The 57,671-nt window shown below is 63.6% G+C and carries 46 protein-coding genes (1 of these 46 running past the window's edge); 21 read left to right on the plus strand and 25 right to left on the minus strand.

Annotated elements, in window-relative coordinates; genetic code table 11:
* Nucleotides 1-267: 267 nt before the first annotated feature.
* A complete protein-coding gene (locus J7548_RS12555) occupies nt 268-1,515 on the minus strand; it encodes a urate hydroxylase PuuD (protein ID WP_290974946.1) in 1,248 nt (415 codons plus the stop codon).
* Nucleotides 1,516-2,240: 725 nt separating this feature from the next.
* Here J7548_RS12555 and J7548_RS12560 point away from each other — a divergent pair.
* From J7548_RS12560 to J7548_RS12585, 6 genes are all read left to right on the plus strand, one after another.
* Nucleotides 2,241-3,188, plus strand: a complete 948-nt coding sequence (locus J7548_RS12560) for a LysR substrate-binding domain-containing protein (RefSeq protein ID WP_290974947.1) — start codon at nt 2,241-2,243, stop codon at nt 3,186-3,188.
* Between the two features lie 256 nt (nt 3,189-3,444).
* Nucleotides 3,445-4,839: a nucleobase:cation symporter-2 family protein gene (locus J7548_RS12565; protein WP_290974948.1), complete on the plus strand. Its 1,395-nt coding sequence runs from the start codon at nt 3,445-3,447 to the stop codon at nt 4,837-4,839.
* A 277-nt stretch (nt 4,840-5,116) separates the two neighbouring features.
* Nucleotides 5,117-6,880 carry an allantoate amidohydrolase gene (locus J7548_RS12570; RefSeq protein WP_290974949.1) on the plus strand — a complete coding sequence of 588 codons (1,764 nt, stop codon included), beginning with the start codon at nt 5,117-5,119 and terminating at the stop codon, nt 6,878-6,880.
* A 546-nt stretch (nt 6,881-7,426) separates the two neighbouring features.
* A complete protein-coding gene (locus tag J7548_RS12575; RefSeq protein ID WP_290974950.1) occupies nt 7,427-8,800 on the plus strand; it encodes an 8-oxoguanine deaminase in 1,374 nt (457 codons plus the stop codon).
* Between the two features lie 25 nt (nt 8,801-8,825).
* A complete protein-coding gene (locus J7548_RS12580) occupies nt 8,826-10,406 on the plus strand; it encodes a methyl-accepting chemotaxis protein (RefSeq protein WP_290974951.1) in 1,581 nt (526 codons plus the stop codon).
* Between the two features lie 489 nt (nt 10,407-10,895).
* Complete coding sequence (locus J7548_RS12585; protein ID WP_290974952.1) at nt 10,896-11,474, plus strand: hypothetical protein; 579 nt, start codon at nt 10,896-10,898, stop codon at nt 11,472-11,474.
* 229 nt (nt 11,475-11,703) lie between these two features.
* On the opposite strand, the gene pyk is transcribed toward J7548_RS12585, so the two are convergent.
* The 4 genes from pyk to gcl all read right to left on the minus strand — a co-directional run bounded on the left by pyk (nt 11,704) and on the right by gcl (nt 16,927).
* Nucleotides 11,704-13,122, minus strand: coding sequence for a pyruvate kinase (pyk, locus tag J7548_RS12590; RefSeq protein ID WP_290974953.1), 1,419 nt, complete (start codon nt 13,120-13,122; stop codon nt 11,704-11,706).
* Between the two features lie 113 nt (nt 13,123-13,235).
* The gene (glxR, locus tag J7548_RS12595) at nt 13,236-14,126 is read right to left on the minus strand and encodes a 2-hydroxy-3-oxopropionate reductase (RefSeq protein WP_290974954.1); all 891 of its coding nucleotides are present in this window, start codon (nt 14,124-14,126) and stop codon (nt 13,236-13,238) included.
* Nucleotides 14,127-14,164: 38 nt separating this feature from the next.
* A complete protein-coding gene (gene hyi, locus J7548_RS12600; RefSeq protein WP_290974955.1) occupies nt 14,165-14,944 on the minus strand; it encodes a hydroxypyruvate isomerase in 780 nt (259 codons plus the stop codon).
* Between the two features lie 207 nt (nt 14,945-15,151).
* Nucleotides 15,152-16,927: a glyoxylate carboligase gene (gene gcl, locus J7548_RS12605; RefSeq protein WP_290974956.1), complete on the minus strand. Its 1,776-nt coding sequence runs from the start codon at nt 16,925-16,927 to the stop codon at nt 15,152-15,154.
* A gap of 199 nt (nt 16,928-17,126) precedes the next feature.
* Here gcl and J7548_RS12610 point away from each other — a divergent pair, with 199 nt between their 5' ends.
* The 7 genes from J7548_RS12610 (at nt 17,127) to guaD (ending at nt 26,410) form a co-directional block, all read left to right on the plus strand.
* On the plus strand, nt 17,127-18,047 hold the full coding sequence (locus J7548_RS12610; protein ID WP_290974957.1) for a LysR family transcriptional regulator: 921 nt from the start codon (nt 17,127-17,129) through the stop codon (nt 18,045-18,047).
* Between the two features lie 155 nt (nt 18,048-18,202).
* The gene (locus tag J7548_RS12615; RefSeq protein ID WP_290974958.1) at nt 18,203-18,331 is read left to right on the plus strand and encodes a hypothetical protein; all 129 of its coding nucleotides are present in this window, start codon (nt 18,203-18,205) and stop codon (nt 18,329-18,331) included.
* Complete coding sequence (locus tag J7548_RS12620) at nt 18,328-19,626, plus strand: NCS2 family permease (RefSeq protein WP_290974959.1); 1,299 nt, start codon at nt 18,328-18,330, stop codon at nt 19,624-19,626. Before J7548_RS12615 ends, J7548_RS12620 begins: the two co-directional genes overlap by 4 nt.
* Nucleotides 19,627-19,922: 296 nt before the next feature.
* On the plus strand, nt 19,923-21,407 hold the full coding sequence (gene xdhA, locus J7548_RS12625) for a xanthine dehydrogenase small subunit (protein WP_290974960.1): 1,485 nt from the start codon (nt 19,923-19,925) through the stop codon (nt 21,405-21,407).
* A 37-nt stretch (nt 21,408-21,444) separates the two neighbouring features.
* Nucleotides 21,445-23,814 (plus strand): xanthine dehydrogenase molybdopterin binding subunit, encoded by a 2,370-nt coding sequence (gene xdhB, locus J7548_RS12630; protein WP_290974961.1) that lies wholly within the window; start codon nt 21,445-21,447, stop codon nt 23,812-23,814.
* A 10-nt stretch (nt 23,815-23,824) separates the two neighbouring features.
* Nucleotides 23,825-24,904: a xanthine dehydrogenase accessory protein XdhC gene (gene xdhC / locus J7548_RS12635; protein ID WP_290974962.1), complete on the plus strand. Its 1,080-nt coding sequence runs from the start codon at nt 23,825-23,827 to the stop codon at nt 24,902-24,904.
* A 204-nt stretch (nt 24,905-25,108) separates the two neighbouring features.
* Nucleotides 25,109-26,410 (plus strand): guanine deaminase, encoded by a 1,302-nt coding sequence (gene guaD, locus J7548_RS12640; RefSeq protein WP_290974963.1) that lies wholly within the window; start codon nt 25,109-25,111, stop codon nt 26,408-26,410.
* Between the two features lie 25 nt (nt 26,411-26,435).
* On the opposite strand, the gene J7548_RS12645 is transcribed toward guaD, so the two are convergent.
* A complete protein-coding gene (locus J7548_RS12645) occupies nt 26,436-27,635 on the minus strand; it encodes a branched-chain amino acid ABC transporter substrate-binding protein (RefSeq protein WP_290974964.1) in 1,200 nt (399 codons plus the stop codon).
* A gap of 189 nt (nt 27,636-27,824) precedes the next feature.
* The gene (locus tag J7548_RS12650) at nt 27,825-28,427 is read right to left on the minus strand and encodes a TetR/AcrR family transcriptional regulator (RefSeq protein ID WP_290974965.1); all 603 of its coding nucleotides are present in this window, start codon (nt 28,425-28,427) and stop codon (nt 27,825-27,827) included.
* 244 nt (nt 28,428-28,671) lie between these two features.
* Between J7548_RS12650 and J7548_RS12655 the strand changes: the two genes are divergently transcribed.
* The 5 genes from J7548_RS12655 to J7548_RS12675 all read left to right on the plus strand — a co-directional run bounded on the left by J7548_RS12655 (nt 28,672) and on the right by J7548_RS12675 (nt 37,008).
* Nucleotides 28,672-30,168: an efflux transporter outer membrane subunit gene (locus J7548_RS12655; RefSeq protein ID WP_290974966.1), complete on the plus strand. Its 1,497-nt coding sequence runs from the start codon at nt 28,672-28,674 to the stop codon at nt 30,166-30,168.
* A 5-nt stretch (nt 30,169-30,173) separates the two neighbouring features.
* Entirely contained in the window at nt 30,174-31,412 is a 1,239-nt protein-coding gene (locus J7548_RS12660) for an HlyD family secretion protein (protein ID WP_290974967.1), read from the plus strand.
* 32 nt (nt 31,413-31,444) lie between these two features.
* The gene (locus J7548_RS12665; protein WP_290974968.1) at nt 31,445-33,022 is read left to right on the plus strand and encodes a DHA2 family efflux MFS transporter permease subunit; all 1,578 of its coding nucleotides are present in this window, start codon (nt 31,445-31,447) and stop codon (nt 33,020-33,022) included.
* Between the two features lie 376 nt (nt 33,023-33,398).
* Nucleotides 33,399-36,065 (plus strand): DNA mismatch repair protein MutS, encoded by a 2,667-nt coding sequence (gene mutS / locus J7548_RS12670; protein WP_290974969.1) that lies wholly within the window; start codon nt 33,399-33,401, stop codon nt 36,063-36,065.
* Nucleotides 36,066-36,087: 22 nt separating this feature from the next.
* On the plus strand, nt 36,088-37,008 hold the full coding sequence (locus J7548_RS12675; protein WP_290974970.1) for a hypothetical protein: 921 nt from the start codon (nt 36,088-36,090) through the stop codon (nt 37,006-37,008).
* 88 nt (nt 37,009-37,096) lie between these two features.
* Here J7548_RS12675 and J7548_RS12680 read toward each other — a convergent pair whose 3' ends face one another.
* Nucleotides 37,097-37,639 carry a peptidylprolyl isomerase gene (locus tag J7548_RS12680; protein ID WP_290974971.1) on the minus strand — a complete coding sequence of 181 codons (543 nt, stop codon included), beginning with the start codon at nt 37,637-37,639 and terminating at the stop codon, nt 37,097-37,099.
* A gap of 199 nt (nt 37,640-37,838) precedes the next feature.
* Between J7548_RS12680 and J7548_RS12685 the strand changes: the two genes are divergently transcribed.
* Both J7548_RS12685 and J7548_RS12690 read left to right on the plus strand, forming a co-directional pair.
* On the plus strand, nt 37,839-38,960 hold the full coding sequence (locus tag J7548_RS12685; RefSeq protein ID WP_290974972.1) for a cupin domain-containing protein: 1,122 nt from the start codon (nt 37,839-37,841) through the stop codon (nt 38,958-38,960).
* Between the two features lie 326 nt (nt 38,961-39,286).
* The gene (locus J7548_RS12690) at nt 39,287-39,535 is read left to right on the plus strand and encodes a hypothetical protein (RefSeq protein ID WP_290974973.1); all 249 of its coding nucleotides are present in this window, start codon (nt 39,287-39,289) and stop codon (nt 39,533-39,535) included.
* Nucleotides 39,536-39,877: 342 nt separating this feature from the next.
* On the opposite strand, the gene J7548_RS12695 is transcribed toward J7548_RS12690, so the two are convergent.
* The 10 genes from J7548_RS12695 to J7548_RS12740 form a co-directional block, all read right to left on the minus strand.
* Nucleotides 39,878-40,663 carry an MBL fold metallo-hydrolase gene (locus tag J7548_RS12695; protein WP_290974974.1) on the minus strand — a complete coding sequence of 262 codons (786 nt, stop codon included), beginning with the start codon at nt 40,661-40,663 and terminating at the stop codon, nt 39,878-39,880.
* Nucleotides 40,664-40,698: 35 nt separating this feature from the next.
* Complete coding sequence (gene bamC / locus J7548_RS12700) at nt 40,699-41,883, minus strand: outer membrane protein assembly factor BamC (protein ID WP_290974975.1); 1,185 nt, start codon at nt 41,881-41,883, stop codon at nt 40,699-40,701.
* 67 nt (nt 41,884-41,950) lie between these two features.
* Nucleotides 41,951-42,829, minus strand: coding sequence for a 4-hydroxy-tetrahydrodipicolinate synthase (dapA, locus tag J7548_RS12705; RefSeq protein ID WP_290974976.1), 879 nt, complete (start codon nt 42,827-42,829; stop codon nt 41,951-41,953).
* 127 nt (nt 42,830-42,956) lie between these two features.
* Entirely contained in the window at nt 42,957-44,156 is a 1,200-nt protein-coding gene (locus J7548_RS12710; protein ID WP_290974977.1) for a tryptophan--tRNA ligase, read from the minus strand.
* A gap of 30 nt (nt 44,157-44,186) precedes the next feature.
* The gene (locus J7548_RS12715) at nt 44,187-44,849 is read right to left on the minus strand and encodes a site-2 protease family protein (protein WP_290974978.1); all 663 of its coding nucleotides are present in this window, start codon (nt 44,847-44,849) and stop codon (nt 44,187-44,189) included.
* A gap of 59 nt (nt 44,850-44,908) precedes the next feature.
* Nucleotides 44,909-45,544 carry an L-threonylcarbamoyladenylate synthase gene (locus J7548_RS12720; RefSeq protein ID WP_290974979.1) on the minus strand — a complete coding sequence of 212 codons (636 nt, stop codon included), beginning with the start codon at nt 45,542-45,544 and terminating at the stop codon, nt 44,909-44,911.
* A 92-nt stretch (nt 45,545-45,636) separates the two neighbouring features.
* Nucleotides 45,637-46,512: a protease HtpX gene (htpX, locus tag J7548_RS12725; protein WP_290974980.1), complete on the minus strand. Its 876-nt coding sequence runs from the start codon at nt 46,510-46,512 to the stop codon at nt 45,637-45,639.
* Between the two features lie 62 nt (nt 46,513-46,574).
* On the minus strand, nt 46,575-47,417 hold the full coding sequence (locus J7548_RS12730; RefSeq protein WP_290974981.1) for a 3',5'-nucleoside bisphosphate phosphatase: 843 nt from the start codon (nt 47,415-47,417) through the stop codon (nt 46,575-46,577).
* Nucleotides 47,418-47,536: 119 nt separating this feature from the next.
* Nucleotides 47,537-48,442 carry an alpha/beta hydrolase gene (locus J7548_RS12735; protein WP_290974982.1) on the minus strand — a complete coding sequence of 302 codons (906 nt, stop codon included), beginning with the start codon at nt 48,440-48,442 and terminating at the stop codon, nt 47,537-47,539.
* 89 nt (nt 48,443-48,531) lie between these two features.
* Nucleotides 48,532-49,548 (minus strand): patatin-like phospholipase family protein, encoded by a 1,017-nt coding sequence (locus J7548_RS12740; RefSeq protein WP_290974983.1) that lies wholly within the window; start codon nt 49,546-49,548, stop codon nt 48,532-48,534.
* Between the two features lie 186 nt (nt 49,549-49,734).
* Between J7548_RS12740 and J7548_RS12745 the strand changes: the two genes are divergently transcribed.
* Nucleotides 49,735-50,334 (plus strand): TIGR00730 family Rossman fold protein, encoded by a 600-nt coding sequence (locus J7548_RS12745; RefSeq protein ID WP_290974984.1) that lies wholly within the window; start codon nt 49,735-49,737, stop codon nt 50,332-50,334.
* A gap of 86 nt (nt 50,335-50,420) precedes the next feature.
* On the opposite strand, the gene J7548_RS12750 is transcribed toward J7548_RS12745, so the two are convergent.
* The 7 genes from J7548_RS12750 to trpA form a co-directional block, all read right to left on the minus strand.
* Complete coding sequence (locus J7548_RS12750; RefSeq protein WP_290974985.1) at nt 50,421-51,662, minus strand: cystathionine gamma-synthase family protein; 1,242 nt, start codon at nt 51,660-51,662, stop codon at nt 50,421-50,423.
* A gap of 160 nt (nt 51,663-51,822) precedes the next feature.
* Entirely contained in the window at nt 51,823-53,343 is a 1,521-nt protein-coding gene (gene purF, locus J7548_RS12755; protein WP_290974986.1) for an amidophosphoribosyltransferase, read from the minus strand.
* Between the two features lie 84 nt (nt 53,344-53,427).
* The gene (locus tag J7548_RS12760; protein WP_290974987.1) at nt 53,428-53,928 is read right to left on the minus strand and encodes a CvpA family protein; all 501 of its coding nucleotides are present in this window, start codon (nt 53,926-53,928) and stop codon (nt 53,428-53,430) included.
* A gap of 31 nt (nt 53,929-53,959) precedes the next feature.
* Nucleotides 53,960-54,913, minus strand: coding sequence for an SPOR domain-containing protein (locus tag J7548_RS12765; protein ID WP_290974988.1), 954 nt, complete (start codon nt 54,911-54,913; stop codon nt 53,960-53,962).
* Between the two features lie 67 nt (nt 54,914-54,980).
* The gene (folC, locus tag J7548_RS12770) at nt 54,981-56,294 is read right to left on the minus strand and encodes a bifunctional tetrahydrofolate synthase/dihydrofolate synthase (protein ID WP_290974989.1); all 1,314 of its coding nucleotides are present in this window, start codon (nt 56,292-56,294) and stop codon (nt 54,981-54,983) included.
* Between the two features lie 95 nt (nt 56,295-56,389).
* Nucleotides 56,390-57,262: an acetyl-CoA carboxylase, carboxyltransferase subunit beta gene (gene accD, locus J7548_RS12775; protein WP_290974990.1), complete on the minus strand. Its 873-nt coding sequence runs from the start codon at nt 57,260-57,262 to the stop codon at nt 56,390-56,392.
* A 171-nt stretch (nt 57,263-57,433) separates the two neighbouring features.
* Nucleotides 57,434-57,671 carry the end of a tryptophan synthase subunit alpha gene (gene trpA / locus J7548_RS12780; RefSeq protein WP_290974991.1) on the minus strand. It continues 560 nt past the right edge of the window, so 238 of the gene's 798 nt are visible here — the last part of the coding sequence; its start codon lies beyond the right edge, outside the window; its stop codon occupies nt 57,434-57,436.

A 57,671-nucleotide genomic window follows, 5' to 3' on the forward strand; every position in this document is an offset into this window, starting at 1 on the left:
ATCCAGGTGCTTTCGATGTAGTCGCGGCTTTCCTTGAGCGCGGCGCGCGAGGAGTCCGCCAGCGCCACTTTGAGGTGCGGTGCGCGCGCCACATTGATGACTTGCTGCGCGGTCAGGTTGAAGCCGTCGATGGTGATGGTTTGCATGTCTTGTCCTTGCGGTCCGGACGCGGGCAAAGCCGCGCCATACCGGTAAAAGCGATAAAAGGTAGGAGAGTTGGAGACGCGCACCGCGGCGGGCGATGCACGTCAGGCGCAGCGGCAGTGTTTATTTCGCGCCGGCCTGGAACCACGCGGCGATTTCGGCGCGTTCCTCGTCGGTCATCTGGGTCATGTTGGCCAGCGGCATGTCCTTGGTCTGCACGGCGCGCTGGAACACCTTGGCGGCGTGCTGGTGGATCAGCTCGGGCGTCTGCAGCAGCATGCCTGCCGGCGCGGTGGCGAAGCCGGCCTGGGTCGGTTTGTCGGAGTGGCAGCTGGCGCAGCGCTGAGTGATGATCGCCTGGATCTTGGCGAAATCAGGCGCCGCCGGCGCCGCAGCAGCCGTACCCTCGGCGTTTTGTGTGGTCGCCGCTGCAGCCACCGGAGCGACCGGACGCGGTGCGATCGCCACGGCTACCGCCAGCAGCAGGAACACGCCGGCGATCGGGTAACCTACCGAGACCTTGCCCTTGTGGCGCAGGTTGAAGAAGTGGCGGATCAGCACGCCGGCCGCCATGATGGCCGCCAGCACCAGCCAGCTATACGCATGCGTATAAGTCATGGCGTAGTGGTTGCTGATCATGATGAACAGGATCGGCAGCGTGAAGTAGTTGTTGTGCACGCTGCGCTGCTTGCCTTTGCGACCGTGGATCGGGTCGGGCGACTTGCCTTCCTTCATCGCTTCCACCAGCTTGCGCTGGCCGGGGATGATCACCATCAGCACGTTGCCCACCATGATGGTGCCGATCATGGCGCCGACGTGGATGTAGGCGGCGCGGCCCGACAGCAGGTGCGTGAGCATGTAGGCCACGGCCACGATGAAGACGAACATCACCAGGCCCAGCAGACCCTCCTTCTTGCCCAGCGGCGACTTGCACAGCAGGTCGTAGACGATCCAGCCGGCCACCAGGGTGCCGATGCCCACGCCCACCGCTTCCAGGCCGCTCAGGTTGGCGACCGACTTGTCGACCATCATGGCCGAGGCGTTGAAGTAATAGACGATGAACAGCATGGCGATGCCGGTGATCCAGGTGGCGTACGCCTCCCACTTGAACCAGTGCAGTTCTTCCGGCAATTCGGCCGGCGCCACCAGGTATTTCTGCGGGTTGTAGAAACCGCCGCCGTGCACGGCCCACAATTCGCCCGACACGCCCTTCTTGGCCAGGTCGCTGCCCGGCTTGGGCGGACGGATCGAGTTATCCAGCCAGACGAAATAGAACGAGGCGCCGATCCAGGCGATGCCTGTGATCAGGTGCAGCCAGCGCACCAGCAGGTTGGCCCATTCGATGCCGTACGATACCAATAATGCTTCCATGTCTTCCCCAGCTTAGGATTCCCGTCCGCCACCGCAGGCAACTCCGGACAGGCGAGGCATCGCCTCAGGTAAGGGCCGTCATGAAAGCTCGTCCGCCGGCTGCAGGATGGTTGACGCGGCGGCAAGATGCCGCACGGCAATGCAATTCTGAGTGGATGAGAGCTTCCTGCGGGGCTGGAGCTGACTGGCGCGGCGGCTTGCCGCCCCGTGCCTGTTTGACGTCTCCTGCCGCCGCTGCCGCTACGACCCGATGGCTTTCATGCCATCTGTATCTGTTCTTGGTACTTCCGCCCTATGCTTCGTACAATCGCACCTGGAATCGGGCAATTTCCGTGGCATAGACCGGTTGCACAGAAGATAAACGGCGCCGGACGGTCTAAACATGGCCGTCAACGTATATTTGACATACGCATGTCCATATACAAAAATGAGTCGTAATTGTGGGACGCTTGCGGTCGCGCGCAATTCACGACCAAATTCAAAAGGCCGCAGAGACCGGCCGGCGCGCGAAGGCGGAACAGATAAGAAGCGTGGCATGGTGTTTGCGTCCCGGCCGGCGTCCGATATCGCGCCGCCGGGAGGCCACGACAACATGTGACGAAATAAACCAGGCGCTCGCGATTGCAGTCGCGGGCGCCGACAGAGTGAACGAAAAACCGTCACCTGCCCCTGTCCGTATTGGGCAATAACCATGCCCCTTGAACGAAGAACCCGGAGACATCCACATGTCCAGGCTGCCAGACCATCTCGATATCCACCTCATCCGCATTCTGTACCTGCTGTTGTGCGAGAAAAACGTTTCACGCGTGGCGCTGAAACTGAACCAGCCGCAACCGTCGATCTCGGCCTCGCTGCGCAAGCTGCGCGAGCTGACTGGCGATCCGCTGCTGGTGCGCGGCGCGCGCGGCATGGTGCCGACCCAGCACGGCGAAAGCCTGTTGAAGCCGGCCAAGCGCATCCTGGACGAGACCGAGCGCCTGTTCGTGCCCAAGACCGCCTTCGTGCCGCAGGATGAGGAACGCACCTTCCACATCGCTGCGCCGGACTATATGAACACGCCCTTCTTCACCGAAGTGATCGCCCGGCTGCGGCGCGAGTCGCCCAGGAGCCGCATCGTGATCCACGCGCTCGGCCCCGAGACCGACTACGTGCGCCTGCTGTCGGACGGCGAGCTGGACCTGGTGATCGCCAACTGGGACGAGCCGCCGCCGCACCTGCACCTGTCCAAGCTGTTCGACGATCCTATCGTCTGCCTGATGCGCGCCGACTGCGCCTACGCCAAGCGCACCGCGCGCGACGCGATGAGCATCGAGGATTACCTCTCGCTGCCGCATGCCGCCCCCTCGCAGATCCTGCCCGGCTACCACGGCACCATCGACACTTTCCTGGAAAAGCAGAACCTGCGCCGCAACGTGGTGGTGGAATCGGCGCATTTCCGCATGCTGCCCCACATGGTGGCGCATACCGACCTGGTGCTGACCGCCGGCCAGCAGTTCGCCAGCTACTACGAGAAGCTGCTGTCCCTGAAAAGCTATACGGTGCCGGTCAAGTTCCCGCCGCTGCGCTTCTACCAGTTGTGGCACGAGCGCGTGCACCAGGCCACCGAACACAAATGGCTGCGCGCCCAGATCAGCGCCGCGGCCAAGATGGTGACGGGCTCGGGGCATAGCTGACATCCGCCCTGAATCCTGGCGATAACGCCCGGCCGCATATATCCAAGGTCTGCAAAGCGGTATCTCCTACCTTATATATCCGGCCCATGGGATTGCATTAGTATCCCAGTCACCAGGCCTGTATCCGCACAACAGAAACGGAACAAGGAACTGACCACGGAACCACATTTCAAGCGGCAAGGCACGCCTAACATGCTCTAGACAGGCGCGGTCACATGTCAGGTTCCGATACAAAAAACAAACCAGGAGACAGCCAATGCAAGCCCCCAGCCATCCGGTGGATGAACGCCTACCCGTATTCAAACTGTTCGCACTTGGCATGCAGCACGTGCTGGTGATGTACGCCGGCGCCATCGCCGTGCCGCTGATCATCGGCGGCGCACTGAATTTGCCCAAGTCCGAAATCGCCTACCTGATCAGCGCCGACCTGTTCTGCTGCGGCCTGGTCACCATCATCCAGAGCGCCGGCATCTGGAAATTCGGCATCAGGATGCCGGTCATGATGGGCGTCACCTTCGCCGCCGTCGGACCGATGGTGGCGATGGCCAACAACCCCTCGCTGACCATCCTGCACATCTACGGCGCGGTGATCGCTTCCGGCGTCTTCTGTATCCTGGCTTCGCCCTACATGAGCAAGCTGATGCGCTACTTCCCGCCGGTGGTGACCGGCACCGTCATCACAGTGATCGGCGTCTCGCTCATGGGCGTGGGCATCAACTGGGCGGCCGGCGGCCAGCCGGTCATCGGCAAGCTGGTGGACGGCGTGTTCGTCAAGATCCCCAACCCCGACTACGGCTCGCCGCTGTCGCTGTCGATCGCGGCCGTCGTGCTGGTCTCGATCCTGCTGATCACCAAATACACCAAGGGCTTCATCTCCAACATCTCGGTGCTGATGGGCATGGTGGTGGGCTTCGTGATCGCCTTCGCGCTGGGCAAGATCAGCTTCACCGGCCTGGACGCGGCCGAATGGTTCGCCATCATCAAGCCCTTCCACTACGGCCTGCCGCAGTTCGACATCGCTTCCATCATCAGCATGTGCCTGGTGATGATCGTGACCATGATCGAATCGACCGGCATGTTCATGGCCCTGGGCGACATCGTCGGCAAGAAGGTCGACGACAAGACGCTGGCGCGCGGCCTGCGCGTGGACGGCCTGGGCACTGTCATCGGCGGCATGTTCAACACCTTCCCCTACACCTCGTTCTCGCAGAACGTCGGCCTGGTGGGCGTGACCGGCATCCGCAGCCGCTTCGTCTGCGTGGCCGCCGGCGTGATCCTGATCGCCTTCGGCCTGTTCCCCAAGATGGCGCACGTGGCCGCCTCGATCCCGCAGTTCGTGCTGGGCGGCGCCGGCATCGTGATGTTCGGCATGGTGGCCGCGACCGGCATCAAGATCCTCTCCAAGGTCGATTTCCAGGCCAACCGCAACAACCTGTTCGTGGTCGCCATCAGCATCGGCGTGGGCATGATCCCCATCGTCGCCCCGACCTTCTTCGACAAGATGCCGCACTTCCTGGGCACCATCTTCCACAGCGGCATCCTGCTGGCCTCGGCGATGGCGGTGCTGCTGAACCTGTTCTTCAACGGCCGCGGCTCGGAAGAAGACGTGGCGCGCTACGCAGTGGCCGCTGCGCAAAGCTCGGACCACTGACGGCAAGCGCGGCGAAGAAGGACTTATATCCGCCGCGTGATAAGCGAAATCGCATAGGGGCCAGATGAAACCGCTGATGCGATCCGGACCAAGATGTTTTACAGTCTAGGCTGCGCCCCAAACCGCTTGCATGGCGGCTTGGGGCGAAATGCCGATGCAACAAACAAGCGCAACAATCGCGGCCGACAATCTTGAACACCAGGTCGCGGCCGACCGCGCAATACCGCAACACCGAACAACCGAAGGGACCCGGAGGCAAATCCTCCGCGGCAAGCACATGACGACGACACTGGAACAACTCAACACCGCCGAGGCTTCCGCCTTCATCGCCGCGCTGCACGGCATCTATGAGCATTCGCCTTGGATCCCCGAGCGCGCGGCCGTACAGCGCCCGTTCCGCAACCTCACCGCCCTGAAGCTGGCGCTGCAGAAGGTGGTCGCCGACGCCAGCCGCGCCGAGCAACTGGGCCTGATCCGCGCCCACCCGGAGTTGGCCGGCAAAGCCGCCATCGCCGGCGAACTGACCGCGGAATCGACCGGCGAACAGGCCAAGGCCGGACTCAACATGTGCTCGCCGGAAGAATTCGCCGCGCTGCAAAAGCTCAACGCCGACTACAACGCCAAGTTCGGCTTCCCCTTCATCCTGGCGGTCAAGGGCCCGACCGGCGCCGGCCTGACGCGCCAGCAGATCATCGCCACCTTCACCCGCCGCCTGCGCAACCAGCCGGAAGACGAACTGCGCGAAGCGCTGCGCCAGATCGGCCGCATCGCCGAAATGCGCCTCAACGACCTGACCGGCCACAAACCGGCGCTGGGCGCCACCGTGATGCAATGGGCCGAAGAAATCGGCGCGATGTCGGAAGACGAAGGCGCGCTGACCTGCACCTACCTCACCGACACCCACCGCCGCACCGCCGACCAGATCGCGCAATGGATGCGCGAAGCCGGCATGCACGTGCACATCGACGCGGTCGGCAACGTGGTCGGCCGCTACCTCTCCACCGATCCGAAGGCCAAGACCCTGCTGACCGGCTCGCACTACGACACCGTGCGCAACGGCGGCAAGTACGACGGCCGCGAAGGCATCCTGCTGGCGATCGCCGCCGTCAAGCACCTGAACGAACGCGGCGAGACCCTGCCCTTCCACTTCGAAGTGATCGGCTTCTCGGAAGAAGAAGGCGTGCGCTTCAAGAGCACCTTCCTCGGCAGCAACGCCGTCATCGGCCAGTTCGACATGAACCTGCTGGAACTGCAAGACCGCGACGGCATCACCATGCGCGACGCCATCACCCAGGCCGGCCACGACGTCGCCGCCATCCCCAAGATCGCGCGCGACCCGTCCGACATCCTGGGCTACGTGGAAGTCCACATCGAACAAGGCCCGGTGCTGCTCAACCGCGACCTGCCGGTCGGCATCGTCACCTCGATCGCCGGCAGCTCGCGCTACCTGGTCGACCTGAAAGGCGTGGCCAGCCACGCCGGCACCACCCCGATGCACATGCGCAAGGACGCCGGCGCCGCCGCCGCCGAAATCATCCTCTACGTGGAACAGCGCTGCTCGCAAGACCAGCACGCCTCGCTGGTCGGCACGGTCGGCCAGCTGCAAGTCCCGCGCGGCTCGACCAACGTCATCCCCGGCGCCTGCCAGCTCTCGCTCGACATCCGCGCCGCCCACGACGACGTACGCCTGGCCGCGGTCGCCGACATCCTGGCCAAGATCAACGAAATCTGCGAACGCCGCAGCGTCGACGCCAAGATCGAAGAAACCGTCTCCGCCCCCGCCGCCCCCTGCGCGCCATGGCTGATGCAACAGCTCGCCGCCGCCACCGAACGCGCCGGCATCACACCGTTCGAACTCGCCTCCGGCGCCGGGCACGACGCCATGGCGATTGCCCGGATGACCGACGTCTGCATGCTGTTTACCCGTTGCGGCAATGGCGGCATCAGCCACAACCCCTTGGAAACGATGACGGCGGACGATGCGGAAGTATCCGGGCAGATCCTGTTGGATTTCTTGCGTAGTTTCAAGGCGAAGGCTTGAGCGGCATTGACGACGCTGGGTCCTGACTTTCGTCAGGACGACGGAGAAAGCAAGATAGCGAGCCACTACACCGATGCCGCAGGCGAGAGAACGCACCGCAAGGCCGAAGGCGAGCCGGACCACGAAGTCCGCTTCTGACCAGCCGCTGGAATGAGGGGAAAAATGGATCAGAAAGGACGCCGGAGCGTAGCGACTTGCGGCCTTTCCCATTTTTCTCCTCATTCCAGCGGGAACCCCGAAGGGGCTGGTTAGTAGCGGTCGCCTTCTTTTGCTTACTTTTCTTGGCGAGACAAGAAAAGTGAGCGGCTGCCGGGCCGCCCCCGGCGCTCCGCTCCGACCGGAGAAAGAAAAGCGTAAAGCCAGTACATCTGCACGCAACAAGACCAGACTACCCAACAGCAACAAGCAGCAAGCAATAAGCAATAAGCAACAAAACAACAACCCACCCGACGCAGCGTTAATAGGGATAAAAAGGGACTCCACTGTCACCTGCGCCGACAAAAAACCACCCTCAACGAATAAGGAACAACAAAAGGAGTCCCTCCCATGCAACAAGCAAAAGACAAAACCCTGCTAATCAAAAACGCATCCGTAGTCGTCACCATGAACGACACCAGGGAAGAAATCAAAGACGGCTCCATCTTCATCCGCAACAACATCATCGAACAAGTCGGCCCCAGTGCCCAACTCCCGCAGCAAGCCGACGAAATCATCGACGCAAGACACCACGTAGCCATCCCCGGCCTGGTCAACACCCACCACCACATGTACCAGAGCCTCACGCGCGTGATCCCCGCCGCGCAAAACGGCGAACTGTTCAACTGGCTGACCAACCTCTACCCCATCTGGGCCGGCCTCACGCCCGAGATGATCAAGGTCTCCACGCTCACCGCGATGGCCGAACTGATCCTCTCCGGCTGCACCACCAGCAGCGACCACCTCTACATCTACCCCAACCAGACCCGCCTGGACGACAGCCTGGAAGCCGCCGCCGAAATCGGCATGCGCTTCCATGGTGCGCGCGGCGCCATGAGCGTAGGCCAATCCAAAGGCGGCCTGCCGCCTGACCGCGTGGTGGAAGACGAAGAAGCCATCCTCAAAGACACCCGCCGCCTGATCGAGACCTACCACGACGCCTCGCGCCACGCCATGCAGCGCATCGTGGTCGCGCCCTGTTCGCCGTTCTCGGTCTCGCGCGACCTGATGCGCGAAGCCGCCAACCTGGCGCGCCACTACAAGGTCTCGCTGCACACCCACCTGGCCGAAAACGTCAACGACATCGCCTACAGCCGCGAAAAATTCAACATGACCCCGGCCGAATACGCTGAAGACTGCGGCTGGGTCGGCCACGACGTCTGGCACGCCCACTGCGTGCAACTGGACGACCACGGCATCGACCTGTTCGCCCGCACCGGCACCGGCGTGGCGCACTGCCCCTGTTCCAACATGCGGCTGGCCTCCGGCATCGCCCCCATCCGCAAGATGGTGGACGCCGGCGTGCCGGTCGGCCTGGGCGTGGACGGCAGCGCCTCCAACGACTGCGCCCATATGATGGGCGAAGTGCGCCAGGCCATGCTGCTGCAGCGCGTCGGCTTCGGCCCGGACGCCATGACCGCGCGCCAGGCACTGGAAATCGCCACGCTGGGCGGCGCCAAGGTCTTGAACCGCGACGACATCGGCGCATTGAAGCCCGGCATGTCGGCCGACGTGGTGCTGTTCGACACCCGCAACATCGGCTTCGCCGGCGGCCTGCACGACCCGGTGGCGGCGCTGGTGTTCTGTACCCCGGCCAATGCCGCCTGGAGCATCATCAACGGCCGCGTGGTGGTGCGCGAGGGACAGCTCGCCACCATCGACCTCGGTGCGGTGATGGAGCGCCACAACGCGCTGTCGCTGGAACTGGCCGAAGCGGCGCGCTGAACCGCGCGAACCGGGGGAAATCATCGTGCTCATTACCAACATGAAAATCGGCGCCCGCCTGGCCATCGGCTTCGGCGTCGTCATCGCGCTCCTGATCGCCATCGCCGTCCTCGGCAACGCCCAGCTCGCCCGCTTGACGGACGGCACCAACCTGATCGTCAAGGACCGCTACCCCAAGACCGTGATGGCCAACACCATCCAGATCCAGGTCAACAAGATCGCGCTCGACATCCGCGACATCATGCTGACCTCGGACGCCGAACGCATCAAGGCGCTGGCGGCCGACGCCGCGGCGGCGGACAAGAAGATGAACGAAGGCCTGGCCAGGATGCGCGAAGTCGCCCGCAGCGACGAGGACAAGCGCTACATCGACGCCGCCATCGCCGCGCGCGACGCCTACCTGCCGGCGCGCGACAAGCTGATGGCGCTGGCCCAGGCCGGCCAGGTCGACGAAGCCAAGGTCTTCCTGCCGCAACAATTCATGCCGGTGCAGATCAAGTACTTCATCGCGCTCGACGCCATGTTCGACTACCAGGGCGGGCTGATGGATGCCGCCGGGGAAGCCGCCGCGCACGATTCCGGCAGCGCCCGCACCATCATCAACAGCCTGGCCGTGGCGGCCCTGCTGCTGGCGGCGGCGGTGGCGCTGCTGGTGACGCGCAGCATCACGCGACCGCTGGTCAACGCGGTGACCGTGGCCCGGCGCGTGGCCGACGGCGACCTCAGCGCGCAGGTGGAAGTAAAGAGCAAGGATGAAACCGGCGAACTGATGGCGGCGCTGCAACTGATGAACGACAACCTGCGCGCCATCGTCGGCCGCGTGCGCAGCGGCACCGACACCATCAACCACGCCTCCGGGGAAATCGCCAGCGGCAACATGGACCTGTCCTCGCGCACCGAACAGCAAGCCGGCTCGCTGGAAGAAACCGCCTCGGCGATGGAGGAACTGACCTCCACCGTCAGGCAGAACGCCGACAACGCGCGCCAGGCCAACCAATTGGCCGCCTCCGCCTCGGGCGTGGCGGTCGAAGGCGGCACGGTGGTCGGCCAGGTGGTCGAGACGATGGCCTCGATCAACGCATCCTCCAAGAAGATCGTCGACATCATCGGCGTGATCGACGGCATCGCCTTCCAGACCAACATCCTGGCGCTCAATGCCGCGGTGGAAGCGGCCCGCGCCGGCGAACAAGGGCGCGGCTTCGCCGTAGTGGCCTCGGAAGTGCGTTCGCTGGCCCAGCGCAGCGCCACCGCAGCCAAGGAAATCAAGGCCCTGATCGATGATTCGGTAGCCAAGGTCGACACCGGCAGCCGGCTGGTGGAACAAGCGGGCTCGACCATGACCGAAGTGGTCGCCAGCGTGAAACGCGTGACCGACATCGTCGGCGAAATCAGTTCGGCCAGCCAGGAGCAAAGCACCGGCCTCGAAGAAATCAACCGCGCCATCACATTGATGGATGAATCGACGCAGCAGAACGCTGCATTGGTGGAAGAAGCTGCTGCGGCTGCACAGACGATGCAGGAACAGGCGGCTCAGCTAATGGAGGTTGTAAACGTGTTCAAGCTAGAGAAAAATGCGACAGACAATGCCCATACAATTTTTCGCTAGCATTGAATTTTCTGGACGTAACTAGAATGCAGTGATTTCTTGCGAAACAAACCTTACAAAAATATAAACACTACAACATTTCCCCCTACCTCATTCGCTTGAGTCGTTTCGGAAATCGGAAGCTACACGTACATCCGCTACTTAAGATTGAAATTCTCCGACCTTTTTCTTTACTTTGCCTTACTATTCTCCGAGAATTAATTAGCTATCAAATTCGTGTTTTGAAAAAACAAAATTCGGTAGTTTGAATACACTGAAAAGAAAACATCAATTATCCGGGGGGATTCTTCATGATGCCAGCGTTGTAGGCAAAAAATTTTCATTGTTCGTCATCAGTAACTCACCTGCCATACGTGCATTGTGTGTATGGATAATCACGCCCATATTTATGTCATTTCACATTAATGGAGAAATGGCCTGCTCGCGCCAAATTGCCCTGTGACGTCATATCCAAGGGACAATCACTGTAATTCCAGAAGGATCAAAAAGATGGCTTCCATTAACAACCATAAGAAAGCGTGTCACATGAAAATGAAGTTTTTTCCTCTTATTGCCGCCACTCTCATCCTCGCCGGCTGCGCAAGTGCACCAATCCCAGTGAATTATGCTCCCAGCTCCGTAAAGAGCGCCTCGGGATCCTTATCCGTGGTGGAGTTTACCTATCCGGCGCAAACTCAGAACAAGAACAAACCCATTACCTCTAACCAAATCCGTAACACTGCAATGGGTGAAATAAAAATTGACCGGGATGTCAACAAATTCGTGCGCGATGCCGTCTTTGCGGAACTCCGCTTTATGGGAATCAAGCCCAACGATCCGTCCAAGATACTCTCGGGTGAGATTCAGGAATTCCTGATTGACGACCTTGGCTACAGCGTCGACTGGACCCTGCGCATCAAGTACACCTTGTCCGATGCTGTTACTAAGACCGTTCTCTTTGATGCTGTGAAAAACACCCAGCGCCGCACGGCAAAATTCGCCAATGCCTTCGGCGCCATGAATGAGACGATCAAAATCAACGTCGAGCAATTGGTTGAAGACGAAAAATTCGCAAAAGCGATCAACTAATAGCTATAGCATTGCACTGCTCACGCCGTGCAATGCATTTTTCTTTAGTACTTCCTCGTCGCTTTTCCTTCGTATCGTAATAAGTAATCAATCAGTTTATTGCTAAGTAAGAATCATTAATTATAAGAATTCTTACGGTACCGATAGACGCAAAATTCGTCGAATACAACAACTTTTGTAAGTTAACTGCTTCGTTCCGACGCGAGGTAGAGTATTTCATCCATCAACCTTAGCCCCACACCTCCGCCAACCGCAACAGATTGGTACTCCCCGGCTGCCCGAACGGCATGCCGGCGGTAATCGCGATCTGGTCGCCCTTCCTGGCGAAGCCTTCCTTCAATGCAGTCTGGCAGGCGGCGCTGACCATGTCGCTCTCGTTGTGGATCTGGTCACTGATGGTGGAGTGCACGCCCCATACCAGCGCCAAGCGGCGCGCCGTCGCCAGTTGCGGGGTGATGCTCAGGATCGGCGCCATCGGCCGTTCGCGGGCCGCGCGCAGGCTGGTATGGCCGGAGCTGGTGTAGGTCACGGTGGTGGTGGCGCCGACGATGCCGGCGACGTCGCGCAGGGCCGAGCAGATGGCGTCGGAGCGGTTGGGCTGCGGCGTCTCGTGCTGGGCGTCGAGCATATTGCGGTACAGCGGGTCGCGCTCCACTTCGGCGATCACGCGATCCATCATCGAGACCGCCTGCAGCGGATAGGCGCCGTTGGCAGATTCGGCCGACAGCATCACGGCGTCGGAGCCGTCGTAGATGGCGCTGGCCACGTCCGAGACTTCGGCGCGGGTCGGCACCGGGGCAGTGATCATCGATTCCAGCATCTGGGTGGCGATCACGATCGGCTTGCCGTGCTGGCGGCAGACGCGCAGGATGCGCTTTTGCGTACCCGGCACGCGCTCGGGCGGCAGTTCCACGCCGAGGTCGCCGCGCGCCACCATGATGGCATCCGAGGCGCGCACGATCTCGTCCAGGCGATCCAGCGCGGCGGGCTTTTCCAGTTTAGACAGTACCGCGGCACGTCCTCCGATCAGGCTGCGCGCTTCTTCCACATCTTCCGGACGCTGCACAAAGGACAGCGCGATCCAGTCAGCGCCCATGTCCAGCGCGAAGGCCAGGTCGCGCCGGTCCTTCTCGGTCAGCGCCGGGATCGGCAGCACGGCGTCGGGGACGTTGACGCCCTTGCGGTCGGACAGCGCGCCGCCGTTGACCACGCGGGTGCGGATGGTCGCACCGTCGCTGTATTCCACCTGCAGGCGCAGCTTGCCGTCGTCCAGCAGCAGCGACTGGCCGGCGGCGATGGCTTCGAACAATTCGGGGTGCGGCAGGCAGACGCGGCTGGCGTCGCCGGGTTTCGCATCGCGGTCAAGCGTGAATTCCTGCCCTTGCTGCAACATCACCTTGCCCTCGGCGAACTGGCCGATGCGCAGCTTGGGGCCTTGCAGGTCGGCCAGCACGGCGATCGGGCGTCCGACCTCGCGCTCTACCGCGCGCACTATCTCGTAGCGCGCCTGGTGGTCGGCGTGGGTGCCGTGGCTGAAGTTGAAACGGAAGACGTCGGCGCCGGCTTCGAACAGCGCCTGGATCATTTCGCGGGAGGCGCTGGCGGGGCCGAGGGTGGCGACGATTTTTGCCTGGCGTTGGCGGCGCATGGTGGATCTCCGGTAATTGTTGTTTGAAGAAATTCCTGGGACAAAAAGCTCTCTTAGAAACGCCTCGTCCCGGCGCAAACCGGGACGACGGCGGTAATACCTCGCTGGCCGGATCAGGAAGCCTTGGCGATCTCGTGGTTGGACATGATCTCCACCGCGCGGCACAGCGCCGAGTGGTCCAGCCCGCTCATGCCGTTGGCGGCACAGGCGTTCATCAGTTCCTGCGCGGCGGCGGTGTTGGGCAGGCTGATGCCCAGCGCCTTGGCGCCTTGCAAGGCCAGGTTCAGGTCCTTCTGGTGCAGCTCGATGCGGAAGCCCGGGTTGAAGGTGCGCTTGACCATGCGTTCGCCGTGCACTTCCAGGATGCGCGAGGAAGCGAAACCGCCCATCAGCGCCTGGCGCACGCGCGCCGGATCGGCGCCGGCCTTGGAGGCGAACAGCAGCGCTTCGGCCACGGCCTGGATGTTCAGCGCCACGATGATCTGGTTGGCGACCTTGGTGGTCTGGCCGTCGCCGTTGCCGCCGACCAGGGTGATGTTCTTGCCCATCAGTTCGAACAGCGGCTTGACGTCGTTGAAAGCGCCTTCCGAACCGCCCACCATGATGGTCAGCGAAGCGGCCTTGGCGCCGACTTCGCCGCCCGAGACCGGCGCGTCCAGGTACTGGCAGCCCAGCGCGTTGATCTTTTGCGCGAAGCCCTTGGTGGCGATCGGCGAGATCGAGCTCATGTCGACTACGATCTTGCCGGCCGACAGGCCTTCGGCCACGCCCTTGTCGCCGAACAGCACAGCTTCCACGTGCGGGGTGTCCGGCACCATGACGATGATGATGTCGGCGCGCTTGGCGACTTCGGCGCCCGAGGTGCAGACAGTGGCGCCGCCTTCCAGCAGCGCTGCCGGCGGGTTTTTCTGGTCGTGCAGGTAGAGCTTGTGGCCGCCCTTTTGCAGGTTTTCCGCCATGGGCGCGCCCATGATGCCCAGACCGATGAATCCGACTTTTGCCATGATGTTTCTCCTTGATGATTGATGTTTGTCGATAGGGCTCAGAGGCCGTGTTCCTTGATCCAGCCCAGTCCTTCCTTGGTGCCTGCCTTGGGCTTGTATTCGCAGCCGATCCAGCCTTGGTAGCCAATCTCGTCGAGGAAGCGGAACAGGTAGCGGTAATTGATCTCGCCGGTGCCGGGTTCGAAGCGGCCCGGGTTGTCGGCCAGCTGCACGTGGGCGATCAGCGAGAGGTTGGCCTTGATGGTGTTGGCCAGTTCGCCTTCCATGCGCTGCATGTGATAGATGTCGTACTGCACGAACAGGTTGTCCGAGCCGGTAGCGAGGATCAGTTCCAGCGCCTGCTTGGTGGTGTTGAGGAAGAAGCCAGGGATGTCGAAGCTGTTGATCGGCTCGATCAGCAGGCGGATGCCATGCTCCTTCAGCTTGCCGGCGGCGTACTTCAGGTTGCCGACCAGGACTTCGCGCGCGGCTTCGCGCGAGACGCCCGGCGGCAGGATGCCGACCAGGCAGTTCAACTGCTTCACGCCCAGTGCGCGGCCGTAGCGGATGGCGTCGTCCACGCCGGCGCGGAATTCGGCCACGCGGTCCGGATGGCAGGCGATGCCGCGTTCGCCGCCGTCCCAGTTGCCGGCCGGCAGGTTGTGCAGCACCAGTTGCAGCTTGGCCGCGCGCAGACGGTCGGCGATCTGCTCGGGATCGAAGGCATAGGGAAACAGGAATTCGACGGCCTTGAAGCCGGCGTCGGCGGCAGCCTGGAAACGGTCGAGGAAAGGCTGTTCGGTGAACAGCATGGTGAGGTTGGCAGCGAGTTTGGTCATGTCGTTCCTTGTCTGTAACTGGCAATCCATTTCATCGTCATCCCGGCGCAGGCCAGGATCCAGCGGCGTTCGTCGTGGCCTACAAGCCGTTTTACGACACTGGATCCTGACCTTCGTCAGGATGACGGCATTCTTTCTTGAAGATCGCTTGGGGTCGCTCTTGCCGGCGACTTTTGTCTCCTCTTCGGATCGGTGCGATGCAGCCGCTCAGTCGAGCATGCTGATGGCAGTCGGTGCGTGTTCCGGCTTGGTGGCCAGTTCCTCGAATTCGTTGATGGCGTCGATCTCGGTGCCCATCGCGATGTTGGTGACGCGCTCCAGGATGATTTCCACCACCACCGGCACGCGGAACTCTTCCATCAGGCGCTTGGCTTGGGCGAAGGCGTCCTGGATGCCATTGGGATCGGTCACGCGGATCGCCTTGCAGCCCAGGCCTTCGACCACGGCCACGTGGTCCACGCCGTAGCCGTTCAGTTCCGGCGCGTTGACGTTCTCGAACGCCAGCTGTACGCAGTAGTCCATGTCGAAGCCGCGCTGCGACTGGCGGATCAGGCCGAGGTAGGAGTTGTTCACCAGCACGTGCAGGTAAGGCAGGTTGAACTGCGCGCCCACGGCCAGTTCTTCGATCATGAACTGGAAGTCGTAGTCGCCCGAGATCGCCACCACCTTGCGTTGCGGGTCGGCGGCGACCACGCCCAGCGCGGCGGGGATGGTCCAGCCCAGCGGGCCGGCCTGGCCGCAATTGATCCAGTGGCGGTCCTTGTAGACGTGCAGGAACTGCGCGGCGGCAATCTGCGACAGGCCGATGGTGGCGACGTAGCAGGTCTCGCGGCCGAAGGCGCGGTTCATCTCTTCATACACGCGCTGCGGCTTGACCGGCGTTTCGCTGAAGTTGGTCCGGCGCAGCATGGTCTTCTTGCGCTGCTGGCACTCGGCCAGCCAGGCCGAACGGTCGGGCAGCTTGCCGGCGGCCTTCAGTTCCTTCGCCACTTCCACGAACAGCTTCAATGCGGCGCCGGCGTCGCTGACGATGCCGTAGTCGGGACCGAACACGCGGCCGATCTGGGTCGGCTCGATATCGACGTGGACGAACTTGCGGCCCTTGGTGAAGACGTCGATGGAACCGGTGTGGCGGTTGGCCCAGCGGTTGCCGATGCCCAGCACGAAATCCGACGCCAGCATGGTGGCGTTGCCGTAGCGGTGGCTGGTCTGCAGGCCGACCATGCCGGCCATCTGCGGGTGGTCGTCGGGGATCGCGCCCCAGGCCATCAGCGTGGGGATGACCGGCACGCCGGTCAGTTCGGCGAACTCCACCGCCAGCGCGGCCGCGTCGGCATTGACCACGCCGCCGCCGATGGTCAGCAGCGGGCGTTCCGATTCGTTGAGCATGGCCAGCGCCTTTTCGATCTGGGCGCGGGTGGCCGCGGGGCGATAGACCGGCAGCGGCTCGTAGGTATCGGGATCGAAGTCGATCTCGGCCATCTGCACGTCGAACGGCAGGTCGATCAGCACCGGACCGGGACGGCCCGAGCGCATCAGGTGGAACGCCTGCTGGAACACGCGCGGCACCAGCGCCGGCTCGCGCACGGTGACGGCCCACTTGGTGACCGGCTTGGCGATGGATTCGATATCGACCGCCTGGAAATCTTCCTTGTACAACCGGGCGCGCGGCGCCTGGCCGGTGACGCACAGGATGGGGATGGAGTCGGCCTGGGCCGAGTACAGGCCGGTGATCATGTCGGTGCCGGCCGGGCCCGAGGTACCGATGCACAGGCCGATGTTGCCGGCCTTGGCGCGGGTGTAACCTTCGGCCATGTGCGAAGCGCCCTCGACGTGGCGCGCCAGCACGTGCTTGATGCCGCCGTGGCGCTTCAGCGCCGAGTAAAACGGATTGATCGCCGCGCCCGGCACGCCGAAGGCTTGCAGGCAGCCTTCCTTTTCCAGCACATAAACCGCCGCGTCGACTGCTCTCATCTTTGCCATGTTGTTCTCCAGGATGTCAGGATTGCGAAAATTTCGACGGCGCTTGCCCTTAGAACAGGTTCTTACGGCGCACCGCTCTCTGATTCGTTCTGGAGTGAATCCTAGTCGCTACAATTTGGTTTGATAAGAACAATAAAAATCTGTTTATTACTTATCCAAAGTATGGAAATATATAAAAAGTACAGAATTGGGGCGAATAATGGACAAACTCAAACAAATTGAAGCTTTTGTCGCTGTCGTGGACAAAGGCAGTTTGGCGGGCGCAGCGCTGGAAGAGAAAGTGACGCCGGTCATGATGGGCCGGCGCATCGACGCGCTGGAAAAACGGCTGGGCACCAAGCTGATGCACCGGACCACGCGCCACCTGACGCTGACCGAGCAAGGCAGCGTTTTCCTCGACCACTGCCGCAAGCTGCTGGAACAGATGGAGACAGCGGAAAAAAGCGTCGCCGAAGGCCGCCACAAGGCCACCGGCCACCTGGTGGTCTCCACCCCCGCCGCCTACGGCCGCCTGCACGTGGCGCCGCACGCCCCGGCCTTCCTGGCGGCGCACCCGGAAGTGCAGATCTCATTCAACCTGACCGACCGCGTGGTCGACCTGGTGCGCGAAGGCTACGACCTGGGCATCCGCATCGGCGGCGCGATCGAACCCAGCTTCGTCGCCGTGCGCCTGGCCAGCAACCGCCGGGTGGTCTGTGCCGCGCCCGAATACCTGCACCGCAACGGCATGCCCAAGACGCTGGACGACCTGGCCCAGCACAATTGCCTGGCCTTCAACCTGCAAGGCGGCCAGCAGCGCGGCTGGTATTTCCAGCAAAACGGCAAGCCGGTGATCATCAAGGTGCAAGGCAACCTGGACTGCAACGACGGCGAACTGCTGCACCGTTGGGCCAGCGAAGGCCTGGGCCTGGCCTGGCGCTCGACCTGGGAAATCCAGGCGCAACTGGCATCGGGCGAACTGGTGACGGTGCTCGACGAATATGCCCTGCCCCATTACGACATCATGGCCGTGTACCCGCAGCAGCGGCACTTGCCGGCCAAGACGCGGTTTTTCATCGATTACCTGAAAGAGGTTTATGCGCAGCCGGATTATTGGAAGCGGGCGGTGGTGAAGCCGTGAAGGCGTCCGCCTAAGCGAGGGGCTGCACGACGCGAGAGCAGATTCCATACCCAAACCACTACAATACGCCCCTTGCCATCGACCTTTTTCGAGCGCCTTATACACATATAACTATAAGTTTATAGTGGCTATTTCCAGTGACTTACGTCCCCGCCATGAAATTCAACGACATTACCTACGCTGCACTCAATACGCACAAAGCAACGCCCATTTTTTGCCTGCCAGCCAAACAGGCAGGTTTTCCGGCGTATAAAAAAGAACCGAACGGAGACAACCAACAATGAACGCGCTAGACAAGTTTTTCAAGCTGAGCGAGAACGGCACCACCGTCCGCACCGAGCTGCTGGCAGGCCTGACCACCTTCCTGACGATGGCCTACATCATCTTCGTCAACCCCTCCATCCTGGGCGACGCCGGCATGCCCAAGGACTCGGTATTCGTCGCCACCTGCCTGGCCGCCGCCATCGGCACCCTGATCATGGGCCTGTACGCCAACTACCCGATCGGCCTGGCGCCCGGCATGGGCCTGAACGCCTATTTCGCCTACGCCGTGGTCAAGGGCATGGGCTTTCCCTGGCAGGCCGCGCTGGGCGCGGTGCTGATCTCGGGCTGCCTGTTCCTGGTGGTCAGCCTGCTGCGCATCCGCGAACTGATCATCAAGAGCATCCCGAAATCGCTGCGCACCGCGATTCCGGCCGGCATCGGCCTGTTCCTCGGGATCATCTCCCTGAAGAGCGCCGGCATCATCGCCGCCAACCCCGCCACCTTCGTCACCATGGGCGACCTGCACCAGCCGGCGGCGGTGATGGCCATCGTCGGCTTCCTGGTCATCGTCGCGCTGGACAAGATGAAAGTGCGCGGCGCCCTGCTGATCGGCATCCTGCTGGTCACGGTGCTGTCCTTCCTGTTCGGCGGCAACCGTTTCTCCGGCGTGTTCGACATGCCGCCCTCGATCGCGCCGACCTTCCTGCAGCTGGATGTGAAGGGCGCGCTGTCGATGGGCCTGATCAACGTGGTGCTGGTGTTCTTCCTGGTGGAGCTGTTCGACGCCACCGGCACGCTGATGGGCGTGGCCACCCGCGCCGGGCTGATGAAGGAAGGCAAGATGGATCGCCTGAACAAGGCGCTGATGGCCGACAGCACCGCCATCGTCGCCGGCTCCCTGCTTGGCACTTCCAGCACCACTGCCTATATTGAAAGTGCGGCCGGCGTGCAAGCGGGCGGCCGTACCGGCCTGACCGCGCTGGCCATTGCCGCGCTGTTCCTGCTGTGCCTGTTCATCGCCCCGCTAGCGGGCGTGGTGCCGGCCTATGCGACCGCGCCGGCCCTGTTCTTCGTGGCCTGCCTGATGGTGCGCGAACTGACGCACATCGACTGGGAAGACACCACCGAATGCGTGCCGGCCGTGATCACAGCGCTGGTCATGCCCTTCACCTACTCGATCGCCAACGGCCTGGCGCTGGGCTTCATCAGCTATGCCGGGCTGAAATTGCTGACCGGCCGCGTGAAGGACGTGTCGGTGGTAATCTGGATCATCGCCGCGATTTTCCTGTTCAAGATGATCTACCTCGGCGAATGAGGATGCAGGAATGAGGATGCAGTAAAGGCAGTAACGGGATGCGCCCCCAAGGCGGCGCATCCCGGGATTGTCAAACGATGGAATTTGACAATCGTTTCCAACAAAACGATACCGACAATCAGTTCCATCCTTTGAGAACCCCGGCACGTTTCTTGAATGCATGTCCACGCAAGAGACGGCAGTGCAGAAGGCAACGCTTTCTGCTCGCTCGAACAATAAGAGTGCGCCCCACGATTCGCCCTGGAGCGTGCCACAAAGCAGCCATTGTTTTGTACACAATTACATAGAGCAAACACATGTCAGAATCGACCCAACCCATCCAGTTCTACTATCGTGGAGAGATCCACCATGCCCAGGGCTTGCCCAATACCCGCACCGTGCTGCAGCACCTGCGCGAAGACCTGCATTGCACCGGCACCAAGGAAGGCTGCGCCGAAGGTGACTGCGGCGCCTGCACCGTGGTCGTCGGCGAGCTACGCGACGACAAGCTGGAGCTGAAGACGGTCAACTCCTGCATCCAGTTCCTGCCGACGCTGGACGGCCGCGCGCTGTTCACCGTGGAAGACCTGAAGCAAGCCGACGGCTGCCTGCACCCGGTGCAGCAGGCGATGGTGGAATGCCATGGCTCGCAGTGCGGCTTTTGCACGCCGGGCTTCGTGATGTCGCTTTGGGGCCTGTACCTCAAGCACGACAAGGATGGCATCGAACCGAGCAAGCGCGAGATCGACGATGCGCTGTCCGGCAACCTGTGCCGCTGCACCGGCTACCGCCCCATCGTCGACGCCGCGCGCCGCATGGGCCAGTTGCCAGCCGTCGGCTTCGACCGCGAACAGGTGGCGCAAGCCTTGCGCGGCATCCGCCGCGAAGAACCGCTGGCCGTCACCCACAACGGCCAGACCTTCCACGCGCCGCGCACGCTGGCGCAACTGGCGAAGTTGCGCCACGAGCTGCCGAAGGCGCGCATCCTGGCCGGCTCCACCGACGTCGGCCTGTGGGTCACCAAGCAGATGCGCAACCTGGGCGACATCATCTATATCGGCCAGGTGGAAGAACTGCGCACGATGCAGGAAAAGGACGGTTTCCTGGAAATCGGCGCCGGCATCTCGTTGGAGCAGGCCTACAGCGAACTCAACAAGCATTACCCGCAGGAACTCTCCGAAATGTGGCAGCGCTTCGCCTCGATGCCGGTGCGCAACGCCGGCACGCTGGGCGGCAACGTCGCCAACGGCTCGCCCATCGGCGACTCGATGCCGTGGCTGATCGCGCTGGGCGCGCAGATCGTGCTGGCCAGCGTGGACGGCCAGCGCACGATGCCGCTGGAGGACTTCTACATCGCCTATCAAAAGTCGGCGCTGCTGCCCAACGAAATCGTGCAGGCGGTGCGCGTTCCGCTGCCGCGCGCCGGCGTGCAGTTCCGCGTCTACAAGCTGTCCAAGCGCTTCGACCAGGACATCTCGGCGGTCTGCGCCTCGTTCGCCTTCACGCTGGACGGCGACAAGGTGAAGGAAGCTCGCATCTGCTACGGCGGCATGGCGGCCACGCCCAAGCGCGCTGCCAACGCTGAAGCCGTCCTGAACGGCAAAGAATGGAGCGAAGACCAGGCGCGTGCCGCCATGGCCGCGATGGCGCAGGACTATGCGCCGCTGTCGGACATGCGCGCCAGCGCCGCCTACCGCCTGCGCACCGCGCAAAACCTGCTGTACCGCTACTGGCTGGAAACCCGCTCCGACGCCCCGCTGGCGGCTGATGCGGTGCGCGCCTTCGCGGTCGTGGCCGCGTAATCGGAAAAATGAGCGAGACAATGAGCAGGAGATAGCAATGAACAAGCAAACTGAAGAATTTATGCCCAAGCTGGCGCTGCCGCCCAAGGGCTGGGCCGAAGTCGGCAAGCCGCATCCGCACGAATCCGCGCTGCTCCACGTGACCGGCGAAGCCACCTACACCGACGACATCGTCGAACTGCAAGGCACGCTGCACGCGGCCTTGGGCCTGTCGCAAAAGGCGCACGCGAAGATCCGCAACATCGACCTGTCCAAGGTCAAGGCCTCGCCCGGCGTGGTGGCGGTGTTCACCGCCGCCGACATCCCCGGCGAGAACCAGTGCGGCGCCATCATCAAGGACGACCCGGTGCTGGCCGACGGCCTGGTGCAGTACGTGGGCCAGCCGGTCTTCATCGTGGTGGCCGACAGCCACGACAACGCCCGCCGCGGCGCCCGCCAGGCGGTGATCGACTACGAGGAACTGGAACCGATCCTGAACCCGCGCGCGGCGCATGCGGCCAAGTCCTACGTGCTGCCGCCGATGCACCTGACGCGCGGCGCGCCGGCCGAAGCCTTGGCCCGTGCACCGCACAAGCTCAAGGGTCAGTTCGACGTCGGCGGCCAGGAGCAGTTCTACCTGGAAGGCCAGATTTCCTACGCCATCCCCAAGGAAGGCCGCGGCATGCACGTCTATTGCTCGACCCAGCACCCCAGCGAGATGCAGCACCACATCGCCCACGTGCTGCACGTGGCCTCGCACGATGTGCTGGTCGAATGCCGCCGCATGGGCGGCGGCTTCGGCGGCAAGGAATCGCAATCGGCACTGTGGGCCTGCGCGGCCGCGGTGGCGGCGGTGCGCCTGCGCCGCCCCATCAAGCTGCGCGCCGACCGCGACGACGACATGATGGTCACCGGCAAGCGCCACTGCTTCGCCTACGACTACGAAATCGGCTATGACGACAACGGCCGCATCACGGCCGCCAAGATCGACATGGTCTCGCGCGCCGGCTTCTCGGCCGACCTGTCCGGCCCGGTCGCTACCCGCGCGGTGTGCCACTTCGACAATGCCTATTACCTGTCGGATGTGGAGATCCATGCCATGTGCGGCAAGACCAACACCCAGTCCAACACCGCCTTCCGCGGCTTCGGCGGCCCGCAGGGAGCGATCGCGATCGAGTACATCATCGACGAGATCGCCCGCAACCTGGGCCGCGATGCGCTGGAAGTGCGCCGCGCCAATTTCTACGGCAGCAGCGACGCCGAAGGCCCCGATGCGCGCAACGTCACCCACTACGGCCAGAAGGTCGAAGACAACGTGATCCATGCGCTGGTCGACGAGTTGGAACGCACCAGCGGCTACCAGGAAAAACGCAAGGCCATCGCCGCATTCAACGCCGCCAACACCGTGCTGAAGAAAGGCCTGGCGCTGACGCCGGTGAAGTTCGGCATTTCCTTCAACGTGCCGCACCTGAACCAGGCCGGCTCGCTGGTGCACGTCTACACCGACGGCTCGGTGCTGGTGAACCACGGCGGCACCGAAATGGGCCAGGGCTTGAATACCAAGGTGGCGCAGGTGGTCGCCAACGCGCTGGGCCTGCCGCTGGAGCGCGTGCGCTGCACCGCCACCGACACCAGCAAGGTGGCCAATACCTCGGCCACCGCCGCCTCCACCGGCAGCGACCTGAACGGCAAGGCGGCGCAGGATGCGGCGCTGCAGATCCGTGCGCGGCTGGCTGAGGTGGCGGCCAAGCACTTCGGCGTGGAGGCGGCCGAGGTGCGCTTCGCCGACGGCCTGGCGATTGCCGGCGAACAATCGATCGCCTTCGCCGACCTGGCGATGCAGGCCTATTTGCAACGCGTGCAGTTGTGGTCCGACGGTTTCTACTCGACGCCCAAGGTGCACTGGAATTCCAAGACCATGAACGGCCATCCGTTCTTCTATTACGCCTACGGCGCGGCGGTGGCCGAAGTGGTGATCGACACGCTGACCGGCGAGTGGAAACTGCTGCAGGCCGACCTGCTGTACGACGCCGGCGAAAGCCTGAACCCCGCCATCGACGTGGGCCAGGTGGAAGGCGGCTTCATCCAGGGCATGGGTTGGCTGACCACCGAGGAATTGTGGTGGAACAAGGACGGCAAGCTGATGACGCACGCGCCCTCCACCTACAAGATCCCGGCGATCTCGGACTGCCCGGCGCAACTGCGCACGGCGCTGTTCAGGAACAGCAACGTGTCCGACACTATCCACCGCTCCAAGGCCACCGGCGAGCCGCCGCTGCTGCTGCCGTTCTCGGTGTTCCTGGCGATCCGCGATGCGGTGTCGGCGGTGGGCGGGCATCGCGTCAACCCGCCGCTGCGCGCGCCGGCCACGTCCGAGGCCATCCTCGACGCGGTCGATGCGGTGCGCGCCGCCACGGTGACGCAATAAAGGAGCATCCATGACGACATGGCTTGCCGCTTTGCGGGAATTGCAGGATGCCGCCACCCCGGCGGTGCTGGTGACGGTGGCCGAGATCCAGGGGTCGACGCCGCGCGAGGCCGGTGCGCGCATGGTCTACACCGCCGACAAGCAGTACGACACCATCGGCGGCGGCCACCTGGAATGGCGCGCGGCGCAGATCGCGCGCGCCATGCTCGAGGACGGCGCCGGGCAGTTGCCGGGGCAGCGCCGCTTGGAACGCATCGCGCTCGGCCCCAGCCTCGGGCAGTGCTGCGGCGGCGTGGTGTTCCTGGCATTCGAACGGGTCGAACCATCCGGCGCCGGCGTATGGAAGGAACTGGAAACGCACTGGCGCAACGGCACCGACATCTGGCGCGCCTTGCCGCTGGACAATGCCGATCCGGTGCAACTGTATGAAACCGACGGCGAGGCCTGCGACCTCAATGCGCCCGACCATGGCTTGCACGCCACGCTGTTCCGCGATGCGCACAAGACTTGCCTGGCGCGCGACGCCCACGGCCGTCGCTGGCTGCTCGACCTGTGCCGGGCGCATCGGCCGCAGGTGGTGCTGTTCGGTGCCGGCCATGTGGGCGCGGCCATCGTCAAGGTGCTGTCCAACCTGCCCTGCCGGGTGCTGTGGGTCGATGAGCGCGAAGACATGTTCCCGGAACAACTCGCGCCGCAGATTACCGTCGAAGCCACCGACGTGCCCAATGCCGCGGTCGACATGGCCGAGCCGGGTGCGTATTATCTCGTCATGACCCACAGCCACGCCCTCGACCAGCAACTGACCGAACGCATCCTGAAAAGGGACGATATCGGCTGGTTCGGCCTGATCGGCTCCTACACCAAGCGCAAGCAGTTCGAACACCGCCTGGCCGAGCGCGGCATCACGCAAGAGCAGTTGAACCGCATGACCTGCCCCATCGGCATCCCCGGCATCTACGGCAAGGAGCCGGCCAGCATCGCCATCGCGGTGGTGGCGCAACTGATGCAATTGTGGGAACTGCGCTTTACGCAGGCCCGCACCCCATCCCCTCCCCCCTTGGCCACACACGCGCTGGACGGCAGAGGCTGAGGAAAACCCTGCCGTCACCCAGAGGCTCCCTCCGGACAAGACGATACCCACCATGCCGGCCCTGCCGGAGCCTCGCCACGATTCCGCTTTAACCCATCAGGAAGGCATTGCTACGCCTGTGCCTTCCAGTATGATGACCATTGAATCGATGCCGCCTGTGCGCTTTCCTTTCCCGCGCACGGCGGCCAGTATTGAGGACACGCCATGAGCACATCCATGCAAGCCTACCGCGCCAGCCTGCTGCATTTCACCAACGACCCCGCCTTCGACGAACGCGCCACGCAATGGCACAGCGACGGCCTGTTGCTGGTCGTTGACGGCAAGATCAAGGCTGCCGGCGACTACGCGCAACTGATCGCTTCCGTCCCCGCCGGAGTGGAAGTACAGGATCATCGCGGCAAGATCATCTGCCCCGGCTTCATCGACACCCACATCCACTACCCGCAGACCGACATCATCGGCTCGCCGGCGCCGGGCCTGCTGCCCTGGCTGAACAACTACACCTTCCCGGCCGAACGCCGCTTCGAAAACCCGGAACACGCCGGCGAAGTGGCCGACTTCTTCCTGGCCGAACTGCTGCGCAACGGCACCACCAGCGCGGCGGTGTATTGCACCGTGCATCCGCAGTCGGTGGATGCCTTCTTCGCCGCCAGCCACCAGCGCAACCTGCGCATGGTGGCCGGCAAGTGCTTGATGGACCGCAACGCCCCCGAGTTCCTGCGCGACACCGCCGAGAGCGGCGTACGCGAGAGCGAGGAACTGATCCAGCGCTGGCACAACAAGGGCCGCCAGCACTACGCCATCACCGTACGTTTCGCGCCGACCTCCACGCATGCGCAGATGAAGCTGGCGGGCGAACTGGCGGCGCAGTATCCGGATGCCTACATCCAGACCCACGTGGCGGAAAATACCGATGAAGTGAAATGGGTGAAGGAACTCTACCCGGATGCCCGCAGCTACCTGGACGTGTACGACCAGTACGGGCTGATGCGCCAGCGCGCGCTGTATGCGCACTGCATCTGGCTGGATGACGAAGACCGCGCGCGCATGGCGGCCACGCAATCGGCGGCCACGGTGTGCCCAACTTCCAACCTGTTTTTGGGCAGCGGCCTGTTCGACTTCGTCAATGCGGACAAGGCGCGCGTGCCGCTGTCTTTGGCCACCGACGTCGGCGGCGGCACCAGCTTCTCGATGCTGCAGACCATGAACGAGCTGTACAAGGTCGGCCGCATGGGCGGCACCTACCTGCCGGCGCAGCGCATGTTCTACCTGGCCACGCTGGGCGGCGCCCGCGCGCTGCAACTGGAAGGCACCATCGGCAACTTCGCGCCGGGCTGCGATGCCGACTTCATCCTGCTCGACCCGCGCGCCACGCCCTTGCTGGCGCGCCGCAGCGCCACCACCGACACGCTGGAGGAACAGTTGTTCGCGCTGGCGATCCTGGGGGACGACCGCGCCATCGCCGCCACCTATTCGGCCGGCAAGCTGGCGCACAGCCGGGGATGATGCGGCACCGGCGCCGCTTGTCGCTTCAGCGGCAAGCCGGCGCCGCGCCGGAGGCGAATTCCTTCAGGGGCGTCCAGCCGGCAGCATCATTGCGGTACAGGGTGTAGAAGTCGTTTTTGGTGTTGCCGTTCTTGTCGAAGGCGATCTGGCCACTCAATCCCTTGTAGCTTTTCTCGTGCAGCTCGGCCAGCAGCTTCGGACCGCCGCCGCCGGCCTGGGTCGCGGCTTCCATCAAGGTATTGGCGGCGTTGTAGGCGTAGCGCGAGAAGCTGCTGGGCGCGCGCTTGAAGCGTTGTTCGAAGCGCTCCCTGAACGCTTTCCAGCCGGGGCAGCCACGCAGGTCGGCATCCGGCTCCAGCGTATAGAGCGATATCCGGCTATCGGCGGGCAGGGACAATTTCTGGTTGACGGCGCCGCCGGTCAGCAGCAGCGCGGCGGACAGCTTCGATCGCCCGATTCCGTTCACGAACGAGACCGCCTGCAGCGAGTTGGCGCTGAACAGGACCAGGTCGGGCTTGCTGGCCTCCAGTCCTTGCAGGGCCGCATTGAAATCCGAGGTCTTGCTGCTGACCATGGCCTGGTAGACCAATTGGGCAGGCTCACGCCGGGCCGCCATTTGCGCCAGGAATTCCTTGGCCAGCGCCTGGCCGAATCCGGAGTTGTTGGCAATCACCGCCACGCGCCGCGCGCCCAGCGTCGTCAGCGCCGATTCCGCCAGGTACAGCGCGGTGCGGTCGCTGCTGCCAAGCAGACGAAAAGCGGTGCTGTAGCCTTTGGCGGTGAACTGCGGAATGGCGGCGGTGAACATCAGTTGCGCAATCGCATGTTCTTCGTAAATATCGGCCACTGCCAGGGCGACCTCGGTGGACCAGTGGCCGACTATGCCAATCACGCCGCTGCGCACGAAATACTGCGCCGAGTAGCGGGCCAAGTGCGCTTCCGAGCGATCGTCCTGTTCCAGCAGGGTGAATTGCATGGCTGGATGGGCGCCGTGTGCCACCGGCGCCTGACGGGCATTATGCTCCTCGATCGCCAGCAAGGCACCGTCGCGCGCGCTCTTCAATATGGGGTTGGACAGTGGCCCGGCAAATCCGATGCCCAGCGGCTGGCTTGCCGCCGCCGGCTGCGCTCCTGACGGATTGGCGGCGCAAGCGGCGCCCGCCGCAACCGCTGTGTATAAGATGACCGCGCCCATGCGCAGCAGATTCCTGGAAAGCTTCAGCAATCTCCCCCTCCCCCGTGCTATTGACCGCAAGTAGCCTTCCCCAGACTATCGCTTTGCCGGTGCTGACTTCTTGTATTGTACGTCGCACCGCCCCCGGCAGAATTCCGGCAAGCAAAAAATGAAAAGGCCGCTGAACACAGCGGCCTCGACAAGTACATGGAACGGGAAAAAACGGGAAAAGCACCCCGCTCAACGTGGCTGGTAAAGGTACAGGAAGGCATCCACCGCACGCTCGGACGCGGCCTGCCGTTGCTCGGCCGATGGCGCAGTCAGCACATTGAGCATGCGCACTTCCACCAGCTCGGCCTCCACCAGGGAACGAAACTGCAGGGCCGCCAGCCAGGAGTCGGCCTTGTGCAGTTTGCCGGCTTCCATCTTCATCGCGAGGAAATCGGCGATACGCAGCCAGCCGCGCTTGGGGCCGCGCTCGTACAGCATGGGGCCGAGATCCGACTTGCCCGCGTAATACATCGCCAGGCGCTTGACGGCGACCACTTCCGGCTTGAGCACGATATCCAGGTAGTGCCGCGCCAAGCGCAGCAAGCCCGGGCGCAAGCCATCTTCGTTATCCAGGGCGGCGAAAGCCTCCTCGAACTGACAGCCGACCTGCTTGAGCATCACCTCGACGAAGATCTCTTCCTTCGACGTGAAATAGTTGTACAGCGTAGCCTTGGAGCCGCCGATGCGGGCCGAGATCTCAGCCATCGAGGCGCCCTCGAAGCCGATCTCGTTAAACACTTCCGCGGCGACATCGATCATCGCCTGGCGGCGCTCTTCACTTTTCTTGCGCATGCCTGTTCCTGGGTTGCGTAGTCGTTGCCGGCTTCCGGCAACTTTCTTCATTGTTACGTCTGCAGAGCCAATCCGCAATTATAAGTGCAGATAGGCGACAAAGCCGCCAAATTCAACGACAAAAACCAAACGTGGCGGACTTGCGATAGATACGAGTTATTTTTCGCAATTTTTCTTGACGCGTCCAAAACCTCAATACTATACTGAACTGTACAGTTTAAAACCATCGTTGTCATCCACGACCATGAACACTTCATCAGATATCCCCGCCCCGCGCGCGGCGACGCAGCGCCTTGCGGCCGCCGGCCTGCTGGCGCTGACGCTGGCCGGTTGCGCCTCTTTCACCGACCTCGGTCCGCGCGCCGAACCCAAGTCCATCGACACCTATCAAAGCAGCCAGATGCTGGCTAGCGCCACGCCGCAGGCAGCCTGGCCGGCCGACCAATGGTGGCGCGCCTATGGCGACGACCAGTTGAGCGCGCTGATCGACGAAGCGCTGCAAGGCGCACCCTCGATGGCGGTGGCCAAGGCGCGCCTGCTCAAGGCCGAAGGCGCGGCGCAGCAGCAAGGCGCGGCGCTGTATCCGAACGTCAGCGCCAATGCTTCGCTGGATCACATGAAGCAGTCCTACAACAATGGCGTCCCGCCCGCCTTCGTGCCGCAGGACTACAACAACGAGACCCGCACCACGCTGGACTTCAGCTACGAGATCGACTTCTGGGGCAAGAACCGCGCCGCGCTGGCCGCCGCCACCTCCGAACTGGAAGCGGCCCGCGCCGATGCCGCCCAGGCCCGCATCACGCTGGCCACCTCGATCGCCTCGGCCTATGCCGAACTGGAACACCTGTACACGCAGCGCGATACCAATAAAGCCGCCTTGAAGGTGCGCGTCGAATCGCTCGACCTGTTCAACCAGCGCTTCGCCAACGGCCTGGAGACGCGCGGCTCGGTCAAGCAGATGGAAGCGCGCCGCGCCATCGCCGAAGCCGACCTCAAGGCCACCGACGAATCGATCGCGCTCCAGCGCAACAAGCTGGCCGCGCTGGCCGGCGCCGGCCCCGACCGCGGCCTGCAACTGGTGCGCCCCAAGGTCGACCTGAGCAAGCCGTTCCAGTTGCCCGACCGGATTCCGGCCAACCTGCTGGGCCGCCGCCCCGACATCGTGGCCGCGCGCCTGCGCGCCGAAGCCGCCGGCAAGCAGATCAAGGTGGCGCGCGCCGCCTTCTATCCCAACGTCAACCTGAAGGCCTACTTCGGCTTCCAGTCGCTGGGCATCGACATGCTGACCAGCCGCGGCTCCGACATCGGCAGCATCGGCCCGGCCATCTCGCTGCCGATCTTCAACGGCGGACGCCTGCGCGGCCAGTTCCGTTCGGCCAGCGCCAGCTATGACGAAGCCGTGGCCAATTACGACCAGGCCGTGACGCAAGCATTGCAAGACGTGGCCGACGTCACCGTCAGCGAGAAGGCGCTGGCCGGCCGGCTGGAAAAAGTCCAGCTCGCCGCCGATGCCTCGGAAGAGGCTTACCGCATCGTCAGCAACCGCTACAACGGCGGGCTGGCCAATTACCTCGACGTGCTCAACGCGCAAGACACGCTGATCGCCAACCTGCGCCAGCTCTCCGACCTGCGCGCGCGCCTGTTCACGCTCGACGTCGCACTGGTGCGCGCCCTCGGCGGCGGCTACAGCGACAACGACGGCGGCACACCCAACACTACCGATACGCAAGCGAAAGGTTAATCATCATGTCCCACAGCGATTCCCAGGCAACCCACACCATGGCTGACGACGCGGCCAAACAGCGTGCCGAAGCGGCCGCCGATGCCGCCGCCAAGCAAAAACGCAAGAAACTGTTCTCCATCTTCGGCGGCGCGGTCGTCATCGCCGGCATCGGCTACGGCGCCTACTGGTACCTGATCGGCTCGCGCTACGTCGAGACCGACAACGCCTACTCCGCCACCGAGATCTCGGTGGTCACGCCGGCCATCAACGGCATCGTCGCCAGCGTCAACGTGGTCGACACGCAAGCCGTCAAGAAGGGCGACGTGCTGGTCGCCATCGACGACGCCGATGCCAAGCTGGCGCTGGCCCAGGCCGAAGCCGACCTGGACCGCACCGAACGCCGCGTCAAGGGCTTCTTCGCCAACGATGCCGGCCTGGCCGCGCAAGTGCTGGCGCGCGAAGCCGAACAGAAGCGCGCGGCGGCCCAACTGCTGTCGGCCCAGGCCGACCTGAAGCGCGCCGAAATCGATTTGCAGCGCCGCGAGGCCTTGTCCAAGTCCGGCTCGGTCTCCGGTGAGGAATTGAGCAATGCGCGCACCGCTCTGCTCAACGCCCAGGCCAACCTGAAGGCGGCCGAAGCCGGCGAAGTGCAGTCGCGCGCCAACGTCAAGGCCACCCTGGGCGCACAAAAGGCCAGCACCGTGCTGACCGCCGACACCACCGTCGACAACAACCCCGAAGTCGTGCTGGCCCGCGCCAAGCGCGACCAGGCCAAGCTGGACCTGGAGCGCACCGTGCTGCGCGCCCCGGTAGACGGCGTGGTGGCGCGCCGCCAGGTGCAGGCCGGCCAGCGCGTGCAGATCGGCGCCAACCTGCTTTCCGTGGTGCCGTTGCAGCAGATGCACGTGGATGCCAACTTCAAGGAAGGCCAACTGACCAAGGTCAAGATCGGCCAGCCGGTGACCATGAAAGCCGACCTCTACGGCGGCTCGGTCGAATACCACGGCGTGGTGGCCGGCCTGTCCGGCGGCACCGGCTCGGCCTTCGCGGTGATCCCGGCGCAGAACGCCACCGGCAACTGGATCAAGGTGGTGCAGCGCCTGCCAGTGCGCATCGCCATCGATCCCAAGGAACTGGCGCAGCGTCCGCTGTCGGTGGGCTTGTCGATGATGGTCGAGATCGATACCCGCGGCCAGATCCAGGCGGGCGATGCCCTGCCCAAGGCTGCGCAAAATGGAACCGACAAGGCCGCCGCGCTGTAAGCGGCGCATGACAAGACAAGCAGAGGTTTTCCATGTCATCCACTGTTAGCGCAGATGCGGGCGTGCCGCCCGCGCCCCAGCCGGCGCCGGGCCTGTTCGAAGCGCCGCTGACCGGCGGCCAGTTGGTCGGCGCCGGCATCCTGCTGGCCGCCGCCAACTTCATCGCGGTGCTCGACACCACCATCGCCAACGTCTCGGTTTCCACCATCGCCGGTTCGCTCGGCGCCTCGACCAGCCAGGGCACCTACGTCATCACCTCCTACGCGGTGGCCGAGGCCATCACGGTGCCGCTCACCGGCTGGCTGGCCAACCGCTTCGGCACGGTGCGCGTGTTCATCCTGTCGATGATCATGTTCGGCCTGTTCTCGGCGCTGTGCGGCTTCGCCAATTCGCTGGGCATGCTGATCGCCTTCCGCGTACTGCAGGGCTTGGCCGGCGGCCCGCTGATGCCGCTCTCGCAAACCCTGCTGCTGCGTATCTTCCCCAAGGAGAAGGCGCCCGCCGCGGTCGGCCTGTGGGCCATGACCACGCTGGTGGCGCCGATCGCCGGCCCGATCCTGGGCGGCGTGCTGTGCGACCAATACAGCTGGCCCTACATCTTCTGGATCAACGTGCCGGTGGCGCTGGTGTGCGGCTATCTCGGCTGGCGCATGCTCAAGCGCTATGAGTCGACCATGGTCAAGCTGCCGATCGACCGCATCGGCCTGATCCTGATGGTGATCTGGGTCGCCGCGCTGCAGCTGATGCTGGACGAAGGCAAGGAAAAGGACTGGTTCGAGTCCACCGAGATCGTGCTGCTGGCCATCGTCGCCGTGGTGTTCTTCGTCGCCTTCCTGATCTGGGAGCTGACCGAGAAGAATCCCATCGTCGACCTGCGGGTGTTCCGCCACCGCGGCTTCACCGCCAGCGTGACCACCATCTGCCTGGCCTTCGGCGCCTTCTTCGGCTCGGTGGTGCTCACGCCCCTGTGGCTGCAGGGCTATATGGGCTACACGGCGACATGGTCCGGCTGCGTCTCGGCGCTGACCGGCATCCTGGCGGTGATGACGGCGCCGGTGGTGGCCAAGATGTCGACCACCATCGACGCCCGCAAGCTGGTGTGCATCGGCGTGGTGTGGCTGGGTCTGATGACGTTCATCCGCGCCTTCAACACCACCGACATGTCGATGTTCCAGATCGGCTGGCCGCTGTTCCTGCAAGGGGTCGGGCTGCCGCTGTTCTTCGTGCCGTTGACCGGCCTGGCGCTGGCCTCTGTGAACGAGGAAGAAACCGCCTCGGCCGCCGGCCTGATGAGTTTCTGCCGCACCATGGCCGGCGCCATCGCCACCTCGATCGTCAACACCAGTTGGGAAAACGACACCACCTACTTCCGCGCCGAACTCTCCGGCCTGGTGGACAAGATGGGCGATGCGGTCAACACCATCACCGCCTCCGGCCTGTCGGCCGACCAGGCCACCGCCTCGCTGTCGCAGACGGTGCAGAACCAGGCGGTGATGCTGGCCACCAACCATATCTTCATGATGGCCGCGATCTCGTTCTCGCTGGCCGCCATGGCGGTGTGGCTGGCGCCCAAGCCGACGCGGGTGGCAGATACCTCGGCGGCGCACTGATTCTTACGGCCCCCTACAGCCCGGGGCCTCCCCCTTCTCCGGGTTGGGCAGGCGGTTGCGTGAGCAGCCGCCTGTTTTTTTGTCTCGACGAAAAGCCGAATAGGATATTTGCAATTTCGCGACGCTTTTCGTCCCCCTTCTCCGGACAATCCGCCCGACTTGGCTGCCCGCCCCCATTGCGCGTACAATCTCCACTCATGCATGCGGACCCAGGTCCGCATTTTTGATTTATGGCATGCCCGGCGCGACGCCATTCGCCAGCGCCCTGCCAGCCTTCCCTGCCGCCGCCATGGGCATTTCCTGCGCCACGGCGCGTCCGGCAAGCGCAATCCCTAATATGCAATGCCCGAGCTTCGGGACCGGAACCAATAGCCTGATGACCAAAGACCTCGCCGCCCATACGCCGATGATGCAGCAATACCTGCGCATCAAGGCCGACCATCCGCAGACCTTGCTGTTCTACCGGATGGGCGACTTCTATGAACTGTTCTTCGACGACGCCGAAAAAGCCTCGCGCCTGATGGGCGTGACGCTGACCCAGCGCGGCTCGTCCAACGGCACGCCGATCAAGATGGCCGGCGTGCCCTTCCACTCGGTCGAGCAATACCTGGCGCGCCTGATCAAGCTGGGCGAGTCGGTGGCGATCTGCGAGCAGATCGGCGATCCTGCCACCAGCAAGGGGCCGGTCGAGCGCAAGGTGGTGCGCGTGGTCACGCCGGGCACGCTGACCGACTCCGACCTTCTGCCGGAAAAGTCCGAGCGCTGCCTGCTGGCCATGCAAATCGCCACCGGCAAAGCGCGCAAGCAGGTGCAGGTCGGCCTGTCGTGGCTGTCGATGGCCAGCGGCGCGTTGAAACTGATGGAATTCACGGTCGATGCCAATGTGCTGGAGACCCGCGTCAAGCAGGAACTGGAGCGCATCTCCCCCGCCGAAATCCTGATCGCCGACGGCCAGCTTGAACAATGCGAGGCGCTGCTGCCAAGCCGCGCCGTTACCGTGCCGGACTGGCACTTCGACCAGCCCAGCAGCGAGAAGGCCCTGCTGGAACAACTGTCGGTGGCCACCTTGGACGGCTTCGGCGCGCAAGGTCTGAGCACGGCCATCGGCGCCGCCGGCGCGCTGCTGCGCTATGCGCAATCGACCCAGGGCCGCGGCTTGCAGCATGTGCGCGCGCTGACCGTGGAGTCGGAAAACGAATTCATCGGCCTGGATGCGGCCACCCGCCGCAACCTGGAACTGACCGAGACCATCCGCGCCCAGGACGCCAGCACGCTGGCGCCGACGCTGTTCTCCACGCTCGACCATTGCCGCACCGCGATGGGCTCGCGCCTGCTGCGCCACTGGCTGCACCACGCGCTGCGCGACCAGAACGTGGCGCGCGCGCGCCATGCCGCCATCAGCGCACTGATGCGCACCGATGCCTGCTCCGGCCTGTCGGCCACGCTGGCGGCGGTGCCCGACATCGAGCGCATCACCACCCGCATCGCCCTGCTGTCGGCACGCCCGCGCGACTTGGCGGGCCTGCGCGCCGGCCTGCAGCAACTCGGCTCGCTACGCGCCTATGTCGACATGTGCGCGCGCGACGCCGATGCGCCGCTGCTGCAGCACTTGCACGAGGCGCTGGCCACGCCGGTGGAATGCGTGGACCTGCTGGAACGCGCCATCATGCTGGAACCGGCCGCGATGGTGCGCGACGGCGGCGTGATCGCGCGCGGCTTTGACGCCGAACTGGACGAGCTGCGCGGCCTGTCGGAAAACGCCGGCCAGTTCCTGCTCGACCTGGAAGCGCGCGAGCGCGCGCGCACCGGCATCGCCAACCTGCGCGTGGAATACAACAAGGTGCACGGCTTCTACATCGAAGTCACCAACGGCCAGAGCGACAAGGTGCCGGACGACTACCGCCGCCGCCAGACGCTGAAGAACGCCGAGCGCTACATCATCCCCGAACTGAAGGCCTTCGAGGACAAGGCGCTGTCGGCGCAGGAACGCTCGCTGTCGCGCGAAAAATTCCTGTACGAGCAGCTACTCAACGACATGGCGCCGCACATCCCCACGCTGCAAGCCATCGCCCATGCGCTGGCCCAGCTCGATACGCTGGTGGCGCTGGCCGACCACGCCGCGCGCAACAACTGGTGCGCGCCGCAGCTGGTGGCGGAGCCTTGCATCCAGATCGAACAGGGCCGCCATCCGGTGGTGGAAAACCAGATCGAGCGCTTCATCGCCAACGACTGCCAACTGGCGGCCGAACGCAAGCTGCTCTTGATCACCGGCCCCAACATGGGCGGTAAATCCACCTTCATGCGCCAGGTGGCGCTGATCACGCTGCTGGCCTACGTGGGCAGCTTCGTGCCGGCCACCAGCGCCGCCATCGGCCCGATCGACCGCATCTTCACCCGCATCGGCGCGGCCGACGACCTGGCCGGCGGGCGTTCGACCTTCATGGTCGAGATGACCGAATCGGCCGCCATCCTCAACAACGCCAGCGAGCATTCGCTGGTGCTGATGGATGAAGTCGGACGCGGCACCTCGACCTTCGACGGCTTGGCGCTGGCCTGGGCCATCGCCAAGCACCTGATCGACGTGACCCGCAGCTTCACGCTGTTCGCCACCCACTATTTCGAGCTGACGCAACTGCCGGAAATCCACCCGACCGCCGCCAACGTCCACTTGTCGGCGGTGGAGCACAAGGACAGCATCGTGTTCCTGCATGCGGTGCAAAGCGGCCCGGCTTCGCAGAGCTACGGCCTGCAGGTGGCGCAACTGGCCGGCGTGCCGGCGCCGGTGATCCGCGCCGCGCGCAAGCATCTCTCGGCACTGGAAAGCCAGTCGGTACAGCCGACGCCGCAATTCGACCTGTTCAATGCGCCGCAATTCGACGAAGCGGACGACGACATCGCCGCACCGTCGCCAGCGGCTGCCGAGCCGGATCCGCAGGCGCAAGCCGTGCTGCAGTCGCTGGGGCAGATCGATCCCGACGCGCTGACCCCGCGCCAGGCGCTGGAAGCGCTGTACCAACTGAAGGAACTGAGCCGGAACCACTGACCCTGCCGGGTAACCGACGACCATGACACGCCTCCTGCTTACCGCCCTGCTCGCCGTTGCCGCCATCGCGGCGCGGCCGGCATGGGCCGCGCAGGACTTCGCCTTCGGCATGATCAGCCATGCGTTCGCCGGCGGCGACGGCGACCAGGCGCTGCGCCAGGCGATTGCGGAGACCGATGCCGACAATCTGGCCTTCGTCGTGGTCAACGGCATCAAATCGCCTTCCGAGCCCTGCGACGATGGGCTGTACAGCCAGCGGCGCGACATCCTCTCGCATGCGCAAAACGGCGTGATCATGTCGCTGGCGGCCAGCGACTGGATCGCCTGCCGCGACCGCCAGCAACGCTCCGACGCCATCGAACGGCTGGCGCGCATGCGTGAACTGTTCTATTCCGGTGAATTCTCTTTCGGCGCCAGCAAGCTGCCGCTGCTGCGCCAGTCGCTTACGGCCAAGTTCCGCAGCTATGCCGAGAACGCGCGCTGGGAAGTCGGCAACGTGCTGTTCGCCACCGTCAACCTGCCGGCCGGCAACAACCACTTCCTGCTCGACGGCGGCCGCAACAGCGAGTTCGAAGACCGCCTGATCGCCAACCGCAACTGGCTGCAGCACCTGTTCGCCTTCGCCGCCCTGAAGAAATCGGCGGCCATCGTCTTTTTCACCGACGGCAATCCCTTCGGGCCGCCGCCTAAGCGCTCCTTTTTCCGCACCCAGCGCGATGGTTTCGCCGAAACGCGCCGCAGCTTTTCCGACCTCGCCGGAAAATTCCGGGGCCGGGTGCTGATCGTCCATGGCGACACCGTCAAGAGCAAGACGCCGCCGCACATCCTGTGGAGCGGCAACCTTGGCAGCGTAGGCACCGGCGAACGCTGGCTGAAGATCGTGGTGGACGAGCACCTTCCGCAATTGTTCGCAGTGGCCGATGCGGATGGCGAACGGCGCTGAATCCGCTTCCCTGATTAAAAACAAAAACGCCCGCAGCAAATGCCGCGGGCGTTTTCATTTGTGAAACCTGAAACGAACCGTCGCCGGATCAGTTCAGCGGGTGGCTGCGGAAATGGTCGCCGTCCTCGCCCTCGTCTTCCTCATGATGGTGATGGTGATGGCCATGCGGGCCGTGCACGTGGCCGTGGGCGACTTCCTCTTCGGAGGCGGCGCGCACTTCGGTCACCGACAATTCGAAGCGCAGCGCGATGCCGGCCAGCGGGTGGTTGCCGTCCAGCACGGCCTTGTCGTCGGCCACTTCGGTGACGGTGAAGATCACCGATTCCGCGCTGTCGTCGTCCGGCGAGCCTTCGAACTGCATACCGACTTCGATCGGCTGCGGCAGGCGCGACAGCGGTTCGATCTTCACCAGGCTGGCGTCGTATTCGCCGAAGGCGTCTTCCGGCTCGACCTGGATGGTGGTGTTGAAACCGGCTTCCTTGCCGTCCAGCGCCTCTTCGATCTTGGGCAGAGTGTTGTGGTAGCCGCCGTGCAGGTAGACCATCGGCTCGCGGCTTTCCTCGATCAGGTTGTTTTGCGCGTCCGACAATTTGTAGTTCACGGAGACTACGGTGTTCTTGGCGATCTTCATCGTATGGGGTCCTTTGCTATCGGTATTGGGTGCGGAAGCGGCCATGCCGTCACGGGCCGGCCGCGCAGTGGGGCCAAAGAGCATTCCCCCTTGCCATTCCCGCGCGGCAAGGACTCTTCTTGGGTTCAAAGAACGATTATACCTGCATCCCCCTCGGACCTTGCGTGGCTTCAATGCGGTGCGCGCCTATAATAGCGCCATGAAAAAACTTGCCTTGCTCGGCGGCCTCACGCCCGCCCAATTCCTGCGTGACTACTGGCACAAGAAGCCGCTGCTGATCCGCCAGGCCATCCCCGGATTCCAGGCGCCGCTGGCGCGCGCCGAACTGTTCGACCTGGCCCGCCGCGACGACGTCGAATCGCGCCTGATCACGCACAACGCCACCGGCTGGGACATGCAGCACGGCCCCGTCTCAAGGCTGCCCGCGCTGAAGCAAAAGGCGTGGACGCTGCTGGTGCAGGGCGTGAACCTGCACCACCCGGATGCCGATGCGCTGCTGCGCCAGTTCCGCTTCATCCCCGACGCCCGCCTGGACGACCTGATGATCAGCTACGCCAGCGACGGCGGTGGCGTCGGCCCGCATTTCGATTCCTACGACGTGTTCCTGCTGCAGGCGCATGGCCAGCGCCGCTGGCGCATCAGCGCGCAGGAAGACCTGTCGCTGGAAGAAGGCGTGCCGCTGAAGATATTGAGCAACTTCCAGCCGGAGGAAGAATTCGTGCTGGAACCGGGCGACATGCTCTACCTGCCGCCGCACTACGCGCATGACGGCACCGCCGTCGGCGAATGCATGACCTATTCCATCGGTTTCCGCGCGCCGGCCTACCAGGAACTGGGCGAGTCCTTCCTCGACTTCATGATGGATACCATCGACCTGCCCGGCCGCTATGCCGACCCGGATCTCAAGCCCAGCGCCAATCCGGCGGAACTGCCGGTCGACATGGTCAGCCGCATCCGCGACGAACTGAACAAGATCCGCTTCACCGACGACGACATCGCCATCTTCCTCGGCCAGCACCTGTCGGAACCCAAACCCAGCGTGTTCTTCGATCAGCCGGCCGAGCAATTGTCGTTTGCCCGCTTTTTCCAGGGCGCGAAAAAACGCGGGCTGGCCTTGCACCGGAAAACGCAAATGCTCTATCGCGGCTCGAACGTGTTCATCAACGGCGAATCGTTCCAGGTCGGGCGCGCCGACAAAACCATCCTCGCCAAACTGGCGAACCATCGCCGCCTCGAAAAATCGGAATTCGAAGACGCCTCGGAAGACCTGCTCGAAGCCCTCCATCAATGGCATGAAAGCGGGTGGCTGGAATTTCTTTGATCGACTTAGGAATCTCGCCAAAACGCATTGGGCGACTTATCCGGCAACGGGCGGAGAACGGCCTGCACAAAGGCCTTCCAGCCGTATGGACTAAAATGTAAGAACTTACAAATTCTTACGAAAAAGAATGATTTCGGTGTGATTCCGGGAAAAAATAGCTATAATGACGGGCTGGAAAGTTTTCGTTGTCCAAGTAAGTTTCGGTAGGAAGAAAGCAGGAACCGAAACGGAACCGCAAGGTTCACAAGTGCGGCGAGAGCCTCCTCTAGAGCGATAATTACCGGTAATTATTCATCGCACAATTTTTAAATATTGAAGGAATATTCATGAAAAAGACTCTGTTGATCGCTTCGTTGTTGGCTGTTGCCCTGGCTGCTTGCGGTAAGAAGGAAGAAGCTCCGGCACCTGCACCCGCTCCTGCTGCTGAAGCTCCGGCCGCTCCTGCTGCTGCTCCGGCCGCTGACGCTGCCAAGCCTGCTGACGCTGCTGCTCCGGCTGCTGACGCTGCCAAGCCGGCTGAAGCCGCTCCTGCTGCTGACGCCGCCAAGCCGGCTGAAGCCGCTCCGGCAAAATAATCATCAGATTATTTTCAAAAAACCGGTCTCACGACCGGTTTTTTTTTCGCCCGTAATTTGTGGCGCTTACATACCCGGCCCTTCGCAAGCTTCAATAGAATGCCCTTGGCGCTGTTTAGAGCGCCTACCCCACACCGCCCCATCACCCGCCCTGACAAATCCCTTACAGGCCTCTCTGCGCGCGTTTAATCCACAGCGCTTTCACATCCCCATTCAATGCGGCCATGAACCTGCCGGTATCAAATCGCAACAAAATGTTTCCAGGACGTTTTCGCAATGCTGACGACAAGCTGACCTGCTCGCCTTTTTCATATTTCGAGGGGAAGTTCTTGGGATAGGTTCTTACACCTCGAGCCAGCCGAATCCCTCGTCCTGGCAAGCGATATCGATGCCGCCGAAACTGCTGCCAAGGACGCTTTCCAGCGCCGCACGGGCCAGTTCGGGGGTATTGTTCTGGCGGCTCAGGTGGGCGCCGACCACGTGCCTGAGGCGACTCTTGTCGAGCAATCGCAGGATTTCGGCACTGGTCTCGTTGGCCAGGTGGCCGTACGCGCCGCCGATGCGGCGTTTGAGGAAAGCCGGATAGGGAGAATTCTCCAGCATGGCGCGATCGTGATTGCACTCGAGGAGCAGCGAATCGCAGGCGCCCAATGCCTGGATCATATGCGAGGTCGATTGCCCGGCGTCGGTCAGTACGCCGAGGCGCCGGTCGCCATCGCCGGCGATGTACTGGATCGGCTCGCGCGCATCATGCGGCACGGTGTAGGGAGTCAGTTCAAGGTCGCCGACCGCGATCTTCTGGCCGTCGGCGCACAGTTGGATGTCGACGTCGGCGGCATGCTCGGCCACCGCCCGGTAGGTGCCGTAACTGAGCCAGACCGGGATGCGGTAGCGGCGCGCGAACTTGAAGACGCCGCTGACATGGTCGGAATGTTCGTGGGTCACGACGATGGCCGACACATCCGACGGGTCGATGCCCAGGCGCAGCATGCGCCTTTCGGTCTCGCGCAAAGCAAAGCCGCAGTCCAGCATCACGGTCGTCCCCGCATTGGGACGATCTGAGCCGGCTGCGGCTGAAATCAGCAGCGCGTTGCCTTCGCTGCCGCTGCCGAGGCTCGCGAACTTCACAGGCGGCCCCGGTTGCGCATTGCCATTACATCGACTTACTTCAACTGGTCGTTCAGCAGGCCGAGGATCTTGTCGGCGGTATCGGAGACCTCGGGCTTGCCTTCGCCGTTCTGGACCACGATGTTGCTGCTGTCGCCGCTGCCCTTGACCACGATGCGGTACTTGGCGGCCGTCTTTTCCTTGTCCTTGGAGCTGGAGAAGATGCGCGAGAAGAAGCCCTGCTCCTTCTTGTCCTTGGCGTCCTGGTTCTGGTCGACATAGCGCACGAAATAGGTGCCCTGGGTGCGGTCGCGGTCTTCCACGGTGAAGCCGACGCGGTCCAGCGCCAGGCCGACGCGGCGCCATGCGCGGTCGAAGCTTTCATCGACCTGCACGCTGGAGCCGGAGGCGCTCTTCAACAGCTTGGAGCGCGCCTGCAGCGACGGCGCATTGGCGACAGCCGCCTTGGCCTTGGTTTCCTCGGCGCCCAGGCGCACCATCAGGCGTGCCAGGAATTCGGCTTCCAGGCCCGGATCGGACGGACGCGCGGTCCACACCGAAGTTTCCTTGGCCGAGCCGGTCAGCACTTCTTCGGCGCCGCGATGGCTGATGAAGATTTCGGTACTGCCGTTGGGGCCGCGCTCCAGGCGGGTGCGGAACTTGTCGCGCTCGCCGGTGGAGTACAGCGAATCGAACACCTTGCCCAGCGTGTTGCGGATGAAGTCTTGCGGAATCTTGGCGCGGTTCTCGGCCCAGTCGGTTTCCATCACGCCGGTGTCGGGCGACTCGACATTGATCAGGAAACCGCTGTCCTGCCAGAAGTCCTTGATCTGCGGCCACAGCGCCTCAGGCGACTGCTGCACCACCAGCCAGCGCTGGGTGCCGTCGCGTTCGATGCGGATGTCCTTGCCGTTGGCTTGCGGCGCCACGGAGGCAACTTCGTTCGTCGGCTTGGTCTGCTGCTCCAGGTTGTAGCCGGAAGCAGTCGCCACGCCCTTGTTCGCCTCGGGGATCGCATAGCGGTTGTCGCGCTGCAATTGGGTCAGGTCGGGCGGGATTTCCAGGCGCGGGCCGCGGGCCTTTTCCGCGCTCTTGTAATCGATACGGTCGCCTTCGAGCATGTTGCCGATGGACGAGCATCCTGCAAGTCCCGCGAGAGCCAGTGCGACGACGATGCTGCGTTGGGTAAGAGTGCTGTACGCGGTACGGACTACAGGACGAACGTTCTTGCGATTAGTCATATCGTTACTATTAAGCGGGATCGTTTTTCAGAAGACGGCCAGGAAATGGCAGAAACAGGCAAGTCCGTTATTTTAATACACCCGACTCGCGCAAAGCCGCGCGCACGGTATCGTGGAAGCCGGCGCCCAGCGGCGCCAGCGGCAGGCGCATGCCGGAGCCGATCAAGCCCATCTCCTGCATCGCCCACTTCAGCGGCACCGGATTGGGTTCGACAAACAGCTTGTTATGCAGCGGCAGCAGCTTGTTGTTCAGTTCGACCGCGCGCGCGATGTTGCCGCCCATGGCGGCCACGCACAGTTCGTGCATGTCGCGCGGCGCGACGTTGGCGGTGACCGAGATGTTGCCGGCGCCGCCGTACAGCATCAGCGCGATCGCGGTGGCGTCGTCGCCGGAATAGACGGCGAACGATTTCGGCGCCAGGCGGATCAGGTCGGTGCCGCGGCCGATGTTGCCGGTGGCGTCCTTGACGCCGACGATGCCCTTGACCTGCGCCAGGCGCAGGATGGTCTCGTTGCTCATATCGGCCACGGTGCGGCCCGGCACGTTGTACAGGATCACCGGCAGGTCGACCGACTCGGCGATCTTCCTGAAGTGCAGGTACATGCCTTCCTGGGTCGGGCGGTTGTAATACGGCACGACCTGCAGCGAGGCATCGGCGCCGATCTTCTTGGCGAACTCGGTCAGCTCGATCGCTTCGGAGGTCGAGTTGCCGCCGGTGCCGGCGATGATGGGAATGCGTTTGGCGGTGTGTTCCACCGCGACCTTGATCAGTTCGCAGTGTTCTTCCATCGAGACGGTGGGCGACTCGCCGGTGGTGCCGACGATGACGATGCTGTCGGTTCCCTCGGCGATGTGCCAGTCGATCAGTTTGCGCAGGCCGTCGAAATCGAGGCTGCCGTCCGGATGCATGGGAGTGACGATTGCAACAATGCTACCCTTGATCATGATGTGCGTACTTTTGAAGTATGGTCAGAAATAAAAGACCGATTGTAGCGGATAGCGGCCGGAATCGGTCAATTCGCGGGCCGATAGATGCAAGCGGACGTAAAAAAACGGGCGGCCCCCTGCCGCCTCAATATCCGAGCCCCATCGCCTCGCGCACGTCGCGCATGGTGTCCTGCGCCAGCTTGCGCGCCTTCTCGCAGCCGTCGGCGACGATCGCGCGCACCAGCGACGGGTCGTCCAGGTAAGGCTGGGCCCGTTCCAGCATCGGTTGCTGTTCTTGCAAGATGGCGTCGATCACCGGCTGCTTGCATTCCAGGCAACCGATCCCGGCCGAACGGCAGCCCTTGGCCGCCCATTCCTGCACCTCGGGCGCGGAATACACCAGGTGGAATTGCCAGACCGGGCATTTCTCCGGGTCGCCGGGGTCGCTGCGGCGCACCCGCTGCGGGTCGGTCGGCATGGTCTTGACCTTCTTGGTGACCGATTCCTTGTCTTCGCGCAATGCGATGGCGTTGCCGTAGCTCTTGGACATCTTGGCGCCGTCCAGCCCCGGCAGGCGCGACGCTTCCGTCAGCAGCGCCTGCGGTTCGGTCAGGATCAGCTTGCGGCTGCCTTCCAGGTAGCCGAACAGGCGCTCGCGGTCGATCATCGACAGGTTCTGGGCGTCGTCCAGCATGGCCTTGGCCTGCTCCAGCGCTTCTTCGTCGCCCTTCTCCTGGAATTGCGTGCGCAGCTCCAGGTACAGCTTGGCGCGCTTGCTGCCCAGCTTCTTGGCGGCGGCCAGCGCCTTCTCCTCGAAGCCCTTTTCCTTGCCGTACAGGTGATTAAAGCGGCGCGCGATCTCGCGCATGATCTCGATATGCGGCACCTGGTCTTCGCCCACCGGCACCTGGCTGGCGCGGTAGATCAGCACGTCGGCCGCCTGCAGCAGCGGATAACCGAGGAAGCCGTAGGTCGCCAGGTCGCGGTCGGACAGCTTTTCCTGCTGGTCCTTGTAGGTCGGCACGCGCTCCAGCCAGCCCAGCGGCGTGGCCATCGACAGCAGCAGGTGCAGCTCGGCATGCTCGGGCACGCGCGACTGGATGAACAGGGTCGACTGCGACGGGTCGACGCCGGCCGCCAGCCAGTCGATCACCATTTCCCAGGTGCTGGTCTCGATGACGGAGGGATCGTCGTAATGGGTGGTCAGCGCATGCCAGTCGGCAACGAAGAACAGGCAGGGCAATTCGGATTGCAAGCGCACCCAGTTCTTCAGGGCGCCGTGGTAGTGGCCCAGGTGCAGCGCGCCCGTGGGGCGCATGCCGGAGACGACTCGGTCAGGATACATGGCGGTAGCTGTGTTTTTGACGGTAGCTGTTTACTGGAACAGGAAAGCGATCGGATACGTAATCAGTTGCAGCAACAGGCTTGCGGCGTACATGACCGGCGCCATCCACCAAGTGTAGATCACCTTGAGGAGCACCAGCGCCATCACGATGAAAAAGCCGTAGGGCTCGATCTGCGCGAATTTATACGCATATTTGTTCGGCAACAAGCTGGTGAGGATGCGCCCGCCGTCCAGCGGCGGGATCGGGAACAGGTTGAAGGCGAACATGACCAAATTGGTCAATACCCCGGCCTTGGCCATGAGCATGAAGAATTCTTCCTGCACGCCGCCCAGCGCCAATCCATAGATCACCAGCGTCCACAGCAGCGCCATCAGGAAATTGGCCGCCGGCCCGGCCAGCGACACCCAGGCCATGTCGCGCTTGGGGCGACGCAAATGGCCGAAGTTGATCGGCACCGGCTTGGCGTAACCGAACAGGAACGCGCCGCTGGTGGCGAAATACAGCAATACCGGAATCAGGATGGTGCCGAAGAGATCGATGTGCTTGATCGGATTGAGGCTCATTCGCCCCATCGAATACGCCGTGTTGTCACCGAAAAACTTTGCCGCATAGGCATGCGCTGCCTCGTGCAGTGTGATGGCGAACAAAACGGGAAGCGCATACACCGCGACAGTCTGGATGAGATCGTTCATGGGCGGGGATTTTATCAGAGCGGCAAGAGCCGCTCCGGGAAATGCCGAAACTCAGGCGATCAGGCGGCCGCCAGGCCGAAAATGCCGGCGTCGCCCCGGCCCTGGCGCACCAGCACCACTTCATCGTCGTCGGTCAGGTCGATCACGGTGGTGGGCTCCAGGCTGCAGGCGCCGCTGTCGATCACCAGGTCGATCTGCTTTTCCAGGCGGGCGCGGATGTCGTCGGCGTTGGTCAGCGGCAATTCGTCGTCCGGCAGGTTCAGGGTGGTGCCCAGGAGCGGCTGGCCCAGTTCTTCCAGCAGCATGTGGGCGATGCGGTTCTCCGGCACGCGCAGGCCGATGGTCTTGCGCGAGGGATGCGACAGGCGGCGCGGCACTTCCTTGGTGGCTTCCAGGATGAAGGTGTAGGCGCCCGGCGTGGCGGCCTTGAGCAGGCGGTACTGGCGGTTGTCGACCTTGGCGTACAGGGCGATCTCGGACAGGTCGCGGCACAGCAGCGTCAGGTGGTGCTTGTCGTCCACGCCGCGGATGCGGCGCACGCGCTCGACCGCGTCCTTGTTGTCCAACTGGCAAACCAGCGCGTAGCAGGAATCGGTCGGCAAGGCGACCAGCCCGCCCTTGTTGATGATCTGCGCCGCCTGCTTGATCAGGCGCAGTTGCGGATTGTCGGGGTGGATTTCAAAAAACTGGCTCATGACATCGTTTCCAAATCTACGGATCTACAAGTTACAGGCTGCAAATGCAAAACGGCGGTGTCGCCACCGCCGTTTGTTTCAAAACACTAATTTCAGTGCTGGCCGCGCAGGGCCGCGATACGCTGCTCCAGCGGCGGGTGGGTCGAAAACAGCTCCATGATACCCGGCTTGTCGCTGATGCCCATGGCCGCCATCGATTGAGGCAAGCCGTCGGGGGTAAAACCGCCCAGACGGGCCAGCGCCTTGATCATCGGCTGCGGGTTGCCCAACAGGCGCGCCGAACCGGCGTCGGCGCGGAATTCGCGCTGGCGCGAGAACCAGGCCACGATGATCGAGGCGCCGATGCCGAACACGATCTGACACACCATCACGGTCACCATGTAGCCGATGCCGGGGCCGGAATCGTCGTTATTGCGGCGCAGGGCCGAATCGACAAAATAGCCGACCACGCGCGAGAGGAACACGACGAAGGTGTTCACCACGCCCTGGATCAGCGTCATGGTCACCATGTCGCCGTTGGCGATGTGGGCGACTTCGTGGCCCAGCACCGCTTCCACCTCGTCCTGGGTCATGCCTTGCAGCAGCCCGGTGGATACCGCCACCAGGGCCGAATCGCGGAAGGCGCCGGTGGCGAAGGCGTTCGGTTCGCCCTCGTACACCGCCACTTCCGGCATGCCGATGCCGGCGCGCTGGGCCAGCTTGCCGACGGTTTGCACCAGCCAGGCCTCGGTGCCGTTGGCCGGCGTTTCGATCACGCGCGCGCCGGTCGACCACTTGGCCATGGTCTTGCTCATCAACAGGGAAATGATCGACCCGGTGAAGCCGACCACCAGCGAAAACACCAGCAGCATCGGCAGGTTCAGGCCGGCCTGCGTCAGGAAGCGGTCGACGCCCAGCAACGACAAGATGACGCTCATCACAACCAGCACGGCAATGTTGGTCGCAATAAACAACAAGATTCGTTTCATCTGGAAAACTCCTATCGGGAAAGTGGGTATTAGATAGGATTTTCTATCTGGAATTCAAGAGCTTACAGCTGCCAATCGTGCCATACCGGGGTCAAGCCCTTGGGCAACGGAGGCAAGGTTCCCAGGTCGACCCTCGATTCGCCCGGCCCGTGGAAGTCCGATCCCATCGACGCCAGGAAACCGTAGCTGCGCGCGATCTGCGCGTATTCCTCGTACTGTTCCGGCGTATGGCTGCCGGTATGGACTTCGATGGCCGCGCCGCCCAGTTGCTTGAATTCGTCGAACAGCGCGCCGAATTGCGTCTGCGTGTACTTGTAGCGCCCCGGGTGGGCGATCACCGCCACGCCGCCGGCGCCGCGGATCCAGTCCACCGATTCCTTCAGCGTGGCCCAGCGGTGCGGGACGTAGCCCGGCTTGCCTTCGGTGAGGTAATTGGCGAACACTTCCTTGGTATCGCAGCAGTGCCCGGCCTCGACCATGTAGCGCGCGAAGTGCGTGCGCGAGATCAGGTCGGGATTGCCGACATGCTTGAGCGCGCCTTCGAATGCGCCGCAAATGCCGACCTTTTCCAGCTCGCCGGCGATCTCGTGCGCGCGGCGCTCGCGGCCGTTGCGCGTGGCGTACAAGCCATCGAGCAGGGTACGGTTGGTTTCATCGACCTGCAATCCCACGATATGCACCGTCTGCCCGGCCCAGGTGACCGAGATTTCCACGCCGGGAATGTAGCGCATGCCCAGCGCCTCGGCCGCCGCGCGCGCGCGCGCCACGCCGCCCAGCTCGTCATGGTCGGTCAGCGCCCAGACATCGACGCCGTTGGCTTTGGCGCGCGCCGCGACCTGTTCCGGCGACAGCAGGCCGTCGGAGACGTTGGAGTGGCAATGCAGGTCGAACTTGAGTTGGGACATAAGGAATAAAGCGCTGAAATCCGGACGAGCCGCTTGTGGCCGCCGCCGGTCAGGCTGGCTGTAAAAACGGGATGTAAACGTTATTCATTGTACCCCGCATCGGCATCATGGACAGGGCCTCAGCCCGGCTGGGCCAGGAAGCCTTCGATCAGCGCCGCCAGTTGCTCCGGCTGGTCGTGGTGCAGCATATGGCCGGCGTCGCCGATCATCTCCACCCGCACCTTGGGAATGAAGCCGATGCGGCGGTCGATCTCGTCACGCATCAGCGCATGCTGGCCGAAGAAGCGCCAGATATCGCTCTCCTTCGCCTCGACCCACAGCACCGGCGCCGCGATGCGGCTCCAGCACGCCATCATTTCATCGACCCGGTACAGGATGGGGCTGACCTGCTTGTGCGCCGGGTCGCCCAGGATCTGCCACAGGCCGTCGGCATCCTGCGCCGCCCAATGCTGCGCCAGGAAGGCGGCGCGCTCGTCCGACAGGCGCGCATTGTTCTTCTGCAGCCGCGCCGCCACTTCTTCCAGCGAAGCGTAGCCGCGGATGAGCGGCCGATTGCGCACCTCGTCCATCCATTGCGCGAAACGGCCCGGCGCCTGTTCGGCCTTGGCCGACGGCAGGCCCAGCCCTTCCAGGTTGATCAGGCGGCGGATGCGCTGCGGCCGCACGCCGGCATACAGGGTGACGACGTTGCCGCCCATGCTGTGGCCGAGCAGGTCGACCGGCTCATCGCCCGCATAGTGCGCCAGGATGGCATCGAGGTCGGCCAGGTAATCGGGGAACCAGTAGGAATCGGCATGCGTGCGCTCGGTCAGGCCGAAGCCGCGCCAGTCGGGAGCAATCACGTGCCAGTCGCCCTGCAGCGCATCCACCACGAACTGGAACGAAGCCGAGACATCCATCCAGCCATGCATCATGAAAAGTTTCGGCGCGCCGGGGTCGCCCCAGTGGCGCACGTGGTAGCGCAAACCGCGCACTTGCAGGAATTCCGATCGGGATGGCTGGGCGTTAGCGCTTGGCTGGCTCATGTTGTCTCTGTCGTTCTATGCGGATGAAACAGCAGAGTATAGAGAAATTAGAACGATCGTGCGCGAGACCGCCCCACTCCCCCTGCCGCTCATTGCAGGAAGCGCCCCAGGTCGAAGGTGGATTCTTTTCCGATACGCGCGAAATTCTGCTCCAGCCACTCCGAGGCCCGCTCGCGCCCCTGCTGGTGCAAGCTGCGGATGAAGCTGCCTTGCGTATTGAGCTTGGAGAGGTTGCTCAGCTGCTCCATCAGTTCATTGGCGTCGATCACGTGCATGTTGAGCTGGCGCAGCCGCCGCTCCAGCGCGCCGAAGGCCAGCGTGGCGTTTTCGGCTTCGCGCTTGGCCAGCGCCAGCCCGCTCAGTTCGGTGAAGAAGGCCGAGCTGAAGCTGATCTCGGAAAGCCGCTGGCCGATATCGTGGCTGGTGGCCGGCGTGCCGGCGCGCCGGCTGGGGTGCAGCAGCACCACCATCACATCACGCGCGGAACAGGCGTGCAGCAACGGGAAGATCGGCGGATTGGCGGTCAGGCCGCCGTCCCAGTAGGCTTCGCCGTCGATCTCGATGGGCCGGTGCAACGACGGCAGGCAGGCCGAAGCCAGCAGCACGTCCACCGACAGCTCGCGGTTGCGGAAGATCTTCAGGATGCCGGTGCTGACCTGGGTCGCGGCGATAAACAGCTTGACGTCGCGCTGCTCGCGCAGGCGCTCGAAATCGACCTGTTCGTTGAGGATGTCGCGAAGGGGGTTGATGTCCAGCGGGTTCAACTGCGCCGGCGAGAAAAAGCGCGTCATCGCCAGCAAGGCGCGCATGCCCGGCATGGGCGCGGGATTGGGCACGGCGGCGGCGGAATCGGGCTGGATGAAATCGAAGGGCTCGCGCGTGGAGAGGCTGGTCCAGAAGCGTTCCAGCGCGGCGCGCGCGCCGTCCCGGCCCTCCCGCACGTAGCCTTGCGTCATCACCACGGCGTTCATGGCGCCGGCCGAAGCGCCGCTGATGCCCTCAAACCCAAGGCGGCCGTCCTCCAGCAGGCGGTCCAGCACGCCCCAGGTGAAGGCGCCGTGCGAACCGCCGCCCTGCAAGGCCAGACTGACGATCTTGTTTTGCATGATGTCCTTTCGAAATCCAAGAACCTCCCGCCCTGCCGATGTGTCATTCTTCTGTCATGGCGCGCATTTATGCTGCACTGCACTAAACATGGTATAACACTCGAAGGACTTGATAAAGCACTTTGCCTTGCAGCAAGGAAACACAAGCGGCATCGCCATTGTATTGACAGATATTGCAGAGGACACATGAAATCGATTTGCGTATATTGCGGCTCGTCTCCCGGCGCCACCCCGGCTTATGCCGAAGCGGCGCGCAAGCTGGCCCAGGAAATGGTCAAGAACAACATCGCGCTGGTGTACGGCGGCGGCAACGTCGGCCTGATGGGCATCATCGCCACCGAAGTCATGAAGCTGGGCGGCGAAGCCACCGGCGTCATCCCCAAGGCGCTGCTGGACAAGGAACTCGGCCACAACGGCCTGACCCGCCTGCACATCGTCAAGGACATGCACGAGCGCAAGGCCATGATGGCCGAGCTGTCGGACGGCTTTATCGCCATGCCCGGCGGCATGGGCACGCTGGAAGAGCTGTTCGAAGTGCTGACCTGGGCGCAACTGGGCTTCCACTACAAGCCGATCTGCCTGTACAACGTGGAAGGCTTCTACAACAACCTGATCGCCTTCGTCGACCACCTGGTGTCGCAGCGCTTCGTCAGCGCCGAGCAGTCCAGGCTGATGATGCATGAAGCCGATCCGGCGGTACTGATCGAGCGCTTCCAGACTTTCAAGCCCAGCTATACCACCAAGTGGGCCGACCGCGAAGCGGTGGCCAATCTGGTCGCCCGCTGATCCCTGCAAGACTCCGGAAGTAAAAAAGCAAAAAAGCCTGTGGCTCGTCGAGCGCACAGGCTTTTTGTCTTTGGGCAGACTAAGGATCAGGCATCCAGCGCCTGGCGGAAATCCCCGACCAGGTCATCCGTATCTTCCAATCCCACCGACACGCGGATCAGCGATTCGGCGATGCCCATGCTGGCGCGGCGCTCGGCGCCCATCTCGTAGAAGATGGTATGCGCCACCGGGATCACCAGCGTGCGGGTGTCGCCCAGGTTGCTGGACGGCACCGCCAGTTGCATGCGGTTCAGGTAGTCGAAGCAGTCGATGCCGTCCTTCAGTTCGAACGACAGCAGGCTGCCGTAGGAACGGAACAATTCCTTCGACAGCGCATGCTGGGGATGCGACTCCAGGCCGGGGTAGTACACCGCCGCCACGCGCTCGTCGGCGGCCAGCATCTGCGCCACCGCCAGCGCGTTCTTGCATTCGCGCTCCAGGCGCAGCGCCATGGTTTCGGCGCCGATCGCGATGTGATGCGCCGCCTCAGGGCCCAGCGAAGCGCCGAAGTCGCGCAGCGCCTTGGCGCGGATCTGCGCCATGCCCCATTGCGGCGCCGGGTTCTTCTTGTAGCTGTCGGCGATATGCGGATAACGGGTCCAGTCGTATTCGCCGGTATCGGTCAGCGCGCCGCCCAGCGCGTTGCCGTGGCCGGCGATCGACTTGGTCAGCGAGTTGACCACCAGCCCCGCTCCCACCGCCTTGGGCTGGAACAGGTAGGGCGAGGTCATGGTGTTGTCCACCACGTAGAGGATGCCGCGCTCGCGGCACAGTTCGCCGATGCGCTTCAAGTCGGCCACCTGGGTGCGCGGGTTGGCGATGGTCTCGACGAACACCAGGCGCGTTTGCGGGGTGATCGCGGCTTCCACGTTCCTGACGTCGGTGGCGTCGACCATCGACACCTTGGCGCCCTGCGCGTCGACCGTCATCCACAGGCTGTTGGTATTGCCGAACAGGAAGGCCGACGACACCACGTGGTCGCCCTCGCGCAGCAGGCCCTGGACGATGGCGCCGATGGCGGCCATGCCGGTGGCGAAGCAGATGGTGGACTTGCCGCCTTCCATCTTGTTGATCTTGTCTTCCAGCGCGGAGACCGTCGGGTTGCCCTGGCGGCCGTAGCGGTAGCCGGGCTGCTTGCCCTGGAACACTTCGGCCAGCTGGCGCGCATCCTTGTAGCCGAAGGCCACCGAGGTGTGGATGGGCTTGTGCAGCGAGCCGTGCTCGATGTCCTTCTGGCGGTCGCTGTGCAGGATGGTGGTGGTGAAGCCGTAGGTCTTTTTATCGTTCATCGCGGAATCGGGAGGTGCTGAAGTTGGGCCGGGGCGCACAGCCGCCGACGGAAAAGCAAAATAATAAGCCAGTTTGACCAGGGCTTGTTGCCATGAAAAACGCCGGCGCCGCATCCACGGCCACCGGCGTCGTTTCCAGTCGGGTCGAACAGGCGCAGGATCAGTCCGCGCGCGCCAAGTTCAGGTTCAACTGCGAACGCACCACATCTTCCAGTGCCGGCTTCGGGTTCTTGCGGGCGAACTCGATGCGGTCGAGGTAAGCCTGGGTGATGTCGCCGGTGATGTAGTGACCGTCGAAGCAGGAAGCCTCGAAGTTCTTGAGCGCGGGGTTCATCTCGGAGATGGCGCGCTTCATCGCTTCCACGTCCTGGTAGACCAGCGAGTCGGCGGTGATCTCGCGGCACACCTCTTCCTCGGTGCGGCCGTAGGCGATCAGCTCGTCGCGGGTCGGCATGTCGATGCCGTAGACGTTGGGGAACTTCACCGGCGGCGCGGCCGAGGCGAAGATCACGTTCTTGGCGCCCGATTCGCGCGCCATCTGCACGATCTCGCGGCTGGTGGTGCCGCGCACGATGGAGTCGTCCACCAGCAGCACGTTCTTGCCCTTGAATTCGCTGCCGATGGCATTGAGCTTCTGGCGCACCGATTTCTTGCGCAGCGCCTGGCCCGGCATGATGAAGGTACGGCCGATGTAGCGGTTCTTGATGAAGCCTTCGCGATACTCGATGCCCAGCTTCAGCGCCAGTTCCATGGCGGCCGGACGCGAGGAGTCGGGGATCGGCATGACCACGTCGATCTCGCCGTGCTTGAAGTCGCGGCGGATCTTGTCGGCCAGGAATTCGCCCATCTTCAGGCGGGTGCCGTAGACCGAGGCGCCGTCGATGACCGAATCGGGACGGGCCAGGTAGACGTATTCGAAGGCACAGGGGTTCAGCGTCGGGTTCTCGGCGCATTGCTGGTTGTACAGCTTGCCGTCGTTGTCGATGAAGATCGCCTCGCCCGGGTTGACGTCGCGCAGGAAGCGGAAGCCCATGCCTTCCAGGGCCACCGATTCGCTGGCCATCATGTATTCGACGCCCTTGTCGCTCTCATTGAAGCCCAGGCACATCGGACGGATGCCGAACGGGTCGCGGAAGCCCAGCAGGCCGTAACCGGCGATCTGCGCCACCACGGCGTAGGAGCCGCGCACGCGCTTGTGCACCATGGCCACCGCCTTGAACAGCGCGGCCGGATCGAGCGAGTAGCCGGTGGTGGCTTCCTGCAGCTCGTGCGCCAGCACGTTCAGCAGCACTTCGGTGTCGGAGTCGGTGTTGACGTGGCGGCGATCGTTCTTGAACATCTCGATCTTCAGCTGTTCCGCGTTCGTCAGGTTGCCGTTGTGCGCCAGGATGATGCCGAACGGGGCATTGACGTAGAACGGCTGCGCCTCTTCCTCGGAGGAAGAGCTGCCGGCGGTCGGGTAACGCACCTGGCCGATGCCGGTGTTGCCGGGCAGCGAGCGCATGTTGCGGGTGCGGAACACGTCGCGCACCAGGCCGTTGGCCTTGTGCATCGAGAAACCGTTGTTGTGGTTGGTTGCAATGCCCGCCGCATCCTGGCCGCGGTGCTGCAGCAGCAGCAGCGCGTCGTACAGCATTTGGTTGACGGGGCTATGAGAGACGATACCGACGATGCCACACATGGTGGACTCCTAACGAAAAACGAAAACGAAAATGAACCGCTACTGCAAACCGTGACCGCCGCCCCCCGCATCCGGGGCAACGCATCAGACCGGGATGGAAAAACTCACATGCTCGGCAAACTTTCCCGGCAGATAAGGCATCACCGCCAGCGCTGCCTGCTCCACCCATGGGCTCAGCATCGCCTCTTTCCAGAACGGCTGCTGCGGGATCGAGGTGGTGCCGCACAACAGCGCCACCGCCACCACCACCAGCGCGCCGCGTGCCACGCCGAACAGGCTGCCGAAACCCCGGTCGACCAGCGTCAAGCCGCTGGCCTTGATCAATTCGCTCAAGGTTCTCGATACCAGCGCCATCAACAGCCGGGTACCGATGAACAGGGCGATGAACGCCACGATAAGCCGCGTCGACTCGCCAGGCACCGCTTCCGGCAGCATCGCCGCCAGCGCCTCGCCATAGGCATTGGCCACCACCAGCGCCACCACCCAGCTCGCCAGCGACAGCACTTCGCGCACCAGTCCGCGCAGGGTGCCGATGATCACCGAACAGACCATCACCAGCAGCACCAGGTAATCGAAGATCGTCACGATGACAATATTGCGCTATCGGCAGCCGAATTCAAGCTGGAACAATGGTCGCATTCAGGCCCAGCTTCTTGATACGGGCCCCCATCTTCTCCGCCTCTTCGCGGCTGGCAAAGGGGCCGACGCGGATGCGCGTGCGGTCGCCCGCCTGGGTCGCGATCTTCTGGGTAAAGGAGTGGATGCCTGCGCTACTGAGCTTGCTGCGCAATTCATTGATCTTGTCCTGGGTCGCCAGCGCGGCCACCTGGATCACGAACTTGCCGCCCGAGGCCGCAGGTTTCTTGTCGGCGGCGGCGGTGGACTTGCCTTCCAGGATCGCCAGCGCGCGCGAATCGTCGCCCTGCTCGACGGCCTTGGGCTTGGGCGCGTCTTTCTTGGGCGCTTCCTTCTTCGGTTCTTCCTTGCGCTCGGCGGCGGCTGGTTTCTTTTCTTCCGGCTTGGCGGCGGGCTTTTCCGCCGGCTTGGGCGGGGTCACCGGGGCAACCGCAGGCGGCGCCGCAACGGCGGGAGCGGGGGCCGGAGCCGCCGCGGGAGCGGGGCTGACCGCCGCCGGCTCGACGATTTCTTCCTTCTGGTCCAGGGTCGAGGCCGCCGAGGCCAGCTTGTCGCCGGCAGGCTGCGCGGCGCTGGCGGCGGCATTACCGGCATTGGCGGCCGGCTGGTCCTTGGAGGGGATCTGGATGGCGATGTCGTCGTTCAGGGACTTCGGCTCGGAGTCGAGGATCATCGGCAATACGATGACGACTGCCAGCGCCAGCGCCACGGCTCCGATCAGGCGGCGGCGGGCGCGTTTCTTTTCCGGCAACAAGGGATCGGCGGCTTCCTTGCCGGCCTTGCCGCGGCCGCCCGAAGTGCGGCCGGAGGTATTGGATGCGCGGTTGCTGCGGCTGCGCAGGACGGAAGTTTCCTCTGCGGAACGCGAACGGAATTCGCCTTGGTCTGAAGCAGATTCCTGCTTGTTTTTACGGAAAAACGAGAACAAGCCCATGCGGAGTCGGATTGAATTGGTCGGAATGGATGCCGCGCCTGTGCCGGCCTGGGAAACTATCCTGCAATCAATGCAAACCGGGGCGGCGCACCTGCATCACGCCGGCCACGGTGAGGAAAGACCCAAAAACCACAATTCTATCATTCTCCCCTGCCCTGCTCAGGGCATTTGCGTACGCAGCAGCGGGGCTGTCGAAGGTCTCGATGCTGCGCGCCGCGTCGGGCTTGAATTCCGGCTCCACACCGGCTTCCAGCAAGGCATCCTTGAGTTGTTGCGCCGTAGCAGCGCGCGGCAGCGGCAGGTCGGTCACGCACCAGTGGTCGATCTTGTCCTTCAGGTGGCCGATGACGCCTTCGATGTCCTTGTCCAGCATGGAGCCGAACACCGCATAGGTGTAGGGATGGAAGCCCATGTTGTCGAGGTTCTGCGCCAGCGTGGCGGCCGCGTGCGGGTTGTGCGCCACGTCCAGGATCACCAGCGGCTGGCCCGGCAGCACCTGGAAGCGCCCCGGCAATTCCACCGTGGCCAGCCCCGTGCGCACATCCTGCGCGCCCACCGGCAGCACTTCGCGCAGCGACTCCAGCGCCGCCAGTGCGGCCGTGGCGTTGAGAATCTGGTTGGCGCCGCGCAGGCTCGGGTAAGCCAGCGAATTGCGGCGCATGCCGCGCCCGCCGTAGGCCCACTGCTGCTTGTCGCCCTGGTAGTTGTAGTCGCGCCCCATCAGCCACAGGTCGGCGCCGATCTTCTCGGCGTGGGCGATGAGCGATTTGGGCGGCACCGGGTCGCCGCACACGGCAACCTTGCCGGGACGGAAGATGCCGGCCTTCTCCAGGCCGATCGCTTCACGCGTGCTGCCCAGGTATTCGGTGTGGTCGATGTCGATGCTGGTGACGATGGCGACATCCGCGTCCACCACGTTGACCGCATCCAGCCGGCCGCCCAGGCCGACTTCCAGGATCACCACGTCCAGCTTGGCGTCGGCCAGCAGCTTCATGATGGCCAGCGTGGTGAATTCGAAATAGGTCAGCGAGACGTCGCCACGTTGTGCCTCTACCGCATTGAAGGCATCGATCAGTTGCGCGTCGCTGGCCATGTCGCCATCGATGCGGGCGCGCTCGTTGAAGTGCAGGAAGTGCGGCTTGATGTACAGGCCGACGCGGTAGCCGGCGCGCCGCAGGATCGACTCCAGCATGGCGCAGGTCGAACCCTTGCCGTTGGTGCCGGCCACCATGATCACCGGGCAGCCGAACTGCAGGCCGAGCCTCTGCTTGACCTGCATGACGCGATCCAGCCCCATGTCGATCTGCTTGAAATGGCGCTGTTCCAGCAGGGCCAGCCATTCGTCCAGGCTGGAGGGGGTCGGGGATGCTTGCGATGTCATGGCGCCGCTCGGGGGAAGAAACAAAAACGGGAATCTGCAAAAAACAAAACCCGGATTTGCCATTCAGCAAATCCGGGCCTGAAGTATACCGCTTATCAGGAAATGGTTTCGGCTGCCTGGTTTTGCAGCAGGGCCAGCAGATGGGCGATTTCCTCGCGCATCTGGCGGCGGTCGACGATCATGTCGATGGCGCCCTTGGTCACCAGGAATTCGGCGCGCTGGAAGCCTTCCGGCAGTTTCTCGCGCACCGTGTTCTCGATCACGCGCGGGCCGGCGAAGCCGATCAGCGCCTTCGGTTCGGCCATCACGACGTCGCCCATGAAGGCGAACGATGCCGACACGCCCCCCATGGTGGGATCGGTCAGCACGCTGATGAAGGGCAGTTTCTTTTCCGACAACTTGGTCAGCATGGCGGTGGTCTTGGCCATCTGCATCAGCGACAGCAGGCCTTCCTGCATGCGCGCGCCGCCGGTGGCGGTGATGCAGATGAACGGCACCTTCTGCTCCAGCGCCGCCTGGGCGCCGCGCACGAAGCGCTCGCCGACCACCGAGCCCATGGAGCCGCCCATGAATTCGAATTCGAAGCAGGCCACCACGACCGGCAGGGTCATGATCGCGCCGCCCATGACCACCATGGCGTCGGTTTCGCCTGTGGATTCCATGGCGTCCTTCAAGCGATCGGGGTATTTCTTGCTGTCCTTGAACTTCAGGGTGTCGACCGGCAGGGCTTCCTGGCCGATCTCATAACGGCCGCCTTCGTCGAGCAGGGCATCGAGACGAGCGCGGGCGCGGATGCGCATGTGGTGGCTGCACTTGGGGCAGACGTGGAGGTTGGACTCCAGGTCGGTACGGTAAAGCACTGCTTCGCAGGACGGGCACTTGACCCACAAGCCTTCCGGGATCGACTTGCGGCTTGCGGAACCGCTGCGTTGAATTTGGGGTGGCAACAACTTCTCGAGCCAGCTCATAGAAACCTCTTTCAATTTTCCGGTGGCGCATTGTACCAGAGGCCGATGGCGATGGACGTAAAGCCGCGAAAGCCTTGCCGGAGAGCATTTTCAGCCCGATTGGGCCGCATTTATTACCAAAAAAGAAAGCCTCCGGGACAAACCGGAGGCTTTCTTCAGGCAGGCAGCGGATCAGGCGTCCAGCGCCTTGCGGATATCGGCCACGAAGGCCTGCACCGCTTCGCAAGCCTTGTTGGGCGGCGTGTTTTCCAGCTCCGAGATGATCCGGCTACCGATCACCACGGCATCCGCCGCCGCGCCCACCGCGCGGGCGGTGGCGCCGTCGCGGATGCCGAAGCCCACGCCGATGGGCAGCTTGACGTGCTTGCGGATGGCCGCGATGCGCTCGGCCACTTCGGCGGTGTCGATG

The sequence above is a fragment of the Herbaspirillum sp. genome (assembly GCF_017744395.1).
Lineage (GTDB): Bacteria > Pseudomonadota > Gammaproteobacteria > Burkholderiales > Burkholderiaceae_D > Herbaspirillum.

Bases quoted from the DNA above. Each gene is read 5' to 3' on its own strand.
- J7548_RS12555 (WP_290974946.1), bottom strand. From the start codon at position 1,515: ATGGAAGCATTATTGGTATCGTACGGCATCGAATGGGCCAACCTGCTG.
- J7548_RS12560 (WP_290974947.1), top strand. From the start codon at position 2,241: ATGTCCAGGCTGCCAGACCATCTCGATATCCACCTCATCCGCATTCTG.
- J7548_RS12565 (WP_290974948.1), top strand. From the start codon at position 3,445: ATGCAAGCCCCCAGCCATCCGGTGGATGAACGCCTACCCGTATTCAAA.
- J7548_RS12570 (WP_290974949.1), top strand. From the start codon at position 5,117: ATGACGACGACACTGGAACAACTCAACACCGCCGAGGCTTCCGCCTTC.
- J7548_RS12575 (WP_290974950.1), top strand. From the start codon at position 7,427: ATGCAACAAGCAAAAGACAAAACCCTGCTAATCAAAAACGCATCCGTA.
- J7548_RS12585 (WP_290974952.1), top strand. From the start codon at position 10,896: ATGGCTTCCATTAACAACCATAAGAAAGCGTGTCACATGAAAATGAAG.
- pyk (WP_290974953.1), bottom strand. From the start codon at position 13,122: ATGCGCCGCCAACGCCAGGCAAAAATCGTCGCCACCCTCGGCCCCGCC.
- glxR (WP_290974954.1), bottom strand. From the start codon at position 14,126: ATGGCAAAAGTCGGATTCATCGGTCTGGGCATCATGGGCGCGCCCATG.
- hyi (WP_290974955.1), bottom strand. From the start codon at position 14,944: ATGACCAAACTCGCTGCCAACCTCACCATGCTGTTCACCGAACAGCCT.
- gcl (WP_290974956.1), bottom strand. From the start codon at position 16,927: ATGGCAAAGATGAGAGCAGTCGACGCGGCGGTTTATGTGCTGGAAAAG.
- J7548_RS12610 (WP_290974957.1), top strand. From the start codon at position 17,127: ATGGACAAACTCAAACAAATTGAAGCTTTTGTCGCTGTCGTGGACAAA.
- J7548_RS12615 (WP_290974958.1), top strand. From the start codon at position 18,203: ATGAAATTCAACGACATTACCTACGCTGCACTCAATACGCACAAAGCA.
- J7548_RS12620 (WP_290974959.1), top strand. From the start codon at position 18,328: ATGAACGCGCTAGACAAGTTTTTCAAGCTGAGCGAGAACGGCACCACC.
- xdhA (WP_290974960.1), top strand. From the start codon at position 19,923: ATGTCAGAATCGACCCAACCCATCCAGTTCTACTATCGTGGAGAGATC.
- xdhB (WP_290974961.1), top strand. From the start codon at position 21,445: ATGAACAAGCAAACTGAAGAATTTATGCCCAAGCTGGCGCTGCCGCCC.
- xdhC (WP_290974962.1), top strand. From the start codon at position 23,825: ATGACGACATGGCTTGCCGCTTTGCGGGAATTGCAGGATGCCGCCACC.
- guaD (WP_290974963.1), top strand. From the start codon at position 25,109: ATGAGCACATCCATGCAAGCCTACCGCGCCAGCCTGCTGCATTTCACC.
- J7548_RS12650 (WP_290974965.1), bottom strand. From the start codon at position 28,427: ATGCGCAAGAAAAGTGAAGAGCGCCGCCAGGCGATGATCGATGTCGCC.
- J7548_RS12655 (WP_290974966.1), top strand. From the start codon at position 28,672: ATGAACACTTCATCAGATATCCCCGCCCCGCGCGCGGCGACGCAGCGC.
- J7548_RS12660 (WP_290974967.1), top strand. From the start codon at position 30,174: ATGTCCCACAGCGATTCCCAGGCAACCCACACCATGGCTGACGACGCG.
- J7548_RS12665 (WP_290974968.1), top strand. From the start codon at position 31,445: ATGTCATCCACTGTTAGCGCAGATGCGGGCGTGCCGCCCGCGCCCCAG.
- mutS (WP_290974969.1), top strand. From the start codon at position 33,399: ATGACCAAAGACCTCGCCGCCCATACGCCGATGATGCAGCAATACCTG.
- J7548_RS12675 (WP_290974970.1), top strand. From the start codon at position 36,088: ATGACACGCCTCCTGCTTACCGCCCTGCTCGCCGTTGCCGCCATCGCG.
- J7548_RS12680 (WP_290974971.1), bottom strand. From the start codon at position 37,639: ATGAAGATCGCCAAGAACACCGTAGTCTCCGTGAACTACAAATTGTCG.
- J7548_RS12685 (WP_290974972.1), top strand. From the start codon at position 37,839: ATGAAAAAACTTGCCTTGCTCGGCGGCCTCACGCCCGCCCAATTCCTG.
- J7548_RS12690 (WP_290974973.1), top strand. From the start codon at position 39,287: ATGAAAAAGACTCTGTTGATCGCTTCGTTGTTGGCTGTTGCCCTGGCT.
- bamC (WP_290974975.1), bottom strand. From the start codon at position 41,883: ATGACTAATCGCAAGAACGTTCGTCCTGTAGTCCGTACCGCGTACAGC.
- dapA (WP_290974976.1), bottom strand. From the start codon at position 42,829: ATGATCAAGGGTAGCATTGTTGCAATCGTCACTCCCATGCATCCGGAC.
- J7548_RS12710 (WP_290974977.1), bottom strand. From the start codon at position 44,156: ATGTATCCTGACCGAGTCGTCTCCGGCATGCGCCCCACGGGCGCGCTG.
- J7548_RS12715 (WP_290974978.1), bottom strand. From the start codon at position 44,849: ATGAACGATCTCATCCAGACTGTCGCGGTGTATGCGCTTCCCGTTTTG.
- J7548_RS12720 (WP_290974979.1), bottom strand. From the start codon at position 45,544: ATGAGCCAGTTTTTTGAAATCCACCCCGACAATCCGCAACTGCGCCTG.
- htpX (WP_290974980.1), bottom strand. From the start codon at position 46,512: ATGAAACGAATCTTGTTGTTTATTGCGACCAACATTGCCGTGCTGGTT.
- J7548_RS12730 (WP_290974981.1), bottom strand. From the start codon at position 47,417: ATGTCCCAACTCAAGTTCGACCTGCATTGCCACTCCAACGTCTCCGAC.
- J7548_RS12735 (WP_290974982.1), bottom strand. From the start codon at position 48,442: ATGAGCCAGCCAAGCGCTAACGCCCAGCCATCCCGATCGGAATTCCTG.
- J7548_RS12740 (WP_290974983.1), bottom strand. From the start codon at position 49,548: ATGCAAAACAAGATCGTCAGTCTGGCCTTGCAGGGCGGCGGTTCGCAC.
- J7548_RS12745 (WP_290974984.1), top strand. From the start codon at position 49,735: ATGAAATCGATTTGCGTATATTGCGGCTCGTCTCCCGGCGCCACCCCG.
- J7548_RS12750 (WP_290974985.1), bottom strand. From the start codon at position 51,662: ATGAACGATAAAAAGACCTACGGCTTCACCACCACCATCCTGCACAGC.
- purF (WP_290974986.1), bottom strand. From the start codon at position 53,343: ATGTGTGGCATCGTCGGTATCGTCTCTCATAGCCCCGTCAACCAAATG.
- J7548_RS12765 (WP_290974988.1), bottom strand. From the start codon at position 54,913: ATGGGCTTGTTCTCGTTTTTCCGTAAAAACAAGCAGGAATCTGCTTCA.
- folC (WP_290974989.1), bottom strand. From the start codon at position 56,294: ATGACATCGCAAGCATCCCCGACCCCCTCCAGCCTGGACGAATGGCTG.
- accD (WP_290974990.1), bottom strand. From the start codon at position 57,262: ATGAGCTGGCTCGAGAAGTTGTTGCCACCCCAAATTCAACGCAGCGGT.